Annotated in this window: 58 protein-coding genes, 1 tRNA gene and 4 pseudogenes (2 of these 63 only partly in view); 32 read left to right on the top strand and 31 right to left on the bottom strand. The window is 63.7% G+C overall.

Translation table 11 applies throughout. From position 1 onward, the window contains the following. From NO900_RS02655 to NO900_RS02645, 3 genes are all read left to right on the top strand, one after another. Positions 1-206, top strand: the 3' portion of a protein-coding gene (locus tag NO900_RS02655) for a winged helix-turn-helix domain-containing protein (RefSeq protein ID WP_256407659.1). Its footprint begins 139 nt before the window's first position; the window shows 206 of its 345 coding nt (coding positions 140-345); its start codon lies beyond the left edge, outside the window; the stop codon is at positions 204-206. Positions 207-375: 169 nt separating this feature from the next. Then, the gene (locus NO900_RS02650; RefSeq protein WP_256407658.1) at positions 376-522 is read left to right on the top strand and encodes a hypothetical protein; all 147 of its coding nucleotides are present in this window, start codon (positions 376-378) and stop codon (positions 520-522) included. Between the two features lie 157 nt (positions 523-679). Next, positions 680-1,648, top strand: coding sequence for a sensor histidine kinase (locus NO900_RS02645; protein ID WP_256407657.1), 969 nt, complete (start codon positions 680-682; stop codon positions 1,646-1,648). Between the two features lie 39 nt (positions 1,649-1,687). Here the strand turns inward: NO900_RS02645 and NO900_RS02640 are convergent, their stop codons facing one another. Beyond that, positions 1,688-2,260: a response regulator gene (locus NO900_RS02640; protein ID WP_303654672.1), complete on the bottom strand. Its 573-nt coding sequence runs from the start codon at positions 2,258-2,260 to the stop codon at positions 1,688-1,690. Between the two features lie 156 nt (positions 2,261-2,416). On the opposite strand from NO900_RS02640, the gene NO900_RS02635 reads away from it, so the two are divergent. Then, on the top strand, positions 2,417-2,608 hold the full coding sequence (locus NO900_RS02635; RefSeq protein WP_256407655.1) for a hypothetical protein: 192 nt from the start codon (positions 2,417-2,419) through the stop codon (positions 2,606-2,608). Here NO900_RS02635 and NO900_RS02630 read toward each other — a convergent pair. Then, a complete protein-coding gene (locus NO900_RS02630; RefSeq protein ID WP_256407654.1) occupies positions 2,589-3,275 on the bottom strand; it encodes a hypothetical protein in 687 nt (228 codons plus the stop codon). The genes NO900_RS02635 and NO900_RS02630 overlap by 20 nt on opposite strands. A gap of 171 nt (positions 3,276-3,446) precedes the next feature. Here NO900_RS02630 and NO900_RS02625 point away from each other — a divergent pair, with 171 nt between their 5' ends. Then, on the top strand, positions 3,447-3,662 hold the full coding sequence (locus NO900_RS02625) for a DUF7472 family protein (protein ID WP_256407653.1): 216 nt from the start codon (positions 3,447-3,449) through the stop codon (positions 3,660-3,662). 13 nt (positions 3,663-3,675) lie between these two features. Here NO900_RS02625 and NO900_RS02620 read toward each other — a convergent pair whose 3' ends face one another. Genes NO900_RS02620 through NO900_RS02605 form a run of 4 tightly spaced genes read right to left on the bottom strand, consistent with a single transcriptional unit; the run spans position 3,676 to position 7,404 of the window. After that, positions 3,676-4,935, bottom strand: a complete 1,260-nt coding sequence (locus tag NO900_RS02620; protein WP_256407652.1) for a DNA primase — start codon at positions 4,933-4,935, stop codon at positions 3,676-3,678. 54 nt (positions 4,936-4,989) lie between these two features. Beyond that, positions 4,990-5,526: a DUF5518 domain-containing protein gene (locus NO900_RS17515; RefSeq protein ID WP_256407651.1), complete on the bottom strand. Its 537-nt coding sequence runs from the start codon at positions 5,524-5,526 to the stop codon at positions 4,990-4,992. Between the two features lie 7 nt (positions 5,527-5,533). Further along, positions 5,534-6,211, bottom strand: coding sequence for an HVO_2922 family protein (locus NO900_RS02610; protein WP_256407650.1), 678 nt, complete (start codon positions 6,209-6,211; stop codon positions 5,534-5,536). 50 nt (positions 6,212-6,261) lie between these two features. Continuing rightward, on the bottom strand, positions 6,262-7,404 hold the full coding sequence (locus NO900_RS02605; RefSeq protein ID WP_256407649.1) for an FAD binding domain-containing protein: 1,143 nt from the start codon (positions 7,402-7,404) through the stop codon (positions 6,262-6,264). Between the two features lie 273 nt (positions 7,405-7,677). Here NO900_RS02605 and NO900_RS02600 point away from each other — a divergent pair, with 273 nt between their 5' ends. Both NO900_RS02600 and NO900_RS02595 read left to right on the top strand, forming a co-directional pair. Then, complete coding sequence (locus NO900_RS02600) at positions 7,678-8,655, top strand: bile acid:sodium symporter family protein (RefSeq protein ID WP_256407648.1); 978 nt, start codon at positions 7,678-7,680, stop codon at positions 8,653-8,655. A gap of 440 nt (positions 8,656-9,095) precedes the next feature. Continuing rightward, positions 9,096-9,899 (top strand): alpha/beta fold hydrolase, encoded by an 804-nt coding sequence (locus NO900_RS02595; protein ID WP_256407647.1) that lies wholly within the window; start codon positions 9,096-9,098, stop codon positions 9,897-9,899. A gap of 25 nt (positions 9,900-9,924) precedes the next feature. Here NO900_RS02595 and NO900_RS02590 read toward each other — a convergent pair whose 3' ends face one another. Further along, positions 9,925-10,737: a M14 family metallopeptidase gene (locus tag NO900_RS02590; RefSeq protein ID WP_256407646.1), complete on the bottom strand. Its 813-nt coding sequence runs from the start codon at positions 10,735-10,737 to the stop codon at positions 9,925-9,927. Between the two features lie 134 nt (positions 10,738-10,871). On the opposite strand from NO900_RS02590, the gene NO900_RS02585 reads away from it, so the two are divergent. From NO900_RS02585 to NO900_RS02575, 3 genes are all read left to right on the top strand, one after another. Continuing rightward, positions 10,872-11,579, top strand: coding sequence for an N-acyl homoserine lactonase family protein (locus tag NO900_RS02585; protein WP_256407645.1), 708 nt, complete (start codon positions 10,872-10,874; stop codon positions 11,577-11,579). Positions 11,580-11,657: 78 nt separating this feature from the next. Further along, positions 11,658-13,010 carry a gamma-glutamylputrescine synthetase gene (gene glnA2, locus NO900_RS02580; RefSeq protein WP_256407644.1) on the top strand — a complete coding sequence of 451 codons (1,353 nt, stop codon included), beginning with the start codon at positions 11,658-11,660 and terminating at the stop codon, positions 13,008-13,010. Positions 13,011-13,188: 178 nt separating this feature from the next. Next, positions 13,189-13,659 carry a hypothetical protein gene (locus NO900_RS02575; RefSeq protein ID WP_256407643.1) on the top strand — a complete coding sequence of 157 codons (471 nt, stop codon included), beginning with the start codon at positions 13,189-13,191 and terminating at the stop codon, positions 13,657-13,659. 317 nt (positions 13,660-13,976) lie between these two features. On the opposite strand, the pseudogene NO900_RS02570 reads toward NO900_RS02575, so the two are convergent. The 4 genes and pseudogenes from NO900_RS02570 to NO900_RS02555 all read right to left on the bottom strand — a co-directional run bounded on the left by NO900_RS02570 (position 13,977) and on the right by NO900_RS02555 (position 18,101). After that, a pseudogene (locus NO900_RS02570) lies at positions 13,977-14,575 on the bottom strand (IS6 family transposase). After that, a complete protein-coding gene (locus NO900_RS02565) occupies positions 14,568-14,732 on the bottom strand; it encodes a DUF1931 domain-containing protein (RefSeq protein WP_256407642.1) in 165 nt (54 codons plus the stop codon). Before NO900_RS02565 ends, NO900_RS02570 begins: the two are co-directional and overlap by 8 nt. A gap of 449 nt (positions 14,733-15,181) precedes the next feature. Continuing rightward, positions 15,182-15,808, bottom strand: a complete 627-nt coding sequence (gene rdfA, locus NO900_RS02560; protein ID WP_256407641.1) for a rod-determining factor RdfA — start codon at positions 15,806-15,808, stop codon at positions 15,182-15,184. Positions 15,809-16,172: 364 nt separating this feature from the next. Further along, entirely contained in the window at positions 16,173-18,101 is a 1,929-nt protein-coding gene (locus NO900_RS02555) for an archaea-specific SMC-related protein (RefSeq protein ID WP_256407640.1), read from the bottom strand. 317 nt (positions 18,102-18,418) lie between these two features. Between NO900_RS02555 and NO900_RS02550 the strand changes: the two genes are divergently transcribed. Genes NO900_RS02550 through NO900_RS02540 form a run of 3 tightly spaced genes read left to right on the top strand, consistent with a single transcriptional unit; the run spans position 18,419 to position 21,148 of the window. Beyond that, a complete protein-coding gene (locus NO900_RS02550; protein WP_256407639.1) occupies positions 18,419-19,267 on the top strand; it encodes a fumarylacetoacetate hydrolase family protein in 849 nt (282 codons plus the stop codon). A gap of 20 nt (positions 19,268-19,287) precedes the next feature. Beyond that, entirely contained in the window at positions 19,288-20,076 is a 789-nt protein-coding gene (locus NO900_RS02545) for an SDR family NAD(P)-dependent oxidoreductase (RefSeq protein ID WP_256407638.1), read from the top strand. A gap of 46 nt (positions 20,077-20,122) precedes the next feature. Then, entirely contained in the window at positions 20,123-21,148 is a 1,026-nt protein-coding gene (locus NO900_RS02540; protein WP_256407637.1) for an aldo/keto reductase, read from the top strand. Between the two features lie 26 nt (positions 21,149-21,174). Here the strand turns inward: NO900_RS02540 and NO900_RS02535 are convergent, their stop codons facing one another. After that, on the bottom strand, positions 21,175-21,519 hold the full coding sequence (locus NO900_RS02535) for an L-rhamnose mutarotase (RefSeq protein ID WP_256407636.1): 345 nt from the start codon (positions 21,517-21,519) through the stop codon (positions 21,175-21,177). Positions 21,520-21,601: 82 nt separating this feature from the next. Here NO900_RS02535 and NO900_RS02530 point away from each other — a divergent pair, with 82 nt between their 5' ends. Next, complete coding sequence (locus NO900_RS02530; protein ID WP_256407635.1) at positions 21,602-22,567, top strand: mannonate dehydratase; 966 nt, start codon at positions 21,602-21,604, stop codon at positions 22,565-22,567. On the opposite strand, the gene NO900_RS02525 is transcribed toward NO900_RS02530, so the two are convergent. From NO900_RS02525 to NO900_RS02510, 4 genes are all read right to left on the bottom strand, one after another. Beyond that, positions 22,564-23,469, bottom strand: coding sequence for an SMP-30/gluconolactonase/LRE family protein (locus NO900_RS02525; protein WP_256407633.1), 906 nt, complete (start codon positions 23,467-23,469; stop codon positions 22,564-22,566). The genes NO900_RS02530 and NO900_RS02525 overlap by 4 nt on opposite strands. Before the next feature lie 116 nt (positions 23,470-23,585). After that, positions 23,586-24,413 carry an ATP-binding cassette domain-containing protein gene (locus tag NO900_RS02520; RefSeq protein WP_256407632.1) on the bottom strand — a complete coding sequence of 276 codons (828 nt, stop codon included), beginning with the start codon at positions 24,411-24,413 and terminating at the stop codon, positions 23,586-23,588. After that, complete coding sequence (locus NO900_RS02515; protein WP_256407631.1) at positions 24,410-25,417, bottom strand: ABC transporter permease; 1,008 nt, start codon at positions 25,415-25,417, stop codon at positions 24,410-24,412. Before NO900_RS02515 ends, NO900_RS02520 begins: the two co-directional genes overlap by 4 nt. A gap of 3 nt (positions 25,418-25,420) precedes the next feature. Further along, on the bottom strand, positions 25,421-26,635 hold the full coding sequence (locus NO900_RS02510; protein WP_256407630.1) for a sugar ABC transporter substrate-binding protein: 1,215 nt from the start codon (positions 26,633-26,635) through the stop codon (positions 25,421-25,423). Between the two features lie 299 nt (positions 26,636-26,934). Here NO900_RS02510 and NO900_RS02505 point away from each other — a divergent pair, with 299 nt between their 5' ends. The 3 genes from NO900_RS02505 to NO900_RS02495 all read left to right on the top strand — a co-directional run bounded on the left by NO900_RS02505 (position 26,935) and on the right by NO900_RS02495 (position 29,444). After that, positions 26,935-27,591: a transaldolase family protein gene (locus tag NO900_RS02505; RefSeq protein WP_256407629.1), complete on the top strand. Its 657-nt coding sequence runs from the start codon at positions 26,935-26,937 to the stop codon at positions 27,589-27,591. Between the two features lie 51 nt (positions 27,592-27,642). Continuing rightward, entirely contained in the window at positions 27,643-28,614 is a 972-nt protein-coding gene (locus NO900_RS02500; RefSeq protein ID WP_256407628.1) for a carbohydrate kinase family protein, read from the top strand. 68 nt (positions 28,615-28,682) lie between these two features. Further along, positions 28,683-29,444, top strand: coding sequence for an IclR family transcriptional regulator (locus NO900_RS02495; protein ID WP_256407627.1), 762 nt, complete (start codon positions 28,683-28,685; stop codon positions 29,442-29,444). A gap of 359 nt (positions 29,445-29,803) precedes the next feature. Here NO900_RS02495 and NO900_RS02490 read toward each other — a convergent pair whose 3' ends face one another. The 3 genes from NO900_RS02490 to NO900_RS02480 all read right to left on the bottom strand — a co-directional run bounded on the left by NO900_RS02490 (position 29,804) and on the right by NO900_RS02480 (position 32,212). Next, the gene (locus NO900_RS02490) at positions 29,804-30,259 is read right to left on the bottom strand and encodes a universal stress protein (protein ID WP_256407626.1); all 456 of its coding nucleotides are present in this window, start codon (positions 30,257-30,259) and stop codon (positions 29,804-29,806) included. A gap of 274 nt (positions 30,260-30,533) precedes the next feature. Next, the gene (locus tag NO900_RS02485) at positions 30,534-31,403 is read right to left on the bottom strand and encodes an amidohydrolase family protein (protein WP_256407625.1); all 870 of its coding nucleotides are present in this window, start codon (positions 31,401-31,403) and stop codon (positions 30,534-30,536) included. A gap of 2 nt (positions 31,404-31,405) precedes the next feature. After that, a complete protein-coding gene (locus tag NO900_RS02480) occupies positions 31,406-32,212 on the bottom strand; it encodes an SDR family NAD(P)-dependent oxidoreductase (RefSeq protein WP_256407624.1) in 807 nt (268 codons plus the stop codon). Between the two features lie 83 nt (positions 32,213-32,295). Here NO900_RS02480 and NO900_RS02475 point away from each other — a divergent pair, with 83 nt between their 5' ends. Genes NO900_RS02475 through NO900_RS17680 form a run of 3 tightly spaced genes read left to right on the top strand, consistent with a single transcriptional unit; the run spans position 32,296 to position 34,872 of the window. Then, positions 32,296-33,471 (top strand): mandelate racemase family protein, encoded by a 1,176-nt coding sequence (locus tag NO900_RS02475; protein ID WP_256407623.1) that lies wholly within the window; start codon positions 32,296-32,298, stop codon positions 33,469-33,471. Between the two features lies 1 nt (position 33,472). Next, on the top strand, positions 33,473-34,570 hold the full coding sequence (locus NO900_RS02470; RefSeq protein ID WP_256407622.1) for a Gfo/Idh/MocA family protein: 1,098 nt from the start codon (positions 33,473-33,475) through the stop codon (positions 34,568-34,570). Positions 34,571-34,614: 44 nt separating this feature from the next. Beyond that, the gene (locus NO900_RS17680; protein WP_465261785.1) at positions 34,615-34,872 is read left to right on the top strand and encodes a DUF7968 family protein; all 258 of its coding nucleotides are present in this window, start codon (positions 34,615-34,617) and stop codon (positions 34,870-34,872) included. Positions 34,873-34,878: 6 nt separating this feature from the next. Here the strand turns inward: NO900_RS17680 and NO900_RS02465 are convergent, their stop codons facing one another. Next, positions 34,879-35,745: a fumarylacetoacetate hydrolase family protein gene (locus NO900_RS02465; RefSeq protein WP_256407621.1), complete on the bottom strand. Its 867-nt coding sequence runs from the start codon at positions 35,743-35,745 to the stop codon at positions 34,879-34,881. Positions 35,746-35,829: 84 nt separating this feature from the next. Between NO900_RS02465 and xacF the strand changes: the two genes are divergently transcribed. Next, positions 35,830-37,272: a 2,5-dioxovalerate dehydrogenase gene (gene xacF, locus NO900_RS02460; RefSeq protein WP_256407620.1), complete on the top strand. Its 1,443-nt coding sequence runs from the start codon at positions 35,830-35,832 to the stop codon at positions 37,270-37,272. A gap of 175 nt (positions 37,273-37,447) precedes the next feature. Here the strand turns inward: xacF and NO900_RS02455 are convergent, their stop codons facing one another. Beyond that, positions 37,448-38,629, bottom strand: a complete 1,182-nt coding sequence (locus tag NO900_RS02455; RefSeq protein WP_256407619.1) for an AGE family epimerase/isomerase — start codon at positions 38,627-38,629, stop codon at positions 37,448-37,450. A 200-nt stretch (positions 38,630-38,829) separates the two neighbouring features. Here NO900_RS02455 and NO900_RS02450 point away from each other — a divergent pair. Next, positions 38,830-39,012 (top strand): annotated as a pseudogene (locus NO900_RS02450) (IS6 family transposase); the annotation flags it as partial. A 2-nt stretch (positions 39,013-39,014) separates the two neighbouring features. Here the strand turns inward: NO900_RS02450 and NO900_RS02445 are convergent. Further along, positions 39,015-39,203 (bottom strand): annotated as a pseudogene (locus NO900_RS02445) (IS6 family transposase); the annotation flags it as partial. Between the two features lie 52 nt (positions 39,204-39,255). Between NO900_RS02445 and NO900_RS17590 the strand changes: the two are divergent. Further along, a pseudogene (locus tag NO900_RS17590) lies at positions 39,256-39,599 on the top strand (transposase domain-containing protein); the annotation flags it as partial. 106 nt (positions 39,600-39,705) lie between these two features. Next, positions 39,706-40,683 carry an ArsR/SmtB family transcription factor gene (locus NO900_RS02440; protein ID WP_256407618.1) on the top strand — a complete coding sequence of 326 codons (978 nt, stop codon included), beginning with the start codon at positions 39,706-39,708 and terminating at the stop codon, positions 40,681-40,683. A gap of 124 nt (positions 40,684-40,807) precedes the next feature. Here NO900_RS02440 and sod read toward each other — a convergent pair whose 3' ends face one another. Next, on the bottom strand, positions 40,808-41,407 hold the full coding sequence (sod, locus tag NO900_RS02435; RefSeq protein WP_256407617.1) for a superoxide dismutase: 600 nt from the start codon (positions 41,405-41,407) through the stop codon (positions 40,808-40,810). Positions 41,408-41,608: 201 nt separating this feature from the next. Between sod and NO900_RS02430 the strand changes: the two genes are divergently transcribed. After that, complete coding sequence (locus tag NO900_RS02430; protein WP_256407616.1) at positions 41,609-42,358, top strand: pirin family protein; 750 nt, start codon at positions 41,609-41,611, stop codon at positions 42,356-42,358. Positions 42,359-42,400: 42 nt separating this feature from the next. Here the strand turns inward: NO900_RS02430 and NO900_RS02425 are convergent, their stop codons facing one another. After that, positions 42,401-43,033, bottom strand: a complete 633-nt coding sequence (locus NO900_RS02425) for a protein sorting system archaetidylserine decarboxylase (RefSeq protein WP_256407615.1) — start codon at positions 43,031-43,033, stop codon at positions 42,401-42,403. 2 nt (positions 43,034-43,035) lie between these two features. Next, the gene (locus tag NO900_RS02420) at positions 43,036-44,085 is read right to left on the bottom strand and encodes an AAA family ATPase (protein WP_256407614.1); all 1,050 of its coding nucleotides are present in this window, start codon (positions 44,083-44,085) and stop codon (positions 43,036-43,038) included. 545 nt (positions 44,086-44,630) lie between these two features. Here NO900_RS02420 and NO900_RS02415 point away from each other — a divergent pair. The 4 genes from NO900_RS02415 to NO900_RS02400 all read left to right on the top strand — a co-directional run bounded on the left by NO900_RS02415 (position 44,631) and on the right by NO900_RS02400 (position 49,088). Then, positions 44,631-45,788 (top strand): ABC transporter substrate-binding protein, encoded by a 1,158-nt coding sequence (locus tag NO900_RS02415; protein WP_256407814.1) that lies wholly within the window; start codon positions 44,631-44,633, stop codon positions 45,786-45,788. Positions 45,789-45,819: 31 nt separating this feature from the next. Beyond that, positions 45,820-46,902 carry a carbohydrate ABC transporter permease gene (locus tag NO900_RS02410; protein WP_256407613.1) on the top strand — a complete coding sequence of 361 codons (1,083 nt, stop codon included), beginning with the start codon at positions 45,820-45,822 and terminating at the stop codon, positions 46,900-46,902. Further along, positions 46,899-47,846: a carbohydrate ABC transporter permease gene (locus NO900_RS02405; protein WP_256407612.1), complete on the top strand. Its 948-nt coding sequence runs from the start codon at positions 46,899-46,901 to the stop codon at positions 47,844-47,846. Before NO900_RS02410 ends, NO900_RS02405 begins: the two co-directional genes overlap by 4 nt. Before the next feature lie 96 nt (positions 47,847-47,942). Then, on the top strand, positions 47,943-49,088 hold the full coding sequence (locus tag NO900_RS02400) for an ABC transporter ATP-binding protein (protein WP_256407611.1): 1,146 nt from the start codon (positions 47,943-47,945) through the stop codon (positions 49,086-49,088). A gap of 54 nt (positions 49,089-49,142) precedes the next feature. Here the strand turns inward: NO900_RS02400 and NO900_RS02395 are convergent, their stop codons facing one another. From NO900_RS02395 to NO900_RS02385, 3 genes are all read right to left on the bottom strand, one after another. Then, a complete protein-coding gene (locus tag NO900_RS02395) occupies positions 49,143-49,823 on the bottom strand; it encodes a DUF4013 domain-containing protein (protein WP_256407610.1) in 681 nt (226 codons plus the stop codon). A gap of 64 nt (positions 49,824-49,887) precedes the next feature. Then, positions 49,888-50,301 (bottom strand): SHOCT domain-containing protein, encoded by a 414-nt coding sequence (locus NO900_RS02390; RefSeq protein WP_256407609.1) that lies wholly within the window; start codon positions 50,299-50,301, stop codon positions 49,888-49,890. A gap of 99 nt (positions 50,302-50,400) precedes the next feature. Then, positions 50,401-50,880 carry a DUF192 domain-containing protein gene (locus NO900_RS02385; RefSeq protein ID WP_256407608.1) on the bottom strand — a complete coding sequence of 160 codons (480 nt, stop codon included), beginning with the start codon at positions 50,878-50,880 and terminating at the stop codon, positions 50,401-50,403. A 61-nt stretch (positions 50,881-50,941) separates the two neighbouring features. Here NO900_RS02385 and NO900_RS02380 point away from each other — a divergent pair. Further along, positions 50,942-51,015, top strand: a tRNA-Val gene (locus NO900_RS02380). Between the two features lie 169 nt (positions 51,016-51,184). On the opposite strand, the gene NO900_RS02375 is transcribed toward NO900_RS02380, so the two are convergent. Further along, positions 51,185-51,868, bottom strand: coding sequence for a haloacid dehalogenase type II (locus tag NO900_RS02375; RefSeq protein ID WP_256407607.1), 684 nt, complete (start codon positions 51,866-51,868; stop codon positions 51,185-51,187). Positions 51,869-51,999: 131 nt separating this feature from the next. Between NO900_RS02375 and NO900_RS02370 the strand changes: the two genes are divergently transcribed. Beyond that, on the top strand, positions 52,000-53,088 hold the full coding sequence (locus tag NO900_RS02370) for a sensor histidine kinase (RefSeq protein WP_256407606.1): 1,089 nt from the start codon (positions 52,000-52,002) through the stop codon (positions 53,086-53,088). An 85-nt stretch (positions 53,089-53,173) separates the two neighbouring features. On the opposite strand, the gene NO900_RS02365 is transcribed toward NO900_RS02370, so the two are convergent. Further along, positions 53,174-53,299, bottom strand: a complete 126-nt coding sequence (locus NO900_RS02365; protein ID WP_256407605.1) for a hypothetical protein — start codon at positions 53,297-53,299, stop codon at positions 53,174-53,176. Positions 53,300-53,517: 218 nt separating this feature from the next. Here NO900_RS02365 and NO900_RS02360 point away from each other — a divergent pair, with 218 nt between their 5' ends. Next, entirely contained in the window at positions 53,518-54,267 is a 750-nt protein-coding gene (locus tag NO900_RS02360) for a CbiX/SirB N-terminal domain-containing protein (RefSeq protein ID WP_256407604.1), read from the top strand. A 50-nt stretch (positions 54,268-54,317) separates the two neighbouring features. Here NO900_RS02360 and NO900_RS02355 read toward each other — a convergent pair whose 3' ends face one another. Continuing rightward, positions 54,318-55,033: the 3' portion of a cobalt-precorrin-7 (C(5))-methyltransferase gene (locus NO900_RS02355; RefSeq protein ID WP_256407603.1), read on the bottom strand. Its footprint extends 67 nt past the window's final position; 716 of the gene's 783 nt are visible here — the last part of the coding sequence; the start codon falls outside the window, past its right edge; the stop codon is at positions 54,318-54,320.

The raw sequence follows: 55,033 nt of genomic DNA, 5'->3' as shown, positions 1-55,033 counted from the left end.
GCCGCGCCGTGGCCCGAGCGGCCGACGTCTCTCGCGCCACGGCCTACCGGCGGCTCAACGAGCTCCGGGACGCCGGCCTGGTCACGAGCGAGTACCAGTTCGCGGACGACGGCCACCACCGCGAGCAGTTCGCCGCCCGCGCCCGACACCTCTCGGTGTCGCTGGACGGCGGCGACATCGAGGCCGCGGTCAGCGTCGACGACTGACGCCCGAGCGAGGTCCGTCTCCGAGCCCGCGGACGGGAACAGCGTCGCCCATCCCACCGGCACTGACTCCGGGCGAGAAACACGCCGGTACCGATATGTGTCCGCGTTCGAACGCCGTCACATGGCGCAATCGGCGAACCTGTTCCGCAGCCCGCTCTTCCGTTGGGGAATGCCCGCTTTCACCACCGCCGTCATCGTGGCCATCGCCTTCCTCGTCGTCGAGGACCGAACGCTTCGACTGGCGATGCTGGCCGTCGGAGCCGCCGACCTCCTCGTCACGCCCCAGATACTGAAACTGGCGGCCCGGAACGCGTAGCGGGCCCCGTCCGCGACGCGGTGTTTCCGAGCCAGAACCGAAGCACAGCGTTAAACACGCGCCCGGGACATGGCGACGATATGTATCGGGCCCGGCGACCGTCGCCGCGAACCCCGGAGACCGAGCCGCTCGGACGGCTCCGAGAGGCACCCGACCGATGAGCGACGACCGTCGCGCGGCGATCCCGCTGACCGAGCTCCCGGACCCCGCGGTCGCGTACGCGGTCGAGGGCGACGACGCTCGGGTGACGGCCGCGAACGACGCGTTCCGACGGCGGTTCGACGAGCCGTCGCCCGAACTGCGCGTCTCGACGATATTCGATCGGTTCGGCGAGTGCGAGACGACCGGCGACCGGGACCCGGTGGCACACGTCGTCCGGGGCGACCGGATCGGGGTCCGCCTCGGCGGCTCCGAGACCCGCGGCCCGTTCCTCGCCCGCGTGATCCCGTCGGACGGGGACACCGGGTTCCTCACGTTCTCCGACCTCGGCGAGTACCCCGACGAACGGGACGCGCCGGGCGTCGATCAGGTCAGCAGCGTGCTCAGTCACGACCTGCGGAACCCGCTGGACGTCGCGAAGGCGCACCTCCGAGCGGCCCGAGAGACCGGCGATCCCGAGCACTTCGACTCCGTCGCGGCCGCGCACGACCGGATGGAGCGGATCGTTCGCGACGTGCTGACGCTGACGCGCGACGACCCCGTCGCTCGGCCGTCAGAGGCGGTGGCGGTCGAAGCCGCCGCGAGGGACGCCTGGCGGTCGATCGACGCCGACCGGGCCGAGCTCGCGGTCTCGGAGTCGCTCCCCACCGTCACCGCGGATCCCGATCGGCTCCGGCGGCTGTTCGAGAACCTGTTCCGAAACAGCGTCGAGCACGGCGCCCCCGACGACGGGGAGAAGACGGTCGTCGCCGTTCGACCGTTCGAACGCGGGTTCTACGTCGCCGACGACGGACCGGGCGTCCCGCCGGCGAAGCGCGGTCTCGTCTTCGATCCGGGCTACTCCACGCGCCCCGACGGGACCGGACTCGGGCTCGCGATCGTCGAGCGGATCGCCGACGCGCACGGCTGGGACGTGACGCTCGCGACGGCCGACGGCGGCGGCGCTCGGTTCGAGATCGGCCTCTGATCCGGACGCCGGGCCCCCGGGGCGCATCCGGCTATCCAGCTAGTAGGCCTCCCGCTCGATGCCGGAGAACGCGGTCAACAGCTCGTCGGCGTCCGGGAGGAGCCGGCAGATCCGTTCGCGCAACTCGGTGGCCCGCTCGTCGAGCGCGGCGAACCGCTCGTGCTCTTCGAGCCGCTCCGGCGGCAGCTCCGCCGCGATGACCGCCCGCTTCGATTCGATCCCGAAGTACCGACCCAGGAGCTCGTACGCGAGCACCCGGCACTGCTGGTCGACGACGGCCCTGACGTCCTCGCGGTCGACCGGCTTACAGAGGTAGTCGTCGAACGGGAGTTCGAGGAGCTCCAACCCCGGATCGATGGCGGTCACCATGACGATCCGAGTGCGCATGTCGTACTCCCGCAGCTCCTCGAGGACCTCGTCGCCCGACCGGTCCGGCATGTGGCGGTCCAACAGGACGACGTCCGGCGGTTCGGACTCGTCGACCGCCGACAGCGCCTCGGCGCCGCTGTACGTCACCGTCACGTCCGCGACCGCCTCTATCCGGAGGGCGTACGCGTCGGCGACCTCCTTCTCGTCGTCGACGAGCAGCACCCGCGGCCGGTCCACGTACATGTCGGCCGTCACGTCGGGGCGTTACCGGCCGCAGCCGTTAATATCCGCGGCTTCCGCGCGACGACGCGAACGGGTCCGCGCGACGGTCCCGAGCGACGATCGGCCCGAATGACCGCGAAACGGAGGCTTAAGTTCCGCGGCCTCCCCGGTGTCGGCATGCGAATCGTCGACGGCGACAAGGTCGAGTGCGACCGCTGCGAGTCGGTGCTCCCCATCGGAGACGCCTCGCTGCTCGAAAAGGAGACGAACCGCGACTACGAGCGGGTGCTGTGCGAGGCGTGTCTCGGCGCCGTCGGCGTCCCGAAGGGGTACACGCTGCGGCGCGACATCAGTCACCTCGCCGGGTGAGCCGCGAGGCCGGGAAGGCGTACCGCTCGCAGTCGGCCACGCCCCGCCCCGGACGGACCGCGTCGGCGTACACGGCCTCGACGACGGGCTCGTGCGCGCCGTAGGCGGCGTTCGTGGCGTACTCGTCGACGGCCCGGTCCTCCTCGGTCCGGTAGGCGTCGGCCCGCTCGGTCGTGACCGCGACGACGACGAGCCGCTCGTCGCTCTCGCGGTCGCGGACGACCTCGCCCGGCTCGAACGCGTGCCGGTCACAGAGGTGGGACCCCGGGTCGTCGAGCGGGACGAACGTCTCCGCGCCGCAGACCGCGCAGGCGCCGACGCGCTCGTCCGGAGCCGGGACCGACCCGGCGGTCACCTCCATCGCGACGCGCCGGAGGTGTTTACACCGGAGGCCGCGGATGGCGTGATCGGGGCAGGTGCAGGTGCCGGCGTCGAGCGCGGCGACGTAGGTGCCGCCGTCCGTCTCGACGACGTACCGGCGGTCGCGGAGCGGCCGCACCGTCATCTCCTCCGCGGCGGCGCGGGCCGATCGCTCGTCCACGTCGCTCTCGGCGTGGGTCTCGGCGTCGCGCTCGGTCTCGGAGTCGGCACGGCTCTCGGCACCGCTTTCGATATCGACGCCCGAGTCGGTGGCCGTTGACGCGGGTGGGTTTCTGAGGTGCGTCATGGGTGACCGCGAGGGCGGCCCTCGCTTCGCGCCGAGATAGGTCCCGCGAACGGTTAAATTCGCCGCCGAGCGGGGCCGAACGACGAATCTCTGGGGATCGGTCGCCGGAGCGACTCCGACCCGGCCGCCCTCATCGAAGTCCTTTTTTAGCGGCGACGGAAAACCGCGGGCATGGAAATCGACGCGGAGCTCCGTCGGCAGATCGCGGTCTCGCTGCTGGCGGCCGCCGTTTTCGTCGTCGGGCTGGTCGGGATCGGGGTCACCTTCGGCGGGTCGTCCGAGCTTCCGGAGTCCGGCGCGATCGCGCTCGTCGGGCTGCTGGCCGGGTTCGTCCTCCTGATGGCGCTCGTCGGCGCGTACCTCATCCGCGCGAACGACGGGGAGTGAGCCGGCGGCTCGGTCACTCCGCTCCGTCCGTGGTCGCGGTCCCGCTCGACTCCGCGGCCCCCCCTGACTCAGGGGTTCCGCCCGCCTCCGCGGACTCGTGCCCTTCCCTCTCGTCCCCTTCCTTCTCGTCGCCGTCTCTCTCCCCGTCGCCGTCCTCGCGGTCCCGCCAGTCGGCGACCTCGTCGGCGGCCGCGACCCGCTTCTCGTAGTACGCGAGCGGGTCGGCGGCGACCTGCATGTGGTCCTCCTCGTTGTGGCAGATCCCGTAGTTCGCCAGCGTCTCGCAGGTCGGCGGCGGGTACTGCGTCCCGCGGTCGTCCTTCAAATACTCCGTCTGGTAGCGGATTCCCTCCGCGTCGAGGCTCGTGTCGGCGCAGAACGCCACCACCTCGTCGGGCGTCATCCCGATCCCGACGAGGAACGCCATCAGCGCGAACGACTCCGGCGGCGAGAGGTCCGCGCCGCGCTCGGCCTTCTCGATCAGGTTCGTCATGCAGGGCGGGAACAGCTCGGGGGCGACGACGTCTATCGGCCCCGCGTAGCTCCGCTCGGAGAGCAGGCGCTTGAGGTCGGCGACGCCCTCCTCCAACTCCGCGGCGATCCCCTCGCCGGCCGCCAGCTCGAACGGGAGCCCCTCGCGCACCCGCTCCTCGACCGCGGCCTCCAGCGCGTCCAGCAGCTCCCCGCGGGAGACCCGCACCGCCCCGTCGGCGAGCGCGCGGTTGACGAGCCGCCACGACTCCCCCCACGACGGCGACGTGAGCCGGAGGTACGGGCCGACGTCGATCCGGTAGTGCGCGGGGTCGCGGCCGGGGGCGCCGGCGTCGGGGGCCGACGCCGATCGGGACGACTCCGGGCGGACGGCGTCGGCGAGGTCGAACTCGGCGAGCACGTCGTCGAGAGCGACGGTCGGCGTCGGCACCGACCGCAGCTCGTCGTCGGTCGCGAGGTCGCCGCGGATCCGGTCGACGGCGGTCGCGGCCTCCGCGGCGGCGTACTTCTCGATGGCGGGCTCGGAGTCGAGCAGCGAGACGAGGATCCGCGCGATCGGGTACGACAGCAGCTCCGCCTGCACGTCGTAGTCCGACTCCCCGGGGAACTCGCCGCTCTCGGACTCGACCGTCCCGTCCATGAGGGCGCGCTCGACGCGCTCGCGGCCCCGCTCGACGGCCGGCGCGTCGGCCGCGACGAGCTCCGGGAGCGACACCGCGGCGTCGGCGACGGCCTCGCGGGCGGCCGCGAAGAACGGGTACTTGGCGTCGAGCGCGTCCATGTCCGACCCGAGGTAGCGACGGGCGTCGAATAAGCGGTGCGGTCCGCGGCCGCGCTACAGCTCCCCGCGGAGGTAATGACCGAGGTAGCCGCCGATCACGCCCGAGCCGAGGGTGTAGGCGGCGCCGAGTCCGACGACGAGCAGCGCGAGCACCCCGAACTCCGCCGGTGCCCCGGCGAACCCGAACAGGAAGAGGACGAAGGCGACGACCGCGAGGAACGGGAGCGTCATCACGGCGCCGGCGACCGCGCCCGTCTTGAGCGCGTCGCCCGACGTGCCGCCGCAGAGGTAGCCGGCGAGCGCGCCGCCGAGCACGGTGGCGAAGGGGACGAACGACAGCACCGAGCCGGCGACCCCGCCCGCCAGCCCGTAGAGGACGATATCGCTCAGGTCCGCGGGCGCGTCGTCGCCGGGCGAGAGGAGCCCGTCCGAGTCGTCGTTCGGGGCGTCCCGGTCGGCGGGAGGGTCCGACCTCGCGTTGCCGCCGGCGGCGGTGTCTGAGCGTGTGCCCCGGTCGGCGGCGGTGTCCGCGTCGCCGCCGGCGAGGGGCTCCGCTCCCGCGTCGTCGGTGGAGGAGTCGTCGGGGACCACGACCGGCTCACTCCTCGTCGTCCTCGCCCGGCCCGTCGCCGTCGAGCTCGTCGACGGCCGCGCCCGGCGCGTTCGACTTCACGCTGTTGAGCCCCTGCTTCGCCTTCTGTTTCGAGGCGTACCCCTGTCCGCCGTCGGCGATGACGTTGCCGTTCTCGTGGCGGAGCCGCCAGCGGTGCTCGTCGGCCTTGTCCCGGAACAGCTCGAACGTCGCGCTGCTCCCGCCCTCCTCGGGCGGCTCCTCGTCGCGGCTCTCGTCGACCACGTGCGCGCCCGGCGCGTTCCGCTGGACGCTCTCGATCCCCGACCGCGCGTCGCGCTTGTCCGCGTACCCCTCGCCGCCGTCGGCGATGATGTTCCCGTTGTCGTGGACGAGCCGCCAGCGCCACTGGCCGGCGTTGTCGGCGTACAGCTCGAAGGTCGCCTTGCTCGCGGCGGCGTCGGCGTCGACCGCGCCCTCCGCCTCGTCGAACTCGACCTCCACCTCGAAGTGGACGGTGCCGTCCTCGCGTTCCAGTTCGACCTCGACCTCGGACTCGGCGGCGGGGTCGACCGTCACCGTCCCGGCGTCGTCGACCGGGACCGGCTCCCCGCGACCCAGCGCCCGCGCGATGCGGCGGAAGTAGGTAGCCAGCGCCTGTCGACTCCGAGACCCCTTCGACTCGTGGATCGTTTCTTCGGGCATACGTGTCTCACCTCACGGGCGGCACACAAAACGCTATGGCCGGCCCCCGGTCAGGCCAAATTCAGTCGCACGTCACCCATCTGTTTCCCACGGGCGACGAGGGAGGCGCCGTGCTCGGTGCGTGTTTTACTCCACGCGGTGAGCGCGTCGGCGACCGATCCGCGGGACGCAAGAGCGTCGGCCAGCGCGGTCGCATCGCCAGCCGCCTTCGCCGTCCCGGCTGCCGTGTGCGGGCGGGCAACGAACGCGGCGTCACCGAGCAGACACGCCCGATCCGCGACCATCGCCGGCACCGTTAGGTCGTAAATCGCCTGGACGAAGAGGTCCGGGGTCGCGCTGACGAGCGTCTCGAATGCTGGCGGAAGTGTCGCCGCGCGCTCACGCTGTCGGTGACGAACCGGATCGCGCAATCGACCCGGTGAGACAGAGAACCGGCGTTCGGTACCGCTCGTGTCCGTAAATATCGCACCCCGATCCCGCCCGTCGAGCGTGTCGTACCACACCCAGTTGAGTCGACGCGACCCCGGCTCGGTCTCACCGTCCGGGCCGGGGATGAAGTACGCGAGAACGAGCTGGTCGGTTCCTTGGTAAAACGTGAAGGTCCCGTCGAAGGCCTCACCGCACGCAGCCGGGAGCGCCGCTTCGTCGACGACGCCACGCCACGCGACGTACGACGCGAACTCTGGTTCCACGTTGGGGTGAAGCCGAGCGCGCGTCGTCGACTGGCCGCCCTCGGCAGCGACGACCACATCGGCCGTCCGTTCCGTGCCGTCGCCGATCGTCACGGTGGCCGTCTCGGGCGTCACGGCCGTGACTGCGGTTCCTGTGCGGTACCGCTCGTCGGGGAAGGCGTCACGGAGCCGTCGGTAGAGCGCGTCCCACGAGGTGAACACCATCGTCTCGGACACGGCGCGTTTGACATCACCGTTCTCCGCGAGAAACCGGCGTTCGTGAGACCGCGTCGTAATCGCCTCCGGGTCAACGATACCGTGCTCGCTGAGAAACCGTCGGATGTTCTGTTGGGCGACGATCCCGCCGCCGCGGCTCTCTAACGCTCCCGCTGATCGCTCGTAGATCGTTGGACGGTGACCCGCCCGTGCGAGTGCGAGACCGGTAAAGAGTCCGCCCATCGACCCGCCAGAAATGAGAACATCAAGCCCGGAAACGGACTGACGCGACTGTTCCGTGGACATACGGATCCATTCCCGCGTGACGGGTGAAAGCCTGCGGATCCGCCGACGTGGCGCGACTCTCTGCGGCGAGCACGGAACGATCGAGAGATGTCGTCAGCAGCCGCAGGGGGGACCGAGCGCCCGAACGCGTTGCTGGCGACCGCCCTCGGTGTCCGACCGGCGAGACGCGGCTCGGCGTCGCCGGTGCGGTCGGCGATCGCGTTGACCGAGAGCTGCCCCGCAATACTGCCAGGAAACGAAGCTTTTCTCTTCACGAGCTAGCGCGATATCCGTATGGGCGTTGCTGATGGAATTTCGCGGGCGGCACGGATCGCGAGCAAGTACTTCGTCGTCTGGGTGATCGCGGCGGCGGGTCTGGCACTCGTCTCCCCGACGACGTTCGTTCCGGTGCTCGACTACGTCAACCCCCTGCTCGGGATCATCATGCTCGGGATGGGGCTGACCCTCCAGCCCGCAGACTTCCAGCGGCTCGTCGAACGGCCCGTCGATGTCGGCATCGGTGCGATCACGCAGTGGCTCGCGATGCCGCTAGCGGCGTACGCGCTCTACCTTCTCTTCGACCTGCCCGAGGCTGTCGGCGTCGGACTGATTCTCGTCGGCGCCGCGCCCGGCGGGACGGCGTCGAACGTGATGACGTACCTCGGCCGCGGCGATGTCGCCCTCTCCGTCGCGATCACGACGGTGACGACGCTCGCGGCCCCCATCGTGATGCCCGCGTGGACGCTGTTCATCCTCGGGGAGGCCATCGACGTGACGTTCATGGAGATGTTCACGAGCATCGTCCAGATCGTCATCATTCCGGTCGTGTTCGGCTTTGGAGTTCGGTACGCCCTCGACCGCTACTCGCCGACGGCCGCAGAGATCGGCGTCGACGTCTTCCCCGTGATCAGCGTTGCCGCCATCGTCGCCATCGTCGCGGGCGTCGTCGGGGCGAACGTCGACAACATCCTCACGGCGGGCGCGCTCGTGCTGGCCGCAGTCGTTCTCCACAACGGCATCGGCCTCGGCGCGGGGTACGGCGTCGGCCGTGCGTTCGGCATGACCACGGACCGGGTGCGGACGACCACGTTCGAGGTCGGTCTCCAGAACAGTGGGCTTGCGGTGGCGCTCGCGGCGTCGCTGTTTGACCCGGCGGCCGCCCTCATTCCGGCGCTGTTCAGCGTCTGGCACAACGTCAGCGGTCCCGCGCTCGCGAGCTACTTCACGTGGAGCGACGACCGGGCCACGAGCGGCCCCGTCGCAGCGGACTGACCGCTGCCGGCGCCCGAGCGCTTGATTGCTCGTCTCACGTGTAGATGAGCGCCGTGCGTTGCCACCGATCGGTCAGTGGTCGTAAACGTCGAGTACCTCGAACGCGCGACTCAGGGAGGGAGCGTCAGTATCCGACTCCCCGAGCAGAGGGACTAATCACGTCCGGGGAGTAGTTCCGGTATGCCCGCATCCATCCTCTCGGATAAATTGGACACGAACGATCTGTGGGCAGTAGGCGGCGTGCTAACCGCCTTCGGCGGTGCCCTCACAGTTATATTGGGTCTCGTCCGGGACGAAACCGCGGTCGTGATGGCCGGATCGGCTGCAATGTTGACATCGGCGTCAGTTCTCCTCCTCGTTACCGTAACCACACGAGCTCAAGGAGACGCCGCCGGGTGACCCGTCACAACGACTAACAGCGATCACACATATTCCCGCGTATGCCAACTGAGTCGGTCAACGGGGCCGAACTGTACTACGAATCGAGCGGGGACGGAGTACCGGTTGTGTTTCTCCACGGCGTACTGATGAGCAGCCGCTTCTTCGACGAACAGCAGCCGCTCGCGGAGGAGTACCGGACGGTCACACTCGATTTTCGGGGCCACGGTCGCTCTGAAAAGACCGAAACGGGCCATACACTCCCGCAGTATGCTCGCGACCTAGAGGCGTTACTTGACGCTCGGGGCCTCGCTGATATCGTCCTTGTCGGGTGGTCGATGGGATCGCTTGTGGCGTGGGAATACGTCCGCCAGTTTGGGACGGACCGATTCCGGGGGTTCGTGAGCGTCGAACAACAGCCACTCGATCTCGAACAAGCGGGGTACGATCACGGTGTGTTCGACTTCGACGAGCTCCGGGGCCTCATGGAGCTCGCACAGACGGACCCACACGAGCTGGCGCGGTCGTTGATCGAGCAGATGCTGGTGGACGAACCGGCCGCCGTCGAACAGCGCCTCTTCGATGAGATAACGCGGGTGCCACCGTCAATCACGAGCGCGATTCTGTTTGACCAATCAGTGCGGGATTACCGGAAGACGGTCCCTGCGGTGGATGTCCCCACTCTCGTGTGTCTCGGTGAAGACGAAACGATGCTAGAGAACGCTGGCGTCGAGTATGTCGGCGAGAGGACGCCCGATGCCGAGGTGAAACGGTTCCCCAACAGCGGTCACTGCCCGTTCCTCGAAGCGCCCGAAGCGTTCAATGAGGCCGTCTCGTCGTTCATCACGAACCGCTGCCATCCGTAGCGCCCTCAGTTCAGTGAATTCCAGTTCACGAGGACGCGTCACCGAGTTTGCCAAGCCGGATAGAGCGGTAGCCGAGAAGGACGTCGTGGCCGGTTGCAGACAGAAGAACCGGCCAGAACTCCTCATCTGCAACCAACTCTTCACCAGCGGTTGTCGTCGCGAACACGTTTCCCGCCGCGACCCGCTCAAAGTTATCGACATGCACGCGATACGTCTGATCAGTCGCTTTGTGAATCGCGTCTTGGACGAGATAGTGGGTTGTCGGTGTCGAGGGGACCTCACCCGGAAGGACATCCATCACTCTGAGAAACGCAAGCAGACATTCGTACGCGTTTTCAGCGGCAGTGTCTGAGCCCTGATACCCCGCTTCGACGTTCACAAACCTGGGGAGATTGACGCTTCGACCGTCGACGACACCGGAGAAATCGGCAGCGTGAGCGAGCGGCAGCGCCTCCATAATCGTCGCCTTCAGCGGGGTCGGGTCAGCAAGCGTGCCAAACGGCTCGGCGAACGAGACTGTCGAGTGGAATCCGAGCGTCACACAGCCGGCGATCTCCTCGAGAAGGTCGGCTGCGAGCTGCTCTTCGTGAACGTCACTGTCTGCTGTTCCGGGGAACGATCGGTTGAGGTCCGCGTCAACGTATCGGGTCCCGGCTGCGAGCGCTCGTTCGTTCGCGATGATGAGTTTGACTGGCCGTCGGATTGTCTCGACAAACGCGGACGTGAGAAAGCGCTCGATCGCACGGGCGCCACACGGTTCGTCGCCGTGAATCGCGCCGACGACCGCAACCGGCGGCGTGTCAGTCGTCTCCCACGTACCGAGCACCTCAACGCGCATCACGTCGCTCCATGAGGGTCCCGTCCGAAATACGCTGTCCCGGAGCGGCGTTCACCACGGTATTTCTTACCCTCGTGGCTCGAGTTCGAGGTATGGTTCCAGAGGTTACCCCCCTTTGCTGTGGTTCATTGACGATGGATGCGGACGTGTTAGTGGCCGGCGAGTCCGGAACCATTGAGGCGCCATCAACGGTGTCTCTCATCGAGGCAGAGGAGACGGTCCTCGTCGATACGAGTTTCGGGGAGCCCGCGTTGATGGCTGAGAGACATCCCGAATTCCGCTGTCACAGAACCGCTGATCAGGAGCTTGAGGCGGTGCTCGCTGCAGAAGGGGTATCACCGGGTGCGGTCGACAGTATCGTGTTCTCCCATCTCGATTGGGATCACTGCTACAACCTGTCACTGTTCGATGCGGACACGACGCTGTACGTCCAACGCGAGGAACTCGGATACGCAGTTGCCCCGTACCCACCCCATGCAGTACGGTACGATGCACCGTCGGCAGGCCACGAGCCGCCGTGGTCGACAGCTGACCTGACGGCACTCAACGGTGAAACGACCATCTGTGACGGGGTCGTCGCATTCCCGACACCGGGCCACACCGTCGGCCACCAGTCGGTGGCCGTCGAAACGCGTACCGGCACCACGGTCATCGCGGCCGATGCCGTCCCAACGTTCGCAAATGTCGCCCTCGACGCAGCGACCCCGCAACGGCCCGGGATCGCCATGGACGAAATTGCGTGGTGGGAGAGCGCGACAGAAGTACTCGAACGTGGCGATCGGATTCTCCCCGGACACGAGTGGGAGATTCTCGACGCTGCGCCCGCCGGCCTGTGCGACTGACGGTCTCACGTCACCGGTCGACACGCGAATTTGCCGGTACAAGCCGTGTTTATCCTGTTTCACTAACCGTATGTGGATATGACAGACGCGGACGAAGTTCGGCATCGTGTCGATACGAACAGTATCGATCTCGTGCGGATCGTCTTCGTCAATAACAGCGGTGTGCCACGGGGACGCGTCGTAGACGCCGAGACGCTTCCGGACGTCCTCGAAGCCGGGACGAACGTCACACAGGCGATGCAGTCGTTCAACGCACTCGACCGGCTCGCACCCGACGGCCGGTACGGACCGGCCGGCGAGGTGCGCGTTGTCCCAGATCCGGAGACGTTCACCGAACTGCCCTACGATGACCGGGCAGGGATTATGCTCGCTGACCTGCACGATCTCGATGGGAACCCGTGGGCGGCCGGCCCACGAGCACAGCTCCGTGAGTACCTCTCCGAACTCAAAGCAGACGGGTATGTCCCGGAGCTCTCATTCGAGAGCGAATTCTACTATACGCGTGAGACGACGGACGGCGAAACGGTTCCCCTCGACGAGACGACGTGTTTCTCAACGGACGGAATGCGAAGCGCTCACGACCTGATTCTGGAGACTGTCGACGCACTGAAAGCACAGGGGATGGGACTCGCTGCGTACTACCCCGAGTACGGCCCCGGCCAACAGGAACTCGTCGTGGATCATGATACGGGCGTCACAGCGGCCGACAACCAGATCCTGTACAAAGAAACCGTGAAAGCCGTCGCGGAGGCGCACGATGTCGGAGCCACGTTCCGTCCACATCCGTTCCCCGAGCTTCCCGGCACCGGCTGTCATATCCATCTCTCGGTGTGGCAGGACGACGAGAACGTGTTGTACGATCCGGACGCGGACGGCCGATACCCATTGAGCGAACGGGGACGGCACTTCGTGGGCGGCTTACTCGACCACGCGCCGGCGCTCGTGGCGTTGACCGCCCCGACGGTCGAATCCTACGACCGACTGGCCCCGGGCATGTGGGCGTCAGCGTACACCTGCTGGGGGCATGACAACCGGGAGGCGATGGTTCGAATTCCCTCCGTCAACACGGACAACCCCGAGGCTGCGACCCGTATCGAGTTCAAGCCCTCTGATAACACGAACAACCCGTATCTCGCCCAGCTTGGCCTTCTAGCGGCCGGATTCGACGGCATCGAACGCGAACTCGATCCCGGACAGCCGCTCAACGCGGATCCGGAGACGGTTGCCGAGGATGAGCTCGCCGACCGGAACATTTCACGGCTCCCGACCTCGCTGGAAGAGGCCCTCGATGCGTTCGAAACCAACGAGGTGTTAGCAGAGGCGTTGGGCGACGCGTTACACCAGTCGTATCTCGAAGTCAAACGAAGCGAGTGGGACCAATCCATCGAAGATGGAGAACAACGGACGGGGTACCTAGCCCGGGGATTCTGAATCGGTTCCCGGAGCTTGAATTCGGGAGGCCGCACTCGGACCGCACCGGTCGTCGACGTCGGCAGCGCTGTCAGTAACCCCCTGGTTTGGGGAGGATTGGCGGGGCCCTCAGAGAGGGTTAGCGGAGGCCAAACCGATTGGTAAAGTGGGTTCAGAGCGTTACAGACGACTGATCGCAATGGGCGTTCGGGCGGCGAAAGTCCTCGTGGGACTGCTTGTTGAACCACACGAGCTCGGTCACGCGATCCCGGCGGCGATAGCTGGGCTGTCCCCGAAGATAACCATCCTTCCCGCGTGGGATGGAGCGACCCCGTTGGGTCAATTCGACGCCAGCGTGACCGCGTCGACCTCGCCGACTGTGATCCGGCTATGTGCGCTAGCACCGTTGCCGTTGTATCTCGGTGTCGCAACCGTGCTAGGAACGGTCCTGCCGGCCGAATCACCGCTTGCGATGGTACTGTTTCCGGCGGTCGCGTTCTGGGCCACGCCCTCGAGCGGTGATATCGCGGTGGCAACGAACCCAGCGGCGGTCCGTGAGGCGGGCCGGTTTCGGGCCCCGATACAGCGGTGGCAACCACCGACGTCTCTGGTGCTGATCCCCGTGGTGACGGTCGTCGTCGCCGCGCTGTTTTTCACTGATATCGTGTGAGGACGGCCGCGTGACCGCTCAGTACGGAACGGGAACGCCCAGGATACAGTACGTGGACGGTGTGTGATCAGCAATGGGGAGGTTCCGATGCGCGAGCCAATCGAACACACATTATGCCGAGTACACACACTGAGACAGGGGTCGATCCGGATGTGTTGAGTGGGCGGTTGCCCGCGGCGCCGGGACGCTGGGAGCGAAGCGACGAGCCCGGCGGAATCGTCGAGTACCGACTACCCAGCGACGTCTCGTCTTGTACAGCAGCAAAGCTGGCCGTGCGTCCACATACTAAGTAATGCAGCGGGCCGTCTCGATAGTGTTCAGACAAGCTGATTCCATGCGAAGCTGAACGATCTGAGCCACTCGTTAGCAGTTCTGCTTCGGCGTTGCTAAAACAGTTTGAGAAACTAGTATTTTCACGTTTCATCCTATAAAAGACACGTTCGTCGCTGTTCCGATTTCCGTGTTTTTCGTATCTGAAATCGAGGCCATGTTTGTCACAGGCTCGGTGAAGTGGAACCGCACCACCAACGAGAAAGATTGCGTCATCCACATCGTGTTTGCCGCGGAGTTCCGAGAAAAACTGATCTGCGATCACGTTTTTTGTCGGTTCAAGCTTTGTGTGGAGCAAATCGTCTGAGTCGATCGAGGGCGGCATACAGCCGATACTGTTTACCGTCCAGTTGAATCGCGGTCTCACCAACCGCCACGTGATTCGAGTTTCGGCCAGTTTCCGGCTGTAGATCGGCTTTGTGAACCCGGTTGTGAACGGTCGATCGAACCCGATTAACACCAACACCTCAAGAAAGAATACAGTATTCGAAAGCGAGAGTTCAGCTAAATAAAGCTGAATACTGAGCTTCATCGACAGCCGCGGTATTGCAGTGACGGGTCTACTGTCATACCTCAGCCTACAGATCGCGAGGCTGTACCGTCTTCCGGTCGTTGGCCTGAGTCCGCTCTGTGGCGTCGTTGAGCAGTTCGGCGACCTCCTCATCGAGGGCGTCGTAGAGATCCGCCGAAACGTTGTGCTCCGAGAATCCGTTCTTCGTGACTTGATTTAATAATTTAGTCAAACATTCTATCTTGAAATCATATTACTTATCCATATTTAATTCATACACACAAGATTGGTTCAAAATCTACGATCAAATCTGGTTCAATATTTCGTTGAGCATGATTTTCGGCTCCAAGGACCCGTTCTACACAGTCCCCATTGCATTAGTCGATAGCCGGCAGGAACCACCCATTAACTAAAATTTCCTTTGTCGCCCTGCTATCCTTCGATCGTCATGCACCTGCAGTCGTCAAGCCGTGATACAGGTTTCGATGCGGGTGTTAACATTAACGCGTCCGGATGATTAGTGAGAAAGTTAATATAAATAATAGCTTGTAAAGTAATATAACCAGCGTTGCGAGACCGATAATAGCAGAATGTAATAATATTTACCATCTAACACTTGAGGATAACAGGAGCATATTTCGTGGGTAACGGCGACCGTCTCGACCCTCCGTGCTTTTCGATTCAGCTGTTGTCGGTCGAATCGGGCTTGACAGTGCAGTCACAGCCGCCTCGTCGAAGGAGTTCACTGACCGTCGTGTCAGTCCCGCAATTTGGGCAGACGGCGCGGACATCGACGAGCACGTCGTAGTCGCCGCAGTCGAGCTCCTCTGCGTTCGCAAGCGATGAGATGGCCGATTCCGTGACAGCTGAGACCCGACCCTGCAGTTTTTCAATTGTATCGATTTTCCGATCGATCATCTCCTCGTCCGCCGCTGGCAGGCTCGCCCCGCGCACCTCTGTGAGGTACGTGTAGACTGCTTGGTGCGTGACGAAGTCGCCGGTCAGCTTGTCGACATCAATACCCTCGCGTTTGAGACGGCGGCGGGCTCGAGTCGCCGACGATTTCGATCCGTTGCGGAGGGCCTTGTACATGCTCGATACCTCAACGGACAGCGGTGAGGCGTCGATGTCGCGGAGTGCCGCTTCCAATACAGCCTCGTTGAACTCATCTGCGAGATCCCGAAGACTCGTCCGTTCGCCGGCCTCACCGGTCCACGCGTCCTCTAGGGTTGAGCCGATATCGTCGAGATCGTACTCGCGAATCACCCGTGCTACCTTTGTGTTTGGCCCGCTCGTTTCGGTGGTCATACCTAGGTTTCGACCTACACCGTGACAAAGATTTGTGTGCCGATCTGTTGGGTGCAGCGAGTGTGGAGGTCCGAACTGATCTCTATTCCTGCTCACATACCTCCTCTAACGAAACGTCGAAGCAGAACAACGGTATCTATCAATTAAAGGCAACTAACGCTATTCCAATTTTTATAGACCTCCAGCTAATAATAATTTCAATTAAACTAGAACGCTGGACGAACTCGCCGGATCTGCGACGAGGAAACTCACGTGAGCTAGGCGGTAAGACGACACGAACGACTCAGGAAAATTGGGCGGGAAGTATGAGCCAATCAGGGGGAAGAAGTGCTGCTCCCGAGTCAAGATATTCGATCAACGACGGTCAATCGATAGCCTCGATATACGCGTAGTCGTCTGGGAGGGCAGCGGCATCTTCCGGAAGGAGTGCAGTGACAAGGTAGTTGGCGTGGGTTTGGAAGTAATCGATAATGCGTGCGATACGGTCTGAATCGATAGCCTCCAGCGAGTCGAGCAGGATGAACGGGATCACCTCATAAACGTCGTGGACGAGGTATCCCGCAAGCGCGAACACGAGCCCTGTCACCTCGCGCTCACTCTCTGAGAGGTGATCTACAGTGTCCTCGTAGGCCGTTCCGTCCGGCGACGATCGGACGATATGCAAGCTAAACTGTGTTTGCGTAACCTTGCGGCGGCCCTCACGGACCTCGGTTTCATGACGCTCGATCCATATTCGATCGAGGTTTTCATATTCCAGAATGTCGAGGACGGTTTCCATGTGATCGTTGAACTGCTTCACAGCGTTTTCCTTGATGCGATCGACCCGGGTCCGCAGCTCGGTCAACTGCTCGGCGAGTTCCTCGCGCTCCGCCTTCAGTTCCTCGCGTCGCTCGATCGCGGCTTCCCGCTCGTCAATCTCGGTGTCGAGTTCGTCGATGTCGTCCTCGAGCCGCTCGATTCGGAGCTCGATCTCGTTCGCCTCACGGTGGAGTTCCAACGTCTCATCGTAGGCATCGACATCGACCGCTTCAGCTTCCGCCTCTAGTTCCTTGATCTCTTCACGTTTTGATTCGACTTGGTCTTCCAAGTCTGCGATCCGCGACTCGGTTGACTCGATTTCCGTCTCAACTGAATCGAGCTGTTGTTTAGCGTGTTCGATTTCACGCCTTGCCTGTTGAATTGATGACTGCTTGTCGGTGAGTTCCTCGATCTCCTCACGGATCTCGGTGCGTTCATCCAGCTTCTCGGAGCGAAGCTCTCGCAGTCGGTCAAGTGTCGCCTCAATCTGGTCAGTTTCAACATTCGACCCGCAGGTCCAACAAACTGTCTGGTCACTTCCAGTCAGCGAATCAGTCGGAGTGCTGCTATGTCTCTCCTCATCGATATCGATCTCTGAATCCTCTATCATATCCTCGTTAAATCCGATGACGCTCCCAAGTTCGTTGATATCGTCGTCGAGGGATCGTTTCCGGCGGCGTAGTTCATCGATACGACCCGCAAGTCGGTCCGGGGTCTCGTCAGGCTCTTCTTTTGTTTCGACTGTCTCTTGGAGCTCTTCACGTTCCGCCTTCAGCTCTGAGAGCGTCGAACGCTCGGTCTCAAGGTCGAATTCAAGATCCGCGAGATCGGAGCGCGCGTCACGGACACGTTGGAATGCCTCTTCGAGTTCTTGTTTGCGTGTCCGACTCTCTTCAATGCCGGTATCAAGCTCGTCGAGTTCTTCCCGGATCGTCTCTCGTCTCTCTTTTGCTGCTTTGAGTTCCTCTACTTTTTCGCGGCGATTCGCTTCGAGGTCAGAGAGATCACGTTCAAGACTATCTAATTCCTCAATTTGAGACTCCAGCTCGTCGCGTTCATTTTTACATTGGCGAATTTCTGCGTCGATCGAGTCGGTATCAATCGGACGCATTATGATTTCACGGAGATCATCGCCGCGTGCCACTGCTTGGCGTGCCTCGTTGCCCTCCAATAAGAACGCAAACAGGTCCGCCAGTTCCGGATCGTCAAGGTACGGATCCCCGCTAAATGTAACGGAGTTCCCCTCGCGTTCCAGTGTTCGCGTGTACGTTTCGTTGTCGAATTCGAGCGTTACCTCACCATTCTGAGCGTCGCCTTTCAGCGAGCTCTGTCGACTGCCCAGCCCGGCCATTAGCGCCTGTAAGAACGAAGTCCGGTTGGTCGCATTGCGTCCCGTCAAAATTGAGACGCCCTCAGGGAGGGTCACCGAGGCTTCGTTGATCCCACCGATGTTCCGAACATCGATGTGGACAACGGGTTTTGAGATCTGAGACATTGATATTATAAGTACGATGTTCGAAGAGTTAAATCTACCTTTCAGACATACAGTCGTGTTTAGACAGGGTTACCGCATGTGAAGCTGAATGGCCCATTCTAATTGTAAAATTTTGATTCAGTATTGAAAAGTCTGTAAAACAACGCGGATCCTTCATATCGGACGGAAGAGCCAGTGATTCTCAGTATATTAAATATAAAATTCTTACCATCACAGTATCGTCATCTACTTATCAATAAAATAGTATTGAAACCTGCGAGATTTATGATATCAAATGAACATAACAGTTAGGTGGAAGCGCTCAACAAATATCGGTGATGCAGTTCGTCAGATACACGACTAGGGGTTCACCAGCGTGGGGTATCCGTCGTAACGAGGGGATTATCCCACTGGCGGGACTTCGAGAGGAAATCACGTATCAACAGTTGACCGACAGCGGTTTCCTTCGAGTTGTCAAAGATGCCGCCGATGCGGCGGCCGGACAAGCGATTCCCGTGTCGAAAGCGAACCTGCTCGCCCCGGTTCCACGGCCTGGCAAGATCATCTGTGTGGGACTGAACTACTATGACCACGCAGAAGAACAGGACGAGGAGATACCCGAACAGCCCCTTCTGTTCGGAAAGTCAGGAACCGCAGTCACCAACCCCGGGGACCCGATCATCCACCCCGCCGAACTCGACGAGGTCGACTTCGAAGTCGAGCTCGGTGTAGTTATCGGCCAGACCGCAAAGGATGTCTCAACAGCTGATGCGCGTGACTACATCGCGGGGTATACCGCGATCAATGATGTGAGCGGACGGGACGCACAGTTCGACGACGGACAGTTCTTCCGTGGGAAAAGTTACGACACCTTCGCACCGATGGGACCAACACTTGTCCCCGATGACCGGCTCGACCCAGATGATCTAGATGTGGTCTGCCGCCTCAACGGCAAGACGATGCAGTCGTCGAACACCGAGGAGTTCATCTTCGGCGTTGAGGAGGTTGTCTCCTACATCAGCGGGATTACCACGCTCCGCCCGGGCGACGTTATTTCGACGGGGACCCCTGGCGGAGTCGGTATCTTCCGCGACCCGCCGGAGCTGCTCGAACCGGGTGATTCGGTCGACGTCGAAATCGAAGATATCGGGACACTAACAAATCCCGTTGTCGCCGAGCGAGACTAGCGGTCAAGAAACCACTAACTATGTCCAAAGATCGACACGCTGATCGGACGGTCGTCGTTACCGGCGCGGCGAGTGGTATCGGACGCGGCATCGCACGACGATTCGGCGATGAGGGCGCGAACGTCGTCGTAGCCGATATCCAGCGGGAGCCGAAGCAGGGAGCCCGATACGATAGTGATGTGACAACTCCGACAGACGTCGTCATTACCGAGGAGACCTCTGGAGAGGCCACGTACGTCGAGACCGATGTCAGCGATGCCGACAGCGTCGCCGCGATGGTCGAGAAAGCGGTCGAAACGTACAGTGGTATCGATGTCCTCGTCAACAACGCCGGCATCCAGATCGCGGGAGACTCCCAGTCGACTTCGGTCCAAGAGTGGCAGCGGTCTATCGACATCGACCTAAGCGGAGCGTTCTACTGCGCAAAGTTCGCGGTCCCACATCTCGTCGAGCGTCAGGGACAGATCATCAATATTGGTTCCGTGCGGGGCTTCGAAGGCGGCGGCGGACCGCCCTACGCAGCGGCCAAAGGTGGTGTCGTCAACATGACCCGGGACCTAGCGATAGAATTGGGTGAGGACGGCGTTCGAGTCAACTGCATCAATCCCGGATACATCGAAACACCGCTGCAGGACATCAACACCGACGAGGACGTCGCCAAAGCAGAGGAACACACGCTTTTGCCTCGATTCGGGAAACCAAGTGATATCGGCGACGCCGCGGTGTTTCTCGCCAGTGATGAGGCGGCGTTCATCACCGGTGCGAACCTCGCGGTCGACGGTGGCTGGCTCGCACACAGCGGGCTCTAACTGTTCAGCGAAACAATTTTACAGCAACGTTCGAACCGATTGCACGATGGACTATCGACAGCTTGGCAGTACGGGGACTCGTGTCTCGGAACTCTGTCTCGGGACGTGGCGTTTCGGGAAGGAGACAAACGGCGTGGTCGAAACCGGACGGGAGGAAGCCCACGAACTACTAGATGCGGCCTGGGATCGTGGTGTCAATTTCATCGACACCGCGAACGTCTACGGCTCACCGCACGGAACCAGCGAGGAGTACATCGGGGAGTGGCTCGAGGGCCACGACCGAACGGACTTCGTTATTGCATCGAAGGTGTACTTCCCATTCGACGGCTGGGGCGAGCCGGGTCCGAACGACTCCGGACTGGGTCGCAAGCACATCCGCGCACAGGTCGAAGGGACGTTGGACCGCCTCGGGACGGACTACCTGGACTTGTACTACATTCACCGCTGGGATGAGAACAGCGATATCAAGGAGACCCTACGGACGCTGAACGATCTCGTGCGCGAGGGGAAGGTACACTACCTCGGTGCCTCCACGATGGCGGCCTGGCAGCTGACTAAGGCCCTTTGGAAGTCTGACGCGGAGGGTCTCGAACGATTCGAGGTAACACAACCGCTGCACCACGCCGGCTACTACGATGACGTGAAAGAGTACCTGGACGTCTGTGCAGACCAGGACATCGCGGTCTGTCCGTACTCCCCGCTCTCGGGTGGCTTCCTCACCGGAAAGTACGAACGCGCTGATCCGGACGATCCGGAAGCGGTCAAAGCTCCCGACGGTGCCCGTGGGAGCTTCGATGATTTCTTCGACGACTACTACCTCTCGGAGCGAGGCTGGCACGTGCTCGACGAAATCCAGACCATCGCGACGGAGGTCGACGCCACGCCCGCACAGGTATCCCTCCGCTGGCTGATGGATTGGGACGAGATTACCTGTATCCCTATCGTTGGGGCCCGCACGGTCGACCAACTCGACGAGAACGTCGCTGCGACCGATATCGACCTCTCGGACGCGCAGTGGGACCGCATTATGGACGCGCGGTACGATCCGGACGGGAACCTTTGGGGACACTGAGGGGCAGCGTCGCGGTCCGTCAAGTCTCACTCAGTATCGGGCTCAAACCGCCAGATCCGGTCCATGAACGGGATGCCGTCTTTGGGATCGGCATCGGCATCGACACCTGACTGTTTGAATTGGCCGGTGTACCGCTCCCAATCGGCGACAGCCTCGTCACCGTCAACGGCTTCCAGATAGGCCTCGATATCCGGACACTCTAGGATACAGACCGCGATATCATCGCGGACGTACAGTTCGAACGCTTCGACTCCCCCTCGTTCCATTGCGTCAGTCACTCCCTCGGGAACATCGTCGTGGGCGTCGACGTACGCCTCGCGCTGGTCGGGAGCAAGTCGCTGGACGTAGACGGCGCGTTCAGTCTCTGCCATACCCTGATTACTCAGAGTGAGTAAATCAGCGTTACGGGACCGGCGGCGGTGGGTATTAGTAACCTGCACCCGACGGGCAGGTATGGTTTCGCCCGCACTCGTACTGCCACACGAACCGGATGAACGCTGGCACCTCGCCCGACAGATGGGTGTCACGGATGCCGTGATCCACCCAATCGAGATTGGCGACGGTCGTACGCAGTGGACCTACGACGACTTACAGGGGCTCTCAAACTGGTTGTCAGACGTCGGATTGAATTTCTCCGTGCTAGAGGGGAGTGTTCCCATCTCGGATCGCATCCGCCTCGGCCGGGAAGGTCGCGATGAGGACATCGAGGCTTTCAAACGGTTCCTCCGGAACTGTGGAGAGATCGGTATTCCGGTGGTCTGCTACGACTGGATGGCGGGCGTCCGTTGGGCACGGACCGCGGCCCACGTCGAGGCCCGCGGTGGCTCCTACGTCACTGAATTTGATATCTCTCAGACCCAAGGTGGCCCCGACACGCTACCCGACGCCACACACGAAGACCTCTGGGAGGGTCTGGAGTACTTTTTGCAGGAGGTCGTCCCCGTCGCGGAGGAGGCGGGCGTAAAACTCGGTCTCCATCCCGACGACCCGCCCCGGGCTTCGCTGCGTGACATCCCTCGTATTGTCACGAGCGTCGAGAACTACGACCGCGTGCTGGACATCTACGACAGCGAGTACAACGGTATCACCTTCTGTCAGGGTAATTTTGCGGCGATGGACGCTGACATTCCCGAGACGGTCGAGCGTTTCGGTGACCGCATCAACTTCATTCACTTCCGTGACATCGAGGGTGACGCCGACAGCTTCGTCGAGACGTGGCACGACGACGGGCCGACCGATATGCTCGCCGCGATGCGGGCCTACGAACGCCATGTCGGCGACGATGTGCCGATGCGACCCGACCACGTCCCAACGATGGCCGGCGAGGACAACTCTAACCCCGGCTACCACACGAACGGGCGCCTGTTCGCCATCGGCTACATGCGCGGGCTGCGGGAACAGACGAGAGTCGACGGCTAACGACGGTCGGGATCAATAGCGGAACGGAACTCGGACCGACCGGTCACGCCAAGGTCCACGTGGTAGAGACTTCCTGCACCCGGACCTTCCCTCTCACGGGTCTCAACGCAGGCCGTCGTTACGTAGGCCGTGTCGTAATCGTCACCGGCGAAGGTCAGCGATGACACCTTTCGGGGGTCAAACGAAAGCGTCCGCTCGTGTGTTCCATCGGGCGCGAAGCGGTGGATTGCGCCCCCGTCCCAGAACGCGGACCAGACGTAGCCCTCGCTATCGACGGTCATCCCGTCGGGGTAGCCGTCGATGTCGCTCGCGTCGACGAACACCTCCGGGTCGGTGAGTCTGCCGCTCGCACGGTCGTAGTTATATCGGTAGATGTACCCCGGTTCCGACGGATCCACTTCGCAAGTATCAGTGAAGTACAGCTGCGACAGGTCCGGCGTGAACCCCATCCCGTTCGGGAGCACGCAGGACTCTCGCACGAGAGTAATCGTCCCATCGGTGTCCAGTCGGTACAACCGTCCGGGGAGCCCTCGATCGGTGTCCGGCATGACACCGGCGAAGACCCGACCTTCGGGGTCCGCGATGACGTCGTTGTACCGTTCATGGAAGCGGTCAGGGTCCGGTGCGAGGATGGTTTCGGTCGTCCAGTCCTCTCGAGAGAGCTGGCGGACCGCCCCCGCCTCTTGGAACAATAATAGTGACCCGTCCCGCTGGATGGTGAAACCGCCAATTCGCTCGTGGCTGTCGTGGTAGACACACTCATAATCATCGCTCCGTGGGTCGTATCGATAGACCCGCCCCTTCGGGATATCACACCAATAGAGTCGTTCGTCTTCGGGATGCCACAGTGGCCCCTCACCGGTCTCACACTCGATGTCGACAACCCGTTTGGGTGTGCTCATGCCACTACCAATGATCGTCGGGATTGAAAAACCGGGAGGTCGGTTCCGTGTCGTTCACGGGTCCTTCGGCCTCCGTTCACAGAAGCCGAGGACCGGGGCGTGGGCAGCAGTCCTCGTTAGTCATCGAGACGGCCGCTCGACAGCGTTCCGGTCGTCATCAATTCGTTTAATTCTTCTAAGTCCGTCTCTTCGGGTTGTTTGATATCAACGAGCGACCCCCGAAACAGGACGCCAATACGGTCGGCGTGTTTCAGCACCGACTCGATGTTGTGGCTGACGATGACGATCGTGATCCCTTGGTCGGCCAGCGTGTCGATGGTGTCCTGGACGAGCCGGGTTGCGTCGACTGACAACGCGCTCGTCGGTTCGTCAAGGATGATAACGTCCGGGTCGAACGCAAGCGACCGCCCGATCGCGACAAGTTGCCGCTGGCCGCCCGAGAGGAACTCCACCTCCGTCTTGATGTCGAGGTCTCGACCGAGCCGCTCCATCATGATCTGTTCGGCCCGCTCGTAGGTCTCATCCCAATCGATAAGCTGTAACGGGCCGAACCCGGTTCGCGGGAACTGACCCATAAAGATGTTCGTCGCGATGTCGAGGTCATCCATCAGCGCAAGGTCCTGATAGACAGTCTCAATATCGTTGTCACGGGCCTCAGATGGGTTGCTGAAGTTCACCGGCTTGCCGTCCTTGTATATCTGACCTTTCGAGGGTTCGTGGACGCCGCTAAGCATGTTCATTAGCGTCGACTTGCCGGCGCCGTTGTCGCCAACAAGCGCGAACACCTCCGACGAGTGGATATCGAGTGAAACGTCCTCGACGGCGACGATACGACCGAACTGCTTGGTGAGGTTCTCCATACGGAGCTTCGACGTCTCAGCCTTGCCGGTGTCATCGCCCCCTGTGGAGTGTTGGCCCGTCGAATCCTCTTTTTCAACGCTCATACCGCACCACTCGCAAGGATGCGAGAGCGCAGTTTGCTCTGGGTACTATACAGGAGGATTGCCACGAATAAGACGATGCCATTAATCATCTGAATCTGGGTCGCACCTATCACTTGACTGTTGTTCAGCGCTGACTGAATGACCTGAATGAGAATAACACCACCGAGTGCCCCGGTGATCTTCCCCCGGCCACCAAAGAGACTGATTCCTCCGATGACCGCACCAGCGAACGCCTGGAACACCAGTCCCTCACCGATCAGCGGCGGGACGACGCCGACAAAGCCGGTTAGCATCAGCCCGGCGATCGCAGAGAGGATGCCGCTGATAGTGTAAATAATAATGATGAGCCGCTCGGTATCGATTCCGACCTCACGGGCAGAGTTTTCGGAGCTCCCGAGCGCGTAGACGGCCTGACCAAAGGAGGTGTATCGTAACACCAAGCCGACGACGAGGAACGCAACCAACATGAACCCGATAGCAAATCGAGGCGTCCCACCAACTTGGGTATACAGTGATGGCAGACCCGTGACCGGTTGGGTCTGTAGCGCCGTCTTCGCACCCTCGAAGATGATGAGAAACGCCAGCGTTTGCAGGAACGGGTTCAGCCCGACCTTCGCGATCATCACACCGTTAACGAGACCGATAAGCGATCCGACCAGTAGGATAATAGCAAAGCCGATCCACGGACTGGTCGTCAGCCCCCAGCAGCTCGGACAGGTTCCAAGGATCATCCCAGTGAATATCGCCGAGAAACCGGCGATCGATCCTATCGAGAGGTCGAAGTGTCCCGACAAGAGGCAGAGGCTCTCGGCCAGCACAAGCAGCCCAATCGGAACCGCCCCCCACAGGATCAGCTCAGCCGATCTGAACGTCTGAGGAACTAACACCAGCACCCCGATCAGGACGAGACCGAGGATCGGCCAGATCATATTATCCAACAGTGTCAGCATCACGTCGTCCCGGTCCCCGAAGGTCCGGCCGATAAATCCCTGGTCTGTTGCCATCGATCAGCCCCAGACGTTACCCCAAAGGAACGGCTGGTCGAAGTTATCCTGCGTGATGACGACGCTGTTCGTCCGGAACCACGGGTGGCCATTCTGCTCGCGCATGACCCCAGGTTCCCAGATGGGCTCCGACCATAGCTCGACATCCTTGTGTTGGCCGGGCTCGATGTTCAGCTGGTCAGCCGTGACCTCTGACCCTACTTCCGGAATGACACTGTCGTCCATCCCGCTTTCGACGTACTCACGCATGTAATGCATCGCGATTGGATTGTAGAAGTAGTTGGGCTGGTCGACCGCTGCGTCGATCATGCCGTCGCCGACGAGCGGGTTCACCTCGGGGCTCCCGTCCATCTGGGTCAGACAGATGTGGCCATCTTCGCCCTGCGGAACCAACATATCGAGGTTTCGTAACGCCCCGACAACGCCGAGTCCCATTGAGAGATTCCCGGAGTAAATCCCGTCTACGCGGCCGTTTGCTTGTATGAACTCTTGAACGTTCGACTGGGCGACGTCGCGAGCGAACTCTCCATTGATCGTTCGGACGACTTCGACACGGTCCTGCTCATTCATTACATCCAGGAACCCTTGCGAGCGCTGATTGGCAGACTGGTTGCCCTGCGGGCCTCGGATGTTCAGCACGCGCCATGTATCCTTGTCCGGGTATTGCTGTTCAAGCGCGTTGAGCATCTGCTCACCGGAACTGGCACCACCATCGTAGTTACTGAACCCGACGTACAAGGGGATCTCCGAACTGGCCGTATCAGCGTTCGTTGCGAACACTGGCGTGCCACCCTCAATTGCCTGATTAATAGCTCCCTCCGCCGCGCCGGTCTGCCAGACACCGACGAGGATAGCATCGTAGTCACCGCTGGCGAACTCGCGAATATCAGATACCTGCTTCTGTGCGCTTTGTTGGTTTGGTCGGACGTCAAGTTCGATACCTTGGTCTTCGGCATAGAACTCGGCCGCTTCAATGTATGCCGTAATCCAAGATCCACCTCGGACGTACGCACTCATCCCGACCCTGTCCAGAGAGTTCTCTCCACTGCCACTCCCAGAGTCGCCCGCAGTACCACCATCGCTGCCACCATCGTCTCCACTACTTCCATCGCCGCCGTCTCCGCCATCTCCACCGCTTCCACTACACCCTGCCAGTGAGATGGTTGTGATTGCTGCACCAGTCGCTTTCAGAACATTCCGTCTGTTACTGCTTCGCATGCAGGTAGAGATACGACTATTACTATATAAATATTGTTGATGATATACCGTGTGGTGCCGGTGCAGTATACGGGTCGTCCGTCGTTTCCCCGATAAATCTTGTATATAAATTGAGTTTATGATAGATACTTAATGCTTCTGTGTAATAGATCGCTGAGTCCAACAGTCGTCTGTAATGAAAACGCGACTAATCTATGTTAACGCGCGTGGATCCAAATCATCAGAGAAGTCCAACAATGGTATGACTAACACTCGCATTCAAGCAGTAATTTCATGAGACTAGGTACTAGGATTACCCTGTGAATATCTATATTGACACGGTGTCGCCGGAACAGATCAGGACTGCCGAACGACGCTTCCAGCTGGACGGGGTGACGACGAACCCATCGATCGTCGCCGAGACCGACCGTCGGTACAAGAACATCGTCGAAACCGCAGGTGAGATCACTGACGGACCGGTGTTCGCACAGGTCCTCGCCGAGAGTGTTGACGGAATGGTCCGCGAAGCGCGAGGGTACCAAGACTGGGCAGATGACGTGGTCGCAAAGATTCCGGCGACACGGCCGGGATTCGAGGCCTTAGGCCGTCTCCGAGCTGACGGAGTTCCCGCAGGAGCCACCGTAGTATACACCGCTGAGCAGGCGGTGCTGGCTGCAAAGAACGATGCAACCTTCGTCGCTCCATACGTCGGTCGAATCGACGATTCGGGCGCCGACGGGATTGCTACAACCCGTCGCATTCAGTCGATTTTCGATGCTCAGGGCTTTGAAACGGAGGTGTTAGCCGCAAGTATCCGGAATACTACGCAGGCGACCGCCCTCTATGAGTCCGGCATTGATGGAATCACAATGTCACCTGCCGTCCTCGATGCCCACGTCGACTCCTCGGAGACTGCCGAGAGCGTTGCCGGCTTCGCGGCCGCTTGGGGTGACCAGGACCCTCCACTGTCGGAGTGATAGCTCCGTCTATAGCGAATTACTAAATATCGTCGGATGGTATCTATCCGCATGCCAACGGCTCCGACAGTCCTAGTCGCCGGCGATGCGCTCGTCGACTTCGTTCCGCACAACCCCGGGCCACCGGGCAACGCCGGCGGGTACGAACCGACCTTCGGAGGTTCTGGCGCGAACGCCGCGATGGCGTTGGATCGGCTCGGCCTCCCGCCGCTGTGTTGGACGAGGCTTGCGACCGACGACCTCGGAGCTTTTCTCCAAGAACACTTCGCAGCCTCCAGCATTCCGTCCGACCTACTTGTGATCGACGAAGACGCGCGGACGACGGTCTCGCTGGTCACACACGACGCCGACCGAGGACCATCGTTCGCCTTCTACCGAGAGCATGGTGCGGACACCAAGCTCCAACAGGGTACTGTGTCTGACGACACGCTCGAATCGGTGTCGTGGGTCCACACGACCGGCGTAACCATGAGCGTCGAACCGAGCCGCTCAGCGACGCTCGAGCTGCAGTCGCGAGCTGCCGACCGCTGTACGGTGTCACTGGATCCCAACTGGCGACCCGAAATGTGGCACAGCAGCCACGAGTTCCGCGCCGTCATCCGAGGGGCGCTGCCGGACATCGACGTCGTCACAGCGACACCTGATGAGCTGTCGGTTGCGGGGTTCGAAGCCGACGATCCGGCGGCGTTAGCCCGCGCTGTTGCTGACGAGGGGCCACACACCGTGGTGCTCACTCTCGGAGAGGCGGGTGCACTCTGTTTCGGAACCGACGACAGCCCAGTAACCGGGCAGGCTCGACACGGGGGATACAGTATCGACCCCGTCGATGCTACTGGTGCCGGCGACGCCTTCCTCGCGGGATTTATTGCCTCATTGACACACGGTGTTAAAGACCCAAACTGCGCGCTCGCGCTTGCGAACGCCGCCGGCGCTGTCGCAACGACCCAAGCCGGTGCAGTCACGGCGCTGACAGGGCCCGACGCACTCAGACAGTTCCACGACGATATCCCTTGGTTATCGTAGCGTCTACGTGGATAAGTGTTCTACTCTAGTGAACAGTTTTATGTATGTAGGAGGATCCTCTTCAGCGTATGCCAACAGAAGGGAACACAATCACCGCAACCAGAACATCGCTCCGAATTGTCGAGGCCCTGAAACGGTTAGATGGAGCCGGCGTAACAGCGGTGGCGAACGATCTCGATATGACGAAGAGTACGGTCCACAATCACCTCAGAACGCTGAAGGAGGAGGGATACATTACGAAAGAGAACAACGTCTATCGCGTTGGCCTGCGGTTTCTCGAATTGGGCGAGTACAAGCGTAACCGGATGGACATTTATAAAAAAGCCCGACCGGAGGTCACGTCATTAGCCGAAAAGACAGGTGAGATGGCAAACGCAGCCGTTGAGGAGCACGGTAAGGGTGTCTATATTACCCGTGCAGAGGGTACTGAAGCCGTTACGGTCGATACGTATGCGGGCAAGCGGGTGAACCTCCACTGTACCGCGCTTGGGAAGACAATCCTCGCGGAACTGCCTGAACAGCGCGTCGATGATATCATTGACACCCACGGTCTCCCGGCGCGAACAGAAAACACCATTACAGATCGAGAGGGATTAAAGTCCGAACTTGCCGAGATTCGGAAGCAAGGGTACGCGTACGATCGGGAGGAGCGGCTCTCCGGGTTGCGCTGTGTGGCTGCTCCTGTCGTCCCGGAAGAGGGTGAAATTGTGGCGGCGCTCAGCGTCTCCGGACCGACAACCCGAATTAAGGGAGACCGATTCCATAATGATATCCCTGAACTACTACGGTCGGCTGCCAACGTAATCGAGATCAATCTGACGTACTCCTAGCTGTACGATATACGCATAGGTTCGTTTCGCTCTGGTGAATATTCGTGGTAAAGCCTCTCATATGGGGGATAGCTGCTGAACATTACAAACGTACATTTGTAATTTCTGTCCCGGTCTGTGTTCTCTTCTACCAGTAGTATGTTCAGTTCTACAGAACAGAAGGTCAGTCGGATATATTTTCGCGCCGTACAAATCTCCTAATGCATCTGCGTGTTAAGTCAGATTCGCAACTGGTGAGTTACGACTCGACCGAACAGAACCGCGTCTAAAATGTCTGTTCGGATCGCTGTGCAACACGATGGTAGCACACGCGTATTGCGATCTAGGGAATAAAGAGACGATGACCAGTCGATGTCACTTTACTCTCGCTTGACATACACCACCGGCACGGGTGCGTTCAGGAGGACCTGTTGGGCGTGATCACCGAACATCGCCTTCCCGGTCGGAGATCGCTTGGTGCCCCCGACAACAGCGATGTCGGCGCCGCTCCGTTCTATCGTTCGCACGACCTGTTCCGCGAGATCCCCGCCGGAGACCCCCTGGATCTCGTACTCGATATCCAGCGACTCCAGCCGGTCGCCCGGCCCTCTGACACTCTCGTGACGCTGTGCGACCTCGTCGGGCGTGAGACCGCTAGTCGTCGTGTCGATATCCATCTGTTCCATTACTGCCTCGTAGTCATCTCTTGGGAAGGCGTACAGGAGAGTCACCCTCGCGTTCGAGGGCGCCGCAAGGTTAATCACGGTATCCACGAGGTCATCTAGACTGTCCCTATCGTCCGGACCAATTGCTAGCAGTACGCGGTCGTACGCCATACAGGACAGTCGTATGAGGGACGATTAGGTGTTTTGGATTGTGGTGAAAGTGGTGCCCGGGCGATCCGATACCATTGAGGGAGCATCTCAATCCGGGCCATACACGAATTTCGTTCCGTTGTGGTCCCCGGATCGTAGATAATTTTGGACCTGTCTGATAGGCTACCTGTCCCGGAGAGTTCGGAGCTGTATCCGCTCACCTCGATACGATTAATTGCCGCTGAGACGGGGTCCGGGATAGGTAAGAGGTATAAACAACTGTGAGCGGACGGCGTCAGTCCCTGAGAATCGCGTCAAAGGTCCGGTGTGACAGATACGAGTAATCGCGTGCGGACAGGAACGGCACCTCCTCGATCCATGAAAGACACTGCTCGTACGTAGCCCAGTCGTCCATCCACGGGTAGTCCGACCCGAGCAATAGGCGATCGGTTCCGAACCAGTCCGCGAGGTTACGGACGTATCCCCACAGGTCCTCGTAGGGCCAGTCCTCCTCGCTTGAGCGCGGAAGAGAGCTCATCTTGACTGCGACGTTGTCGCTCTCGGCCACCGTCTCGAAGTCCGTCCAGGGGGCGGCGTCGGGGCTCGTCGTCTCGTCGGGGAACGCCATGTGGTCGACGATCAATTGAACGTCCGGGTGTCGCTCTGCGAGGGTCGCAACCATCGAGAGCTGTTCAGCCTTCGGAAAGATGAACACGGTCGCCTCCTGTCGGGAGGCCTCGGTCCAGACCGGCTCCAGTTCGTCGTCGAGAATCCAGTCGGCGGTCCGATCTAAATCCGTCGAATGCTCCTCGTACTCGAGACACGCGTGCAATCGGACGCCCAGCATTCGTTCGTGGCCGACGACCCGACGGAGCGCTGCGCGTACTTCGTCGGGATCGCCGTAGAAGTCCATTAGACCGACCCCCCACAGGCGGTCCGGGTACGCCTCGACGGAACGCATCGTGTACTCGTTCGCCCGAACGCCGCGACCGTACATTGGTGTCGTCACTGTTACGGCCTCCTCGACGCTAGCGGCGTCCATGTCCTCGATGAGGTCATGGGCGGTGTATGGCCCTTCCCAACCCGGCGGGAGAACCGGCTCGGGCCACGGCAGCTCCGCGGTGTCGGAGCCCCACGTGTGGGTGTGGGTGTCAACGAGACGCATCGTCACTCGAGGTTGCCGCCTCCGCTAACGCGGACGATGTCGCCGACGACGTAGTCTGCGCGGTCGCTCGCGAGCCACAGCACCGCGTCGGCAAGGTCTTCGGGCTGTCCGAGCCGGCCGAGCGGTCGCCGCTCGCCGCGAGCTCGCAGTATCTCCTCGGCGGTTCGGTCCGGATCGTCCGCCGCCTCCTGTTCGGCTTCATAGCGGAGCTGGGCCGTCTCGGTCACGTCCGTCGAGACGGCGTTCATCCGAATACCGTGTTCGGCTAGCTCCTGTGCCATCCGCCACGTCAGTCCGTTGATTGATGTCTTCGAGATACCATACAGCCCGAACTGTCCCGTCCGGCGATCGCCGGCCTGACTCGTGTGGTTGATGATACAGCCTTCAACGCTCTCATCGATCATGTGCCGGGCGACTTGCTTCGCGGCGTAGTACTGTGCACGGACGTTGACGGCCATCGTGTGGTTCCATTGTTCGACGTCGGAGTCGACCAGCGACTCCTCTTCGGGCCAAACGGCCGCGTTGTTGACCAGCAGGTCGATCTGCCCGAACTCGTCGATAGTCCGGTCGACGAGTGCGTCGATATCGTCCGTGGACCCAACGTCAGCAGTAATTCCGACGACGCGGCCCGTCCCGCGCTCACCGAGTTCCGTGGCCGTAGAGGCCACCTCCGACTCCGTCCGAGAGTTGACGACGACGTTGGCGTCGGCGTCGGCTAGCCCGGCGGCGATCCCCCGGCCGATCCCCTTCGTGGATCCGGTGACGATGGCGGTCTCGCCGCTGAAGTCGTACTGCGTGTGTCCGACCATGCCAACCGGTTACTCACTACACCGAGATGAAACCACCGGTGAGAAGCCCTACGTTTATCTCCCGTGGTGTTACATACAACCTCATGGCGCCAGAGATAACCAGCATCGAATCCACCGAGTTTGCCTACCCCATCGAAGATGTCGGAACAGACCAGCACGGGTTCAATCTCGTGTACGAGCCGGGATCTGTGACCGAGCGGAAACTATTCGGCATCAAGATACACACAAACGAGGGAATCACCGGAGAGTACGTCGGTGGTAATTCGCCGGGTGCAGCCCAGATCAACACCTTCGCCGACTACCTCGTCGGCAAGAACCCGCTTGAGCGAGAGCGTCACTGGAGCGAGATGAAACGCGCGATGCGGAAGTACGACCGGATGGGGATCGGTCCCATCGACATCGCCTTGTGGGACTACGCAGGCAAGAAGTACGACGCTCCGATCCACGAACTGCTCGGGACCTACCGAACGCGGCTCCCCGCCTACGCGTCGACCTACCACGGCGACGAGAACGGCGGGCTCGACACGCCAGAGGCCTTCGCCGACTTCGCCGAGACGTGTTTCGAGATGGGGTACGGCGGCTTCAAGATCCACGGCTGGGGCGGCAGCGAAGGGTCCCGCGACCTCGATCGAGAACTCGCGGCGGTCCACGCGGTTGGTGAGCGGGTCGGTGATGAGATGGACCTGATGCATGACCCCGCCTGCGAACTGGAAACCTACGCCGACGCACTGAAGCTCGGACGGGCCCTAGACGAAGAGGGCTTCTTTTGGTATGAGGATCCGTACCGAGACGGGGGCATCTCACAACACGCCCACCGCAAGCTCAGACAGGCGCTTGACACCCCCGTTCTTCAAACCGAGCACGTCCGGGGTCTTGAGCCGGCGACAGACTTCGTAGCTAACGAGTCAACTGACTTCCTGCGCGCGGACCCAGAGTACGATGGTGGGATCACCGGCGCAATGAAGCGGGCGAAAGTGGCAGAAGGGTTCGGCCTTGACGTGGAGTTCCACGCGCCAGGGCCGGCCCAGCGTCACTGCATCGCAGCGATTCGCAACACGAACTACTACGAACTCGCCCTGGTCCACCCCGACTGCCCGAACACTCAGCCCCCGGTGTACGAGGGAGGCTACTCCGATATGCTCGACGCCGTCGACGACGATGGACTGATCGAGGTTCCCGACGGGCCCGGGCTTGGCGTCGACTACGACTGGGAGTACATCGAAGACAACGCCACGGGAAGCGTCCACACCTACAACTGACATGACCTACAAAGCCGGCATCATCGGAACCGGAGGTATCGCTGGGATGGGCATCCTCGGAATGCACGACGAGGAGGATATCGGTCAAAAAAAGGTTGAGGCCAGCCACGCCGGAGGGTACCGTGCGACCGAGGATGTCGACCTGGTTGCCGTCGCCGACATCGACGAAACCAAACTCGGACGGTTTGGAGAGGCGTGGGAGATACCATCCGACCGGCGATACGTCGGCCACGAGTCGATGCTCGCCGCAGAGGATCTTGATATCGTCTCCGTCTGTACACCTTCGTACCTCCATGCCGACCACGTCATAGACGCCGCCGAGTCGGCGGCCGACCCCGGACTGATCTGGTGTGAAAAGCCCATCGCGTCGTCGGTCAGCGACGCGGAGGAGATGGTCGACGTCTGCGAGGAGACGGACACGGAACTGCTGGTAAACCACTCGTTCCGATTCACGACAAAACTCCAGCAGCTCAGAGAGCTTATCCAGAACCAAGATCTGCTGGGAGAGATACACTCCGTCACCACACAGTTCCGCATGGAGCTATTGCGCAACTCCACGCACCTACTGGACACGCTGGTGTACCTGCTCGACGCCCGTGCAGAACGGGTCTCGGGCTACATCACCGGTGAGAACGAAGCAGTCGACTCCCTCGAAGCCGAAGAGCGAGTCGACGACGCAGGCGGCGGCGGCTTCGTGGTGATGGACGACGGGAGCTTCGTCACCATTGACTGTACCATCCCCCGGGAGGCCTCGTCGATGACGCTCCAGTTCATCGGCAGCAAGGGGAAACTGTACCTGAACAACGACGACGGCGAGTGGCGGTACTGGCGACTCGACGACGGCACCCACGTTGAGGCCGACCTCCCCGGGATCGAGGGTGCGTGGACGTGGGACGAGGACTATCGCGACGCCTTTGCCAACGCCGCCGCTGATGTCGTCAGTGTCCTAGACGGTACTATCGAGAACCCATCGACGGGGGAGGAAGCGACCCGCTCGCTGGAGATTATCATCGGGTTGTACGTTTCCCACCACACCGGCGGACAGGTATCAGTCCCACTTGCTCAGCCGCTGCGAGATGTGACTGTCACGTCGTGGTGAGACACAAGCAGGGAGACGGTTAATTCCAGTTCAGCACCGTTTTCATGACTGCCGACGCCGCCCGAGTGCGACTTGCTCACACCGGTGACGAGACCGTCGCTGAGGAATTACGCACGACCGCATACGTGCGGTACCTCCGCCAGTCGAAAGCCGGCCCGGTCGCGGCTGGGGACAAGTGGTCAGAAGTAGTCTTGGACGGGTGCGGCCGGACAACGCCGGTCACACTCACCGTGCGCGCGGTCGAACACGGTCAGCGGATCGGTCCGGAAACAGAAATTGAGTACGAACGGACTAACCACTGAAAGCACTCAGACAGTCGTTACGTCGTTCGCGAGATGACCAATATTGTCGATATCGATATGGACCTCATCGGCCGGCGTCAGCGAGAATCCCTCCTCCGGAACGAGCGAGGTCCCGGTGAGGAGTACCGCCGATTCGGGGACAGAGTTGTGTCGATTAAGATACGAAACCAACTCCTCGCAGGTCCGGACCATCTCGCTCGTCGAGGTCTCTCCCTCGTAGATCGTCCCCCCGTCGCGTTCAACGGTCATCGTCATCATAAGGTCGTGGGGGTCCTCGACGCTCTCGGGGGTTGCGACACAGGGACCGAGCGCACAGCATCGGTCGTATACCTTCGCCTGCGGGAGGTAGAGAGGGTTCTGTCCCTCGATAGAGCGGCTGCTCACATCGTTGCCGATGGTATAGCCAACAATCTCGCCCTCGTATAGGACAATTCCCAGTTCCGGTTCGGGGACATTCCAATCGGAGTCGCCACGAACACCGACTGAGTCGCCAGATGCAACCACCCGGTCCCAAGTTGCCTTGAAGAACACTTCCGGGCGCTCAGCCCCGTAAACATCAAGATAGATCTCCGGCATCCCGCTCTCCGCTTCGCGAGCCTGCTCGCTGATCTCGTAGGTCACGCCTGCTGCCCACACCTCGTCGACGAGCGTTGGGATCCCAACGGATGTTTCGTCCGGGATCGAAACTGTCTCGGCCTCACCGAGGAGGTCAACAGCCACCTCATCGATGGTCTGGTTACTCACGCTCGCGACATACGCGAGATCCTCGAACGCCGTCACGCTCGGCCGAGCAGCGGTCAGGTCGTAGGCGTCGGCGTCCATCCTCGCAACGAGACGGGGACCGTCAGCACCGACTGTGCGATAGTATCGCATACGGCTCGATTCAATCGGCACTGATTTATCCGTTCCGGTGACCGTCCCAAAGCTTCTCGTGAGTTGATCCCGTCGGTAGGGCTGATGACGGAAACCAACTACAACTACGTAGACGGCGAGTGGGTCGCCGCCGGCACCGGAGAGACTTTTGCCGTACACAATCCCGCCGACCGATCGGATGTCGTCGGCGAGTTTCAGAAGGCGGGGACTGCCGACGCCGAAGCGGCCGTTGAAGCCGCTGACGAGGCCAGCCAGATGTGGGCCGACACGCCCGGCCCCGAGCGGGGCCGTATACTGCGAGCAGCCGGACAAAACCTCGCGGACCGCAAGGGCGAGCTCACCGAAACGCTCGTCCGCGAAGAGGGGAAAGCCCGGCCTGAGGCGGCCGGCGAGGTCCAGCGTGCAATCGATATCTTCGGCTACTACGCCGCGAAGGCGAGCGATGTTGGAGGAACAGTAAAGGCCTCGAGCAGCGACAACACGCGTCTGTACACGGTGAATGAACCGGTGGGTGTTGCGGGTCTCATCACACCGTGGAACTACCCGATTGCCATCCCAGCCTGGAAGATCGCACCGGCGCTCGCAACCGGTAATACGATTGTGTTCAAGCCGGCCTCCCAAGCCCCCGGCGTCTCGCGGAAGCTCGTCGAGTGTCTGGATGAGGCCGGGCTGCCCGACGGTGTTCTTAATTACGTCACCGGTCCCGGAAGCGAGGTCGGGGAAACCTTCTCAACACACGAGGCTGTTGACGCCGTCTCGTTCACCGGCAGTTCGGCGGTCGGCGACACTGTCGGCCGGCAAGCCAACGAGACCGGCAAGCGGGTCCAGCTGGAGATGGGCGGCAAAAACCCCACTATCGTGATGCCCAGCGCCGACGTCGACGAGGCCGTCGACATCGTGGTAAGCGGTGCGTTTGGTGTCACCGGACAGGCCTGTACGGCGACCTCACGAGCCATCGTCCACGAGGACGTCTACGATGAGTTTGTCGAGGGTGCCGTCGCGGCGGCCGAGGCCGTCGAAGTTGGCCCGGGCTTAGACGGGGCTGAAATGGGACCGCAGGTCAGCGAAAGCGAACTCGACAGTACCTTAGAGTACGTTGATATCGGCGTTAACGAGGGAGCAACACTCGAAACTGGCGGCGACGAGATCGACGCCGGCGACGGCTTCTTTGTCGAACCTGCGGTGTTCTCCCACGTTGACCCGACTATGCGGATCGCTCAGGAAGAGATCTTTGGGCCGGTATTAGCCGTCATTCCGGTCAGTGGGTACGAGGAGGCCGTTGAGGTCGCCAACGGTGTTCGCTATGGGCTTTCAGCCAGCATCGTCACACAGGATCTCTCCGAGGCAAACCGGTTCGTCGAGGATTCTGAGTCGGGCGTCGTGAAAGTCAATGAAAAGACCACTGGACTCGAGCTGCACGTCCCCTTCGGTGGGATGAAAGATTCCTCCAGCGAGACGTATCGCGAACAAGGCGACGCCGGGATCGACTTCTACACCATCTCAAAAACTGTCTACATGAACTATTGACGCGATAATCGGGTAGCGATCCCCGCGCACCACCCTCCCACCTAGTGTGACTGACCGTACCCCATTCTGTAACCGGCAGTGTAGACGGGCTACCGGTACTTACGTCGATGTACTCCGGTTACGTCGAGGCTAAAATAGGGTCGTGTTCGAAGAGGCCACGGCCGCATTTTCGGAGTTATGCAATCGATCGGAGCGCCTCAGTACAGGCGCCTATCGGGTGATATCCCGGCTCTACAGCAATACCTTCCGTTGTCGGGACCGGCTCGTTCGTCTCGGTGACCTTCGTGTACCAGTTTCCGAACTCCGAATTCGTCATATGTGTAGTAGCATACTGCCAGAAAGTGTCATACCAGTCCAGATACTGGGAATCGCCCGTCCGTTCGTAGAGTGCGGCTGCCGCGCCGATTGCCTCTGCCACTTCCCACGAGTACTTTTCCGTGACGACGGGCGCCCCCTCACGATCGAACGAATAATAGAAGCCACCACGGTCAGAGTCCCACCCGTAGTCGATGCTGAGCCGGAAAAGCTCCTCTGCGCGGCGAATCAGCCAGTCCGCTTCGCTATGTCGAGAAAGGATAGCCAACAGCTTCGCCCATTCGATCTGGTGTCCCGGTTGGTATCCCCATGGCCTGAACGTGTCGTTTGGGGTCTCCCTGTTGTACATGAAGTCGTGCTCCCAAGTTGGAGCGTAGTGCTCCCAGATTAGCCCGTCAGTTTTCTGTGTGAGCGCGACGGTCAGCGCCTCCGCGATCGTCAGCGCATCGTCGAGATACTGATCGTCGTGAGTCGCTTCGTACACCGCTATCAGCGCCTCACACATGTGCATATTGGCATTCTGTCCCCGGTAGGCTTCTGGTCGTGTCCACGTCGAATCGTATTCACTTTTGCACAGACCATGTTCGTCTTCCCAGAACCGTTCCATAACAAAATCGGTCGTTTCTACGAGCGGAATATCCCATGATACAATGTCAGCTTCTTTCGCACGGGCAAGCGCAAGCAATACGAACGCATGACCGTAACAAACCCGTTTGGAATCAATTGGCTCACGCCCTTCCACGATCCAGTGAAAACCACCCTGTGTCTCATCATGGTGGTAATCAAGGAGGAAATCCAATCCGTGTTCACAGGCCGACTGACACCAGTTTCGATCCAGTACGCGGTGGCCAATTGAGTAGTTTGTGATGAACCGACAAGTAGCAACGAGGTGTTTGGACCGCTTCTCATAGATGTCGCCTGTCTCCTCATCGAACTGTGCAATGTATCCACCGTGAGCCGTGTCGATACAGTCTGGATGATAGAACTCAAGAATCCGCTGAATGTGTGATTGTAACCAGTCTGAATCGCGCCACATACCCATGGAGGCATAGTCATTCTGGATTCAGAAAACTACTCTGGTTATTAATACGGGAAAGAGATCGTCCATATCTGTCGGAATTCGTCCGGTACGCCTCAACAAAAATACAGATTAACGGTCGGTATCCTTCGTTCTTGGGTCGCGTTAAGTGGTAGTGTTCAGATAAGACTGAAAGGTGAGGCGGTGAGGTTTCTGAATGCTCTATGCCCGAAAACGACCGCCTCAGCGGTAGTATCGACCAGATCAAATTAGGTTTTGTGGAACGAAAAGCGACACTGAGGTTGCTGATGAGGCTCGGTATTCATCTCCATCTCGCTTTCCTATCACTTTCAAATACAGTCTCTATCTTTGGTGTATCTGGTGTCGAACGTGCTCGATCAACCGTTCAATTGTGAACCGTAGGATGAACCCGGTCAACGCTAAACACCTCAATAAACGAAACAGTATTCGAAATCGATAGTCCAGCTAAATGGAGCTGAATATTGAGCTTCACCAACAGCTTCGGTGTTGCTTCTCGCTCCACGAACTCTAAGTTAATCTCATCCAAACGGCCGCTCAGGCGGTCGTTTTCGGGGATAGATCACTTCGAAGACGCACCGCCTTACGTTTCAATCAGTATCTGAACACTGCTGTACGCCGCAGTCGATTCTGAAACGAACAGAATCCTTCATTCACGGCTGTTTCCGACGTATACGTTCCGATCGCACGTGAATTTTTCACTGAATTAGCTGAGACACACGATGTCGAAGGTGCCCTGTTTCTCGTCGACGACGCAAACGATCCGATCGGTGGTCTCGGCCGCGAAACCCACAGCTACCGCGTTCGACAACACGGCTTTAGAAACTCAGTCGAATGTATATTTAGAGAGGTAGAACGTAGAACACCTTCGTTTTCAAACCGTTTCACCCGTGTCGATCCGTCGATCGCGGAAACGGGGTTACAAGCCTACGCCGTCTGGTGGAATCATGCTTGAGTTAACACGACGGCCGGCCCCTCGCGTCGCGGTCGGCTTCCGGCTCCCCGGCCGCGACGTCGACGACCCCGATACCCTTTACCCGCTCCCGGCGCATAGCCGAGGCGTGAGTCAGTTTGACCGCAGCGCCGGGACGGACGCGGGCGGCGACCGGGAGGCCGACGGCGACGGGTCGGTCGCGACCGGGGAGCCGGAGGCCGACCGCGACGGCCCGGCGACCCCCCGCACCGAGACGCGCGTGCTCCCCGCCGAGGTGTTCGCGACGCTCGGCGACGACACCCGCGTCGCGATCCTCCGCGCCCTCCTAGAGTGCGGCGCCGACGAGGCGCCCGTGAGCTTCACCGACCTGTTCGAGCGCGTCGACGTCGACGACAGCGCGAACTTCAGCTACCACCTCCGGCAGCTCACCGGCCACTTCGTCAGGCGGAGCGACGCGGGGTACGAGTTCCGCTCGCCCGGCCGGAAGGTCGTCAGCGCCATCTTCACCGGGAGCCTCACCGAGCGCGCGCAGCTCGGCTTCTTCCCCGCGGACGGCGCCTGTTACGACTGCGGCGGCGCCCTCCACGGCTGGTACGTCGACGACGAGCTCACCGTGGGCTGTGCCGACTGCGGGACCGTGCAGGTGAGCTACCCGTTCCCCTCCGGCGGGCTCGACGACCGGACCACCGACGAGCTGCTGCAGGCGTTCCACCACTACGTCCGCCACCACTACTGCCTGGCCGCCGACGGGGTCTGTCCCGAGTGCACCGGCTCGATCGACACGACGCTCGTCCGCGACCCGGACGACGAGGACCTCGACGTCGCCGTCGAACACGTCTGTCGGCGGTGCAGCTACCGGCTGCGGTCGACGGTCGGCGTCACGCTCCTCGACCACGCCGAGACGCTCGTCTTCCACTCGGACCGCGGCGTCGACCTGAACACCGCCCCGTTCTGGCAGTTCGACTGGTGCGTGAGCGACCGGCTGACGGAAGTCGTCTCCGAGGACCCGCTCCGCGTCCGGGTGACGCTCCCCTGCGCGGGCGACGAGCTCCGCGTCCTGCTCGACGAGACCTGCGCCGTGATCGAGACGACGCTCGTCGAGTGAGGCGAGCGTCGATCGGCCGCGGACGCGACCCAATTAAAAACGCGTTCCCACCGCTAGCGAGGGGGAACGCCCGCCGCGTTCGGCGAGCCCACAGTGGAATACCGGGGGCAGAATGCGTGAAGCGTTACTCGAAGAGGTCGACGGCCTGCTCGTAGCGGGCGGACGGCTCGGTCCAGTCGACGACTTCGAAGAAGTTGTCGACGAACTCGCCGCGGGCGGGGCCGTAGTCGTGGTAGTAGGAGTGCTCCCAGACGTCCAGCGCGAGGATGGGGTGACCGCCCCAGATCGCGCCCTGGTCGTGCTTGTCGACCACGACGTTGCGGAGCTGGTTCGAGAACGTGTCGTACACCAGGAGCGCCCAGCCGGACGCGTTGCCGGCGGCGGCCTCGAACTCGCCCTTCCAGGCCTCGTAGGAGCCGAAGTCCTCCTCGATCCGGTCAGCCAAGTCACCGGAGGGTTCGTCGCCGCCCTCGGGGGACATGTTCTGCCAGAACAGGTCGTGGAGGATGTGACCCGACGAGTTGTGGGTCACGTTCCGGATGGCGCCCGCAGACGAAGAGAAGTCGTGAGACTCACGGTTCTCTTCGAGCGTCTCTTCGGCCGAGTTCCAGCCGTTAACGTACCCCTGATGGTGGGTGTCGTGATGCCATTCGAGCACCTGCTCGGAGATGTGCGGTTCCAGCGCGTCGTACTCGTACGGTAGCGGATCGAGTTCGTAGCTCATGTCGACGACCAGTGATACGCCGGCCGGACACATGAACGTTCTCTGTAGCGCGTTTTAGTAAGGAAATACACTATTCTACTACCCGATCTCGAGGCTCTGGAACCGGCTCAATTCGATTTTAGATTTTTTCTCATCAGGAGTGTATACTTCTCGACTACCGCCGACGAGACGCTTATCAGTCCCGGACCAATCAGATAGCATATGAAGACCGACGCGACGACCGACGGCGGCGACGGTGTCCTCCCGGGCGAGCGAGTTCGCCACGGGACGGGGGTAAATTCGAACCGCGCGTTCCCGACCGAGGGCCACCCGGCGAACCTCGACCCGTTCGTGCTGTTCGAGCGGTTCTACATCGACCCGGACGACGGGTTCCCGATGCACCCGCACAAGGGGTTCGAGATCGTCTCGTACATGATCGAGGGCGGCATGGACCACGCCGACTCGCTCGGCGTCGAGCACACCGCCCGCGAGGACGAGGCGATGCGGATCACGACCGGGAAGGGTATCCGTCACTCCGAGTTCCCCGCCGACGGCGAGGCCTGCAACGGCCTCCAGCTGTGGGTGAACCTCCCGCGCGAGGGGAAGGAGGTCGACCCCGACTACGTCGACGCGAGCGCCGCGGAGCTCCCCACGCGGCAGACGGACGGCGCGACAGTCACGACCGTCGTCGGCGAGGGGTCGCCGATCGAGCTCCGCACCCCGATGGAATATCTCGACGTCCGCGTCGACGACGCGTGGACGTGGACGGTGCCGGACGGGTGGAGCGGCTTCCTCTACGGCGTCGCGGGGAGCGGCTCCGTCGAGGGCGACGCGTTCGGGGAGGGCGACGTCTTCACGACCCGCGAGGGCGGCGAGTTCGCGGTCGCGGCCGACGGCGACCTCCGGCTCGTCGCCGTCGCGGGCCGGCCGCACGGCGAGCCGATCCGGCAGCAGGGACCGTTCGTCCTGTAGGCGACCGCCTATCGAGGGACGATCCCACTCGCGCTCGGCGCCCTACGCGCGCTCGGCGACGACCGTCTCGCCCGCGCGGACGGCGTCGCCCTCGCGCACGAGGAGGTCATCCTCGTCGACGTCGGCGGGGAGGACCACGTCGGCGCGGGAGCCGAACGAGACGTGGCCGACGCGCTCGCCGCGGTCGACGGCGTCGCCGGCCGCCACGGCGGGGTGGATCCGGCGGGCGAACCAGCCGGCGATGACCAGGAGCTCGTACTCGCCGAAGTCGATCGCGACCTGCTCGTTGCGGTCGGACTCCTTGCTGAACGCGGGCCGGTTCGCGCCGGGGCGGTGCCGCACCTCGCGGACCTCGCCCGCGATCGGCGCGCGGTTCACGTGCACGTCGGTGACGTTCATGAACACGCCGACCCGCAAGCGGCTCCCCTCCTCGCGCACGACCGAGACGGTGCCGTCGGCGGGCGCGACGACGATCCCGTCGGCGTCCGGCGGCTCCCGGTCGGGGTCGCGGTGGAACCAGAGGACGCCGAGAGCGAGCGCGAGCAGGCCGGCGCCGACCGGCGGGACGAGGGGCAGCGTCGCGGCGCCGAGGAGGGCCGGGACGAGCGCGAGCCGCCACGCCTCGTCGACGACGGGGAACGGGAGGAGACGCGCGAGCGGCGGGCTCCGGGCCATCGTCAGGCCTCCACCGGCTCACGGAGGTCCGGTCGGAGCGCGGTGCGGCCGGCGGCCCACGCGGCGAGCAGGTGCGTGAGGTGGATCCGGTCGTCGAGGCCGTCGACCAGGTCGAGGTCGGCCTCGCCGGCGAGGACGTGGAGCCGCGCGAGGTCGTCGCCGCCGTACTCGGAGCCGGCGCGGGCGACCCGCAGGACCTCCCGGAGGAGCTCCTCTCCGTCGTAGCCGCCGTCGTCGAGGAGGTCGTCGAGCGTCGACCGCGCGTCCTTCAGGTCGCCGGCGCGGGCGTCGGCGAGCGCCCCGCGGATCGCGTCGTCGTCACCGACCTCGCCGAGCGTCTCGTAGGCGGTCGACATCGTGACCTCGCCGCCCTCGACCGCGGTCGCCTGCGCCGAGAGGATCGCCTCGCGGAGGTCGCCGCCGGCCGCGCTGGCGACGAACTCCAGCCCGTCGCCGTCGTAGTCGACGCCCTCGCGGTCGCAGATCGCCTTCAGGACGTCGATCGTCTCGTCGGTCGTGGGCGCGCGCATCCGGACCGGGAAGCAGCGCGACCGGATCGGCGCGATGAGCTTCGACGGCTGGCGGGTGGCGATCACGAACTGCGTGGTCCGGTGGTGCTTCTCCATCACGCGCCGGAGCGCCTGCTGGAAGTCCTCGCGGATCGACTCGGCGTTGTCTAGGAGGACCGTCTTGTACTCGCCCGACATCGGCGCGTACGACGCCGACTCCTTCAGTACGCGGTTGATCATGTCGCGCTTCGCCATCCGGCTCCGCCCCTGCAGGAACCCCTCGAACCGGGGGTCGGTCCGGATCTCCTTCTTCGTCCGGCCGAAGAAGTCGGCGACGTTGATCTCGATCAGGTCGCTCTCGGGGCTCTCGTGGGCGGCTCGGGTCAGCGCCCGGGTCGCCGCCGTCTTCCCGACCCCCGGCGGCCCCTGCACGACGAGGTTCATCGGCTCGTCGACCGCGCGCTCCAGCCGCTCGCGGGCCTCGTCCTGTCGGATCTCGTCGAGCGCGGGAGCGTGCGCGTCGATCCACAGCGGTCCGTCCATGCCGTGTGGCTCCGGGCCGGGCGCTCAAGAATCGGTCGGTCCGCCGCCCCCTCGCGACGGTCCCCCTCCACAACTGCCCCCTCCGCAACTGTCCCCTGCGACCGCCCCCTCCGCAACTGTCCCCGTCGGCCGAGTCTCGGTCCCGGGCGCTCGAGGGTATTTTGTTACGATCGACCCCGTATTGATCGTTCAGAAGTCGGTTACCGACGGGGATCCGATCCCCCGGGCTCACCGGCTGTTCCCTCCGTATAGCGCGTCTAATCCCCTATTTTGTGACTCCTGTTTTTTAATAGGATTTCGAGTAAATGAACATCAATCGTTAAGTATGGCGCATCCGAACCCGTGGACACATGTCACGTGACAACAGCGCCGACTCGGAGGACCGACTCACCCGCCGCCACTACGTGGCCGGCGCGGGCACCCTCGCGACCGTGGGGATCGCCGGCTGTTCCGGCGGTGGCGGCGACGGTGGTGACGGGAGCGACGGGAGCGATGGAAGCGACGGGAGCGACGGCGGCTCCGGCGGTTCCGGCGACCCGGTCGAAGTGCTCCACGGCTGGACCGGCGGCGACGGCGCCGCGGCGGCCGAGGCGCTCGAAGAGGCGTTCAACGAGGCCCACCCCGACGTCGGACTCAACATGAGCCCGATCGGCGGCGGCGGCAACCAGAACCTCGACGCCGTCGTCGCGAACCGGCTCCAGAGCGACGATCCGCCGGGATCGTTCGCCAACTGGCCCGGCCCGAACCTCGAACGGTACCAGGGCGTCCTCGGCAGCGTCGACGACGTCTGGGAGGAGAACAACTACGAGGAGGTGATGGTCGACGAGGCGATCGAGCTCCACCAGCAGGACGGCAGCTACCGCGCCGTGCCGCTCGGCTCTCACCGACTGAACTGCCTCTTCTACAACGTCTCCGTCGTCGAGGACGCCGGGATCGACGTCGACTCGCTGGACAGCCCCTCGGCGCTCATCGGCGCCTTCGAGACGGTCGCGAGCGAGACCGACGCGATCCCGATGACCCACGCGATGTCCGGGACGTGGACGACGACGCAGCTGTGGGGCGCCGTGATGCTCGGCGAGAACGGCTATCAGCCGTACATGGACTTCCTCAACGGTGAGGGCTCCGAGAGCGCCGTCCGCGCGGCCTTCGAGCGGACCGCGGAGATGCTGGAGAACCACATCAGCGACGACGCGTCCTCGATCGGGCTGACCGAATCGAACCAGAACATCATCAACGGTAACGCCGCCTTCATCCACCAGGGGAACTGGGCGGCGGGCGCGTTCCGGAACGCAGAGGACTTCGAGTACGAGGACGACTGGGGATTCAAGACGTTCCCCGGCACGGAGGGCATGTACACGCTCCACTTCGACTCGTTCCTCTACCCGGCGAACAACCCGACGCCCGAGGCCTCGAAGACCTGGGAGGCGTTCGTCGGCAGCCCGGAGGCCCAGATCGCGTTCAACCAGTTCAAGGGGTCGATCCCGACCCGGACCGACGTGAGCATGGACGAGTTCGGGCCGTACCTCCAGGAGACGGCCGAGGACTTCGCGAACGCGGAGTACCGGCCGCCGAACCTCCAGCACGGCCTGGGCGTCCCCTCCGAGACGATGACCGCGCTCAACGAGGTCATCTCCTCGGAGTTCACCGGCCCGTACAACGTCGACGCGGCGACGCAGGGCTTCCTGGACGCGGTGTCGAACTGAACTCCACGCGATGCTCGATTTTTACCGTCGATTGTACCGGACGATCAGGCCCTCCTCGGGGGACGACGAGGCGCGCCCGAACGACGACGAGATCCGCACGGACGATAACGAGGCCCGCACGGACGACGGCGGGGTCCGCGCCGACGGCGGCGTCGTGAGCGACGCCCCCGGGGCCGGGTCGACCGCGGAGCCGGACCGGGACCTGACCGCCCGTCTCAAGGCGAGCCTGGACCGGCGCTTCGGGAGCGACTTCATCGAGTCGTCCGTCTTCTGGCTCCCGCCGTTCCTGCTGATGGGGCTGTTCGTCTACGGTGCGGTCATCTGGAACCTCCTCATCTCGCTGACCGACTACGAGCGCTTCGCGAACGCGCCCGACTACTCGGACCTCGACTTCGAGATGTACACCCGGGCGCTCGCCGACTCCGGGTTCGTCGACGCCGCGGTCAACACGCTCGTCCTGCTGGTCCTGTTCACTGCGGGGACGCTCGCGGTCGGCCTCGTGCTGGCCATCCTGATCGACAGGGGGATCCGGTTCGAGAACACGTTCCGGACGATCTACCTCCTTCCGATGAGCCTCTCGTTCGTCGTGACGGCCCAGTTCTGGCTGTGGATCTACAACTACAACAACGGGATCGCGAACAGCGTCGTCGGGACGTTCGGGATCGGCCCGATAAGCTGGCTCGGGAACCAGGACGTCGTCCTCTACGCGGTCATCTTCGCGCTGATGTGGCAGTTCTCGGGGTACGCGATGGTCGTGTACCTCGCCGGGCTGCGCGCGATTCCGACCGAACACTACGAGGCGGCCAAGGTCGACGGCGCCTCGACCCTCAAGATGTACTGGCGCGTGATTATCCCCCAGCTGAAGGGCGCGACCATCAGCGCCGCCGTCGTGCTGATGGTGTTCGGGATGAAGGCCTTCGACTTCCTCTACTCGCTGGTCGGGGGGTACCGGCCGCCGAACGGCGCCGACATCCTCGCGACGAAGATGGTGCGCGAGGCGTACGCGAACCTCAACTGGGCGTACGGGTCGGCGATCGCCATCGTGCTGTTCGCGATGGCGCTCAGCGTCATCGGGCCCTACCTCGTCTACGAGTACCGGAGGGATAACCTATGAGCGACGCGGAACCGCGGACCGACGGCGGCGCGACGCCGACGGCGGCGGCGCGGCTGCGCCGGACCCTCGACCGGACGACGGTCGGGGACGTCGGCCTGTACGTCGTCTTAACCTTCGCGGCGGCGTTCTACCTCGTTCCCATCGAGTCCGGGCTGGTGACGTCGTTCAAGACCGGGACCGCGATCATCGAGACGGCGCCGTTCGCCCCCCCGGGACCGTCCGGGTTCACCTTCGAGAAGTGGCGGACGGCGTTCGACGCCCTGCTGCGCGGGATGGGGAACAGCCTGCTGTACGCCGTGCCCGCGACGGTGATCTCGGCGTTCGTCGGGAGCATTACCGCGTACGGACTGACCATTCCGACCTGGAAGAAGTCGTACAAGGCGCTGGTGCTCATGCTCATCATCGCCGGGATCTTCATCCCGTATCAGGCCGTGCTGGTCCCGCTGACACAGTTCTGGTCGCAGTGGGCACAGCTCACGGAGCTGCTGTCGTTCGTCTGGGCGCTCGGCGTCCCGAACGACTACGTCGGTATCATCGAACTGGTGATCACCCACGTCGCCTACGGGATCCCCATCTGTACGCTCCTCTTCCGGACGTACTACAAGACGATGAGCGACGAGATGATCGAGTCGGCCCGCCTCGACGGGGCGACGCTCCGCCGGGTGTACCGGCGGATCGTCCTCCCGCTGTCGGGACCGATGTTCGCCGTCGTCCTCATCTATCAGTTCACCCAGATCTGGAACGACCTCCTCTTCACGCTGGTGCTCGTCTCGACGGAGTCGAGCCCCGCGGCGCCCGTCGTGCTGATCCTCGCCGGGCTCGGCACCTCGCTGGAGGGGCAGGACTTCGCGCTCCGGATGGCCGGGGCGTTCTTCGCGGCGCTGCCGACGCTGGCGGTGTACATCTTCTTCGGCGAGGAGTTCGCCGAGGGGGTGGCGGCGTGACCCGCACGCCGACCTCGTCCGGCGGCGAGGACCGACCGGGAGACGACGCGGCGCGGCGCGCGACCGACCACTCGACACCGATCACAACTCACAGATATGGCAACGCTTGAACTCGACTCGATAACGAAGACGTTCCAGGACGGCGACGAGGAGATCGTCGCGGTCGACGACGTGTCGCTGTCGATCGACGACGGCGAGTTCCTCGTCGTCGTCGGTCCGTCCGGCTGCGGCAAGTCCACGACCCTCCGGATGGTCGCCGGCTTGGAGACGATCACCGCCGGCACGCTCCGGATCGACGACCGCGTCGTCAACGACGTGAAATCCCAGGACAGGGACATCGCGATGGTGTTCCAGTCGTACGCGCTCTACCCGCACATGAGCGTCCGAGAGAACATGTCGTTCGGCCTGGAGGAGTCGACGGACCTCCCCGACGACGAGATCGATCGGATGGTCTCGGAGACCGGCGAGATGCTCGGCATCTCGCCCCTGCTCGACCGGAAGCCGAGCGACCTCTCCGGGGGCCAACAGCAGCGCGTCGCCCTCGGCCGCGCCATCGTCCGCGACCCCGAGGTGTTCCTGATGGACGAGCCGCTCAGCAACCTCGACGCGAAGCTCCGCGCGGAGATGCGCACGGAGCTCCAGCGGCTCCAGAACGACCTCGGCGTGACGACGGTGTACGTCACCCACGACCAGACCGAGGCGATGACGATGGGCGACCGGATCGCCATCCTCGACGGGGGCGAGCTCCAGCAGATCGCGACGCCGCTGGAGTGTTACCACGAGCCGGCCAACCGGTTCGTCGCGAGCTTCCTCGGCGAGCCGTCGATGAACTTCTTCGACGTGACGCTGGAGGGCGACCGCCTCGTCGGCGAGGCCTTCGAGTACCCGATCGCCGACGGCGTCCGGGCGGACCTCGGCGGCGCGACCGACCTCGTCCTCGGGATCCGCCCCGAGGCCGTCGAGCTCGTCGACGAGGGCGGCGACCACGCGTTCGAGACGACCGTCGACGTCGTCGAGCCGATGGGCGACGAGAACACGGTGTACCTCCACTTCGATCCGGACGCGGACCCCGAGACCGCCGCGACGCTCGTCGCGACGATCGACGGGTTCAACCGGGTCAGCGAGGGGGACACGGTGACCGCGCGGATCCCGGAGGACGCGATCCACCTCTTCGACCGGGGCACGGGCGAGGCGCTTCACAACCGCTCGATGGAGGACGCGGCCGAGCAGATCGACATCTGACGCGCCGCGCGTCGCCGCCGTCGTCTCCCGATTTCGCCTCGCTCCTTCCAGCGCTTACCAGTACTTCGTCCGGTCGACGCCGTCCGCGAGCAGCGCCGCGGCGGCGACGTGGGCGTAGGCGCCCCAGCCGAGCGCGAGGAGCGCGGCGACGCTCCGCGTGGCGGTCGCCGCGAGTGCGGTCCACGCGACGACGACGAGGACGGTCGCGCCCACCCACGCGAGGAAGTACGAGCTGGAGGCGGTCCCGCGGATCGCCTCACGTCTGAGCCCGGCGCGGAGCCCGTCGCGCACGCTCGCGGCCGCCGCCGAGGGGAGGAGGTACGCGCAGACGACCGTGACGAGCAGCGCGACGGTCGCGAGCGTCGCGAGCCCGACCCCGCTCAGCGCGCTCGGGACCGTGCCGGCCGCGACGACGTAACTGACGGCGGCGACGGTGACGGCCGCCGGCGCGAGGTAGACGGCGACGACGCCGAGCAGCCGCCCGGCGAGCCGGGCCGTGGCGACCGTCGCGACGGGGCGGAACCCCTCGCCCGCGAGCACGCCGCCGACGAGACCGAGGAACGCGACCAGCGGGCCGACGGCGAGCAGGAGCGGCGCCAGGAGCGCCCAGTCGGGCCAGAGCCGCGCCGCCGCCCGGAGCAGCGCGCCGCCGAGCAGCAGCGCCGCGAGGCACTTCGCGGTGCCGTCCAGCCGCGCCCGGTCCGCGAACGGGTACCGGAGGGCGTCGAGGAACATCACCCGCCCTCCGGCGGCTCGCGCATGGGCGTCGGTCGCGCCCGCGGCGGGCGGCGTCCGTCGGTCACTCTCGGACCCGCTCGACCTCGCGCCGGATCCCCTCGCGGACCCGGTCGGCGACGTCGCCGTCGCCGGACCGGTCGACGGTCTCGGCGTCCTCGGTCTCCAGCAGGCGGTCGAGCTTCCGCTCGAACTCCCGCTCGTCGATCTCGCCGCGCGCGTAACGCTCTCGGAGGGCGTCGAGCGCCGGGTCGGCGTCGCGCCCCTCGTCCCCGTCGCCCCGGTCGGGGAGCGGTCGCGTCAGCGTGTGGAGCACGGGGAGGGCGACGAACAGCCCGAGGAACCAGACCAGCGGGAGGGTCCACCAGAGCCCGGTGGCGAGCGGGGCGGCGACGCCGCCGCCCACGACGAGGAGCGCGAACACGCGCCGCCAGCAGTGGCGGAGGTTCCACGCGATCCGTGCGGGGAGCCCGGTCATGCTCGGGCCGACGACTGCGAGGGTGAAATCGGTTTCGTCGCGGGGCGGCGCCGCCCCGCGGACCGTCGCTAGTCCGGGGACCGTCGCCCGCTCGGCGCCTCACCCGCGGTCGACGACGATCCGGTCGCCCGGCTCGACGCCGTGGCGCTCGCTCCACCCTCGCGGCACTTCGAGGACGTACCGCCCGGTGCCGCGGTACCGGGTGTAGGGGGGCGCCTCCGGCGCCGCCTCGTGAATCGTCGTGACCGTCCCGTTCGGGGCGACGAAGACGATGTCGAGCGGGAACGCCATCTCCCGCATCACGTAGGCGCGCTCGGCGGCGTCGCCGTGGACGAACAGCATCCCCTCGCCCTCGCCGAGCTCGTCGGTCGCGGAGAGCCCGACGTACCGCTTCACGAACCCGTCGGCGACGCGGGCCTCGACGGTCGCGAGCGTCTCCCCGGTCTCGCCGTCGACGGCCTCGACGGTCGCCGTCTCGTAGCCGGTGATCAGGAGGGCCGGGTTCGCCGCGGCGACGCCGAGCGCGACGAGGGCGATCAGCGCGAGGCCGGCGGCGATCCCGACGAGGCGACGGTTCACGGTCGATCGTCGCGGCGGAGAAAGAAACCGTTTTCCGCTCCGGGCGGGTTGAAACCTCTGAGGGCTCGTGGTCTAGCTGGTTATGACGCGGCCTTTACAAGGCTGAGATCGGCGGTTCGAACCCGCCCGAGCCCACTTGTCGGCGCCGCGAACACATCGTGAGCGGCGCCGCCGTGACTGTTCGAGGGCGCGGTTCGAACCCTATCAGTCGCGCGCAGCGAACGGAGTGAGCGAGCACGTCTGATTTCGGTTCGAACCCGCTCGTTCCGCCACCCCCCTCACCGTCGCGCCCGGCCGTCCCGACTCAGACGCCGAGCGCGTCCGCCAGCTCGTGGATCGACTCGACCGTGCGGTCCGGCTCCCCGTCGAACGGCTCCCACGGGGTCCCCTTCCGGTCGAGTCGCACCGCCTGCATCCCGGCGTGGGCGGCGCCCATCACGTCGAACCAGCCGGCGGTGACGTGGACGACCTCGTCGATCGGCGTCCCGGTCCGGGCGGCGCCGTGGCGGTACAGCCCCGCGGCCGGCTTGAACGTCTCCACCTCGTCGGCGCTGATGGCGTCCGCGACGAGGTCCTCGATCCCGGCGTGCTCGACCATCGAGTCGAGCATCTCGGGGTTCCCGTTCGAGAGCACGTACGTCTCGTAGCCGCCCTCGCGAAGGCGCTCGATCCCCGACCGGACGTCGTCGAACACCTCCAGCTCGTGGTACACCGCGAGGATCTCGTCGCGCTCGGCCGCCGGGAGGTCGACGCCGTGCGCTTCGAGGGCGTACGTCAGCGCGTCCCGGTTCATCTCGTAGAACGGCTGGTAGGCGTCGATCGCGTTCGCGACGAACGTGTACGCCAGCGACCGCGACCGCCAGAGCCGCGACACCGGCTCGGGGTCGGGAACGCGGTCGGCCAGCGCGGCCTCGGCCGCCTCGACGTCGACGAGCGTGCTGTACGAGTCGAACGTCACCGTCCGGACGCGGTCGGGGTCGAAGGACATTCGCGTGGCCCTTCGACCGCCCGCGTCATTACTCCCGGTGGTCGCCGCCGTCCGGCGGTGGGCTCCGGGTCGGTCGGATCCTCACGAATCTTTATGAACGGTGGGACTCTCGGTCCGGCAACGCGTCGCGTATGAACCCGTCAGACGACACTATCCGCGTCCTCCTCGCCGCGGCCCCCGCCGATAGCGGCGCCTCGTCGACGCCCGCGGCCCGGTCGCTCGAACGGCGGGACGACCGCCTCGCGGTCGAGACGGTCCGGGACCGGGACGACGCGGCGGCGCTGTCCGGGACCGACCGGTTCGACTGCGTCGTCGCCGAGTCGGGCTTCGCCGACGGCGACGGCCTCGGGTTCCTCGTCGACGGCGCCGACGGGTGCGGCGCCCCGCGCCTCCTCGCGATCGACGCGGTCCGCGTCGCGGACCCGTCGGCGGTCCTCGGGGAGGCGCTCGCGGCGGGCGTCACCGACGTCGTCCGCTGCTTCGAGGGCGACCCGGCGGCCCGGCTGGTCGCGCACCGGATCGGGAACGCGGTGGCGTCGGACCGCGCCGTGGCCGAGGCGGACCGCCAGCGCGAGCGCCTCGACCGGTTCGTGAGCGGCGTGTCCCACGACCTCCGCAACCCGCTCAACGTCGCGCAGGGGCGGCTGGCGATGGCACGCGACGACCCCGAGGGCGACCACCTCGACACCGCGGCGACCGCGGTGGACCGCACCCTCGAACTGATCGCGGACCTGCTCGCGCTCGCGAGACAGGGGGAGGCCCCGCGCGAGCTGGAGTCGGTCGGGCTCCGCGAGACCGTCGAGGCGTGCTGGACCACCGTCGCCACCGGTGACGCGACGCTCGTCGTCGAGGGCGACGCCCGCGTGCGCGCCGACCCGAGCCGGCTGAAACAGCTCCTGGAGAACCTCATCGGCAACGCGGTCGCGCACGGCGGCGACGGCGTCACCGTCACGGTGGGGACGATCCAGCCGATGTACACCTCGACGCGCGCCGAGGCGCTCCCGGCCGGGTTCTACGTGGCCGACGACGGCTCGGGGATCCCCGAGACGGAGCGGGACCGCGTCTTCGAGGTCGGCTACACGACCGACACCGGGGGCACCGGCTTCGGGCTCAACATCGTCCGCGAGGTCGCCGCCGCCCACGGCTGGGACGTCGGCGTCACCGAGAGCGCCGACGGCGGCGCCCGGTTCGAGGTCACCGGCGTCGACGTCGACGACTGACCGAGTCGCGGCGAACGCGCTCCGGCGCGTTCCCGGTCGAAAAATCCGAAACACGCGGCGCTCGCGGCGCGCGGGCCGACCGCCCTCACGGCGCTCGCATTCCGATCGCGATCGGCGGCGCGTCCGGTTCCTCGGTCGCGTCCCCCGGCGGGACCCGGGTGCGCGTCCCGATCGGCGATTCCTCGGTCGTCGCGGAGTCGTCGTTCGACATCGCGGTCGGTGTCGGCTCGCACGCGCTTATGAACGTTCCGTGTTAACAGTCCTAATCGGCTTCCAGACGGGGAAGTGTAATAGGGGATCGAAAGCCGACCCGGTCCGGGAGAGGGGGTTCCCGACGGCCCGTACCGAGATCCGTGGATAAACTATTTACCCGAAGCCCGATATCCCCGTAACAAGCTCGATTGCAGTAGAACAAAACTAATTGTACTCATGTCACGAGAAACGGTAGTCCTCGTCGGGCGGAGTGAGGTCCGATCGGTCGCGGAGCGGCACGCCGACCGATTGCGGAGCGCCGGCATCGCCGACGCGGTCACGACCGCGACGTACGAGACGGAGCCGGAGGCGGAGCTCAGGGGGCCGCTCTCGGCCGTCACCGGGGACCGAACGTACGCGGTGCCGCTGTGTTTCGCGCACACGCACGAGACGCTGAAGGGCGTCCCGAGGGCGCTCGCTCGGCTCTCGGGCGACGTGCACTACTGCGATCCGATCGGGAAGAGCCCGGCCGTGACGGACGCGATCCGGGACCGGGCGAGGGCGGCGAGCGACGCCGACGCGCTCCTGCTCGTCGCCTTCGGCAACAGCCGCGGCGACCACGCGCGGACGTCGGCGAGCTTCCACGCGGCCCGCCTGCGGGACGAGTTCGACGAGGTCCGCGCGGCGTTCCTCCTCCAGAGCCCGGCGGTCGAGTGCGCGCGGTACACGCTGCGGGCCGACCGCGCGGTCGCGTGTCCCCTGTTCGTCGCCGACTGCGAGGCGACCCGGGACCGGATCCCGGAGCGGCTCGAACTGGGCCGCGGGGGGATCGACTACGCCGAGCCGTTCGGGGCGGACGAGGCCGTCACCGACGCGATCGCCGTCGCGGTCGAGCGCGCCCGCGCCAACGCGGGTGTCTCGGCCCCGAGCCCCGACCTCGTCGCCGACGCCGAGCCCGTCGCCACCGACGGCAGCGGGCGCGACTGACGCGTCGCGTCGGCCCGGCGCCGCGTTCGCTGCGATCGGCGTCGACCCCGCTACCGCCGAACGACCAGCACCGACAGGTCGGAGAACGGCGAGTCGTCGGGGCCGTCGCCGTCGGCGTGCGCGGCGAGTTCACCGAGCGTCGTCCGGGTGATCCGCTCGTCGTCGCGGGTGAGCCGCTCGCAGACGAGCGCCTCGGCGCCGGGGTCGCCGCCGTGTTCGAGCAGGTCGGCGGCGACGTCCCCCGGCATCCAGTCGAAGGGACGGGGCAACACGAGGAGGTGACGCTCCCCGACCGCGTCTCGGAGCCGGTCCAGGCCCTCGGTGAGGTCACCGCTCTTGTGGAGCGTGACGAAGGCCGCGTCCTCCATCGGCGTGCGCGCCCGGCTGGCCGCCACCTGTATCGATGAGACCCCCGGGACGACGCGGAGGTCGACCCCGCCGTCCGCCGCCCCGTCGACCGCGCGCTCGACCTTCCCGACGAACTGGTAGCCGGAGTGGTTCGGATCGCCCATCAGGACCGCGACCCCGCGCTCCCCGCCGGCGACCCGGTCGGCGAACGCCGCCAGCGCGCCCGCCTCGTCCCGGTACCCGCACGTCAGGCAGTCGGCGTCCGTTCGGTCGCGGACGAGGTCGACGACCGTCTCGAAGCCGACGACGACGTCCGCCTCCCGGAGGGCGCGCTCGGCCCGCGGCACCAGGTACTCGGGGTTGCCGGGCCCGACGCCGACGGCGTGGACGGTCGCCTCCGACTCGGCCGTCCGGTCGG

It is taken from the genome of Halorubrum rutilum, assembly GCF_024494565.1.
Note: the sequence above shows the minus strand (reverse complement) of the source record. Positions and strands in the feature narration are given on the sequence as shown.

Excerpts from the sequence above, each read along its gene's own strand:
- NO900_RS02650 (WP_256407658.1), top strand. The coding sequence starts at position 376 with ATGCCCGCTTTCACCACCGCCGTCATCGTGGCCATCGCCTTCCTCGTC.
- NO900_RS02645 (WP_256407657.1), top strand. The coding sequence starts at position 680 with ATGAGCGACGACCGTCGCGCGGCGATCCCGCTGACCGAGCTCCCGGAC.
- NO900_RS02640 (WP_303654672.1), bottom strand. The coding sequence starts at position 2,260 with ATGTACGTGGACCGGCCGCGGGTGCTGCTCGTCGACGACGAGAAGGAG.
- NO900_RS02635 (WP_256407655.1), top strand. The coding sequence starts at position 2,417 with ATGCGAATCGTCGACGGCGACAAGGTCGAGTGCGACCGCTGCGAGTCG.
- NO900_RS02630 (WP_256407654.1), bottom strand. The coding sequence starts at position 3,275 with ATGACGCACCTCAGAAACCCACCCGCGTCAACGGCCACCGACTCGGGC.
- NO900_RS02625 (WP_256407653.1), top strand. The coding sequence starts at position 3,447 with ATGGAAATCGACGCGGAGCTCCGTCGGCAGATCGCGGTCTCGCTGCTG.
- NO900_RS02620 (WP_256407652.1), bottom strand. The coding sequence starts at position 4,935 with ATGGACGCGCTCGACGCCAAGTACCCGTTCTTCGCGGCCGCCCGCGAG.
- NO900_RS02610 (WP_256407650.1), bottom strand. The coding sequence starts at position 6,211 with ATGCCCGAAGAAACGATCCACGAGTCGAAGGGGTCTCGGAGTCGACAG.
- NO900_RS02605 (WP_256407649.1), bottom strand. The coding sequence starts at position 7,404 with ATGTCCACGGAACAGTCGCGTCAGTCCGTTTCCGGGCTTGATGTTCTC.
- NO900_RS02600 (WP_256407648.1), top strand. The coding sequence starts at position 7,678 with ATGGGCGTTGCTGATGGAATTTCGCGGGCGGCACGGATCGCGAGCAAG.
- NO900_RS02595 (WP_256407647.1), top strand. The coding sequence starts at position 9,096 with ATGCCAACTGAGTCGGTCAACGGGGCCGAACTGTACTACGAATCGAGC.
- NO900_RS02590 (WP_256407646.1), bottom strand. The coding sequence starts at position 10,737 with ATGCGCGTTGAGGTGCTCGGTACGTGGGAGACGACTGACACGCCGCCG.
- NO900_RS02585 (WP_256407645.1), top strand. The coding sequence starts at position 10,872 with ATGGATGCGGACGTGTTAGTGGCCGGCGAGTCCGGAACCATTGAGGCG.
- glnA2 (WP_256407644.1), top strand. The coding sequence starts at position 11,658 with ATGACAGACGCGGACGAAGTTCGGCATCGTGTCGATACGAACAGTATC.
- NO900_RS02575 (WP_256407643.1), top strand. The coding sequence starts at position 13,189 with ATGGGCGTTCGGGCGGCGAAAGTCCTCGTGGGACTGCTTGTTGAACCA.
- rdfA (WP_256407641.1), bottom strand. The coding sequence starts at position 15,808 with ATGACCACCGAAACGAGCGGGCCAAACACAAAGGTAGCACGGGTGATT.
- NO900_RS02555 (WP_256407640.1), bottom strand. The coding sequence starts at position 18,101 with ATGTCTCAGATCTCAAAACCCGTTGTCCACATCGATGTTCGGAACATC.
- NO900_RS02550 (WP_256407639.1), top strand. The coding sequence starts at position 18,419 with ATGCAGTTCGTCAGATACACGACTAGGGGTTCACCAGCGTGGGGTATC.
- NO900_RS02545 (WP_256407638.1), top strand. The coding sequence starts at position 19,288 with ATGTCCAAAGATCGACACGCTGATCGGACGGTCGTCGTTACCGGCGCG.
- NO900_RS02540 (WP_256407637.1), top strand. The coding sequence starts at position 20,123 with ATGGACTATCGACAGCTTGGCAGTACGGGGACTCGTGTCTCGGAACTC.
- NO900_RS02535 (WP_256407636.1), bottom strand. The coding sequence starts at position 21,519 with ATGGCAGAGACTGAACGCGCCGTCTACGTCCAGCGACTTGCTCCCGAC.
- NO900_RS02530 (WP_256407635.1), top strand. The coding sequence starts at position 21,602 with ATGGTTTCGCCCGCACTCGTACTGCCACACGAACCGGATGAACGCTGG.
- NO900_RS02525 (WP_256407633.1), bottom strand. The coding sequence starts at position 23,469 with ATGAGCACACCCAAACGGGTTGTCGACATCGAGTGTGAGACCGGTGAG.
- NO900_RS02520 (WP_256407632.1), bottom strand. The coding sequence starts at position 24,413 with ATGAGCGTTGAAAAAGAGGATTCGACGGGCCAACACTCCACAGGGGGC.
- NO900_RS02515 (WP_256407631.1), bottom strand. The coding sequence starts at position 25,417 with ATGGCAACAGACCAGGGATTTATCGGCCGGACCTTCGGGGACCGGGAC.
- NO900_RS02510 (WP_256407630.1), bottom strand. The coding sequence starts at position 26,635 with ATGCGAAGCAGTAACAGACGGAATGTTCTGAAAGCGACTGGTGCAGCA.
- NO900_RS02500 (WP_256407628.1), top strand. The coding sequence starts at position 27,643 with ATGCCAACGGCTCCGACAGTCCTAGTCGCCGGCGATGCGCTCGTCGAC.
- NO900_RS02495 (WP_256407627.1), top strand. The coding sequence starts at position 28,683 with ATGCCAACAGAAGGGAACACAATCACCGCAACCAGAACATCGCTCCGA.
- NO900_RS02490 (WP_256407626.1), bottom strand. The coding sequence starts at position 30,259 with ATGGCGTACGACCGCGTACTGCTAGCAATTGGTCCGGACGATAGGGAC.
- NO900_RS02485 (WP_256407625.1), bottom strand. The coding sequence starts at position 31,403 with ATGCGTCTCGTTGACACCCACACCCACACGTGGGGCTCCGACACCGCG.
- NO900_RS02480 (WP_256407624.1), bottom strand. The coding sequence starts at position 32,212 with ATGGTCGGACACACGCAGTACGACTTCAGCGGCGAGACCGCCATCGTC.
- NO900_RS02475 (WP_256407623.1), top strand. The coding sequence starts at position 32,296 with ATGGCGCCAGAGATAACCAGCATCGAATCCACCGAGTTTGCCTACCCC.
- NO900_RS02470 (WP_256407622.1), top strand. The coding sequence starts at position 33,473 with ATGACCTACAAAGCCGGCATCATCGGAACCGGAGGTATCGCTGGGATG.
- NO900_RS17680 (WP_465261785.1), top strand. The coding sequence starts at position 34,615 with ATGACTGCCGACGCCGCCCGAGTGCGACTTGCTCACACCGGTGACGAG.
- NO900_RS02465 (WP_256407621.1), bottom strand. The coding sequence starts at position 35,745 with ATGCGATACTATCGCACAGTCGGTGCTGACGGTCCCCGTCTCGTTGCG.
- xacF (WP_256407620.1), top strand. The coding sequence starts at position 35,830 with ATGACGGAAACCAACTACAACTACGTAGACGGCGAGTGGGTCGCCGCC.
- NO900_RS02455 (WP_256407619.1), bottom strand. The coding sequence starts at position 38,629 with ATGGGTATGTGGCGCGATTCAGACTGGTTACAATCACACATTCAGCGG.
- sod (WP_256407617.1), bottom strand. The coding sequence starts at position 41,407 with ATGAGCTACGAACTCGATCCGCTACCGTACGAGTACGACGCGCTGGAA.
- NO900_RS02430 (WP_256407616.1), top strand. The coding sequence starts at position 41,609 with ATGAAGACCGACGCGACGACCGACGGCGGCGACGGTGTCCTCCCGGGC.
- NO900_RS02425 (WP_256407615.1), bottom strand. The coding sequence starts at position 43,033 with ATGGCCCGGAGCCCGCCGCTCGCGCGTCTCCTCCCGTTCCCCGTCGTC.
- NO900_RS02420 (WP_256407614.1), bottom strand. The coding sequence starts at position 44,085 with ATGGACGGACCGCTGTGGATCGACGCGCACGCTCCCGCGCTCGACGAG.
- NO900_RS02405 (WP_256407612.1), top strand. The coding sequence starts at position 46,899 with ATGAGCGACGCGGAACCGCGGACCGACGGCGGCGCGACGCCGACGGCG.
- NO900_RS02400 (WP_256407611.1), top strand. The coding sequence starts at position 47,943 with ATGGCAACGCTTGAACTCGACTCGATAACGAAGACGTTCCAGGACGGC.
- NO900_RS02395 (WP_256407610.1), bottom strand. The coding sequence starts at position 49,823 with ATGTTCCTCGACGCCCTCCGGTACCCGTTCGCGGACCGGGCGCGGCTG.
- NO900_RS02390 (WP_256407609.1), bottom strand. The coding sequence starts at position 50,301 with ATGACCGGGCTCCCCGCACGGATCGCGTGGAACCTCCGCCACTGCTGG.
- NO900_RS02375 (WP_256407607.1), bottom strand. The coding sequence starts at position 51,868 with ATGTCCTTCGACCCCGACCGCGTCCGGACGGTGACGTTCGACTCGTAC.
- NO900_RS02370 (WP_256407606.1), top strand. The coding sequence starts at position 52,000 with ATGAACCCGTCAGACGACACTATCCGCGTCCTCCTCGCCGCGGCCCCC.
- NO900_RS02365 (WP_256407605.1), bottom strand. The coding sequence starts at position 53,299 with ATGTCGAACGACGACTCCGCGACGACCGAGGAATCGCCGATCGGGACG.
- NO900_RS02360 (WP_256407604.1), top strand. The coding sequence starts at position 53,518 with ATGTCACGAGAAACGGTAGTCCTCGTCGGGCGGAGTGAGGTCCGATCG.